This window comes from Blautia massiliensis (ex Durand et al. 2017), from assembly GCF_001487165.1.
Classification (GTDB): Bacteria; Bacillota; Clostridia; order Lachnospirales; family Lachnospiraceae; genus Blautia_A; species Blautia_A fusiformis.
In genome coordinates this window covers 2,678,953-2,736,623 of sequence record NZ_LN913006.1, presented here as the reverse complement: position 1 = coordinate 2,736,623, position 57,671 = coordinate 2,678,953, and the positions used below count along the sequence as shown (strand labels likewise).

Here is a 57,671-nt window from a genome sequence, read left to right as displayed (position 1 = left end):
TCGGATCGTGTCTTTTTCGCCTTTTACCTTCATAAGGAGGCTGTTGGAGCCTGCTGCCAGACGTTCCAGATTATCCGGTGTATCGCTGGCTACCAGCTTTCCATGGGAAATGATCAGAACATAATCACACACTGCTCTTACCTCGGAAAGGATATGGGAGCTTAGGATAACCGTGTGCTTCTGCTTCAGGCCTTTGATCAGGTCACGGATCTCGATGATCTGCTTCGGGTCAAGTCCTACTGTCGGCTCATCCAGGATGATCACTTCAGGATATCCCAGAATCGCCTGTGCAAGACCCACTCTCTGGCGATAACCTTTGGAAAGGTTTTTGATCAGACGGTCTTTCATGTCTGTGATCTTTACCATATCCATGACTTCTTTTATCTGTTTGTCTTTTTGGTTTCTTGGGATTTTTTTCAGATCAGCCGCAAATTTCATGTACTCAAAAACAGTCATGTCAAAATAGAGCGGCGGCATTTCCGGCAGATAGCCGATACATTTCTTGGCTGACTCCGGTTCCTCCAGAATATCATGACCATCGATCATCACTTTTCCTTCTGTGGAAGCAATGTATCCTGTGATCATGTTCATAGTTGTTGATTTTCCTGCACCGTTGGGGCCCAGGAATCCGTAAATTTTCCCCTTTTCGATCTGAAAGGAAAGATGGTCAACTGCAGTATGATCGCCATACTTTTTGACCAGATTACTTACTTCGATCACTTTACTCTCCTCCTTTTATTCTCAGGGAAATACTTTTTTTAATTATCGATTTCCCATTTTATAAGATGCCAGAGGCAAAAGGTCCTGAAACTGAAGCCCTTGACTCTGGCGTCTTTTCAACACCAATAGAAAATGCCCCTGGATGAAACAGAGAATGGGGGAATCCAGGGGCATCTCTATCGGATTATAGTGTAAAAGTAATTTGTGATAAAAGTAGGATAAATTTGTGATAATTTTGTGAAACTCCCGGACAAAAAAATCTCCTGTCGGACAGATTTTGCCTTTGTTCGACAGGAGGTATCTTATGCCAGTGGCTCTCTGAGCGGTGTTCCGGCTTTTCTCGGATATTTGCCCGGGGTATTTTTTACCTTCTCGATAATGACCAGGGAGCGGCCGATCTCAGATCCCGGAAGGTCAAAATACTGAATATCCCTGATCTTTCCACCAAGGATCTTTACTGCTTTCTCTGCTGCTTCTGCTTCTTCCTTTACAGAACCGGATTTATAGGAGACAAAAAGCCCTCCGACTTTTACATACGGGAGACAGTATTCAGACAGGGTTGCAAGTCCGGATACTGCTCTGGATACGCAGAGATCATATTTTTCTCTGTAGGCTTTGTTTTTTGCATATTCTTCAGCTCTTCCGTGAATGGCGGAAATCCCCTCCAGGCCCAGGAGCGCAAAGGTTTCTTCCAGGAATTTTACTCTTTTATTGAGGGAATCCAGAAGGCAGGCTTCCACCTCCGGAAAGGCAATCTTCAGGGGAACACCCGGGAATCCGGCGCCGGTTCCGATGTCCATAACGGTTTTTATCTTCCCCATATCTACAGCCTTGACGCAACAAAGGCTGTCCAGGAAATGTTTCACGAGAACCTCGTCAAATTCTGTGATACCGGTGAGGTTCATGACTTTGTTTTTTTCTACAAGATATTCGTAGAACCGGATAAACTGGTTTTTCTGCGTGTCACTGAGTGTGATCCCAAGCTCCTCGCAGCCTTTTTCCAGGATTTCTAAATTGTACATGCAGCTTCCTCTCTTATTTTCTGTGTTTTATTGTTATTCGTTGTATTATCCGTGTTTATGTCCGGATCTGCTTTCCAGATATACAAGAAGCACGGAAATGTCAGCCGGGGATACACCGGAGATACGGGACGCCTGACCGATGGACACCGGTCTGTAGGCTTCCAGCTTCTGGCGTGCCTCAATGCGGAGGCTTCCTACATCTTCGTAATCAATGTCTTCCGGAAGCTTTTTCTGCTCCAGTTTCTTAAATTGCTCTACCTGCTTCATCTGGCGGCGGATGTAGCCATCATATTTGATGTTGATCTCTACCTGCTCACATACATCTTCCGGAAGTTCCGGTCTTTCTTTATCGATGGGTGCAAGCACCTTATAGTTAAGCTCCGGCCGACGGATCAGCTCTGCAATGGTGGTTCCAGATTTCAGAAGGGTACTGTTCAGAGATTCCAGAAGGCTCTGTACCTCTGCAGAACCACCTACGGTTGCATGTTCCACTCTCTCGATCTCTTCCTGGATCCGGCGCTCTTTTTCCTGTAATTTATGGTATGTCTCATCATCGATCAGGCCGACCTCCCAGCCTTTTTTGCGAAGACGAAGATCTGCGTTGTCCTGGCGGAGGAGCAGACGGTACTCAGCACGGCTTGTCATCATTCGGTACGGCTCATGGTTCTCCTTTGTTACCAGATCATCGATGAGAACGCCAATATATGCCTCTGAGCGGTCCAAAATCAGCTGTTCCCGGCCTTTTACCTCCATAGCTGCATTAATTCCCGCTATGAGGCCCTGAGCGGCTGCTTCCTCATATCCGGAGCTTCCGTTAAACTGTCCGCCGCTGAAAAGGCCCTTGATCTTTTTGAATTCCAGTGTGGGATAGAGCTGGCGCGGATTGATGCAGTCATACTCAATAGCGTAAGCATTTTTTACAATCCTGGCGTTCTCCAGACCCGGTACGGAATGGTACATCTCGTACTGAACATCCTCCGGCAGGGAACTGGACATTCCGCCGATGTACATTTCATTTGTGTAAAGACCTTCCGGTTCAATAAATACCTGATGGCGTTTTTTGTCTGCAAAACGGACTACTTTATCCTCAATGGACGGACAGTAACGAGGTCCGGTTCCTTCGATCATTCCGGAATAAAGGGGGGATCTGTCCAGATTTGCACGGATGATCTCGTGTGTTTTTTCGTTTGTATAGGTCAGCCAGCAGGATTTCTGCTCGATCTGTACAGATTCCGGGTCTGTGGAAAAAGAGAACGGTACGACTCTTTCATCTCCGAACTGCTCTTCCATCTTAGAATAATCAATGGTGTTTCCGGCGATTCTGGCCGGAGTTCCTGTTTTGAAGCGGAACATTTCGATCCCCAGCTTTTTCAGGGAATCCGTAAGGTAATTGGCTGCCTGAAGGCCGTTCGGTCCTGTATAGTTGCTGACGTCGCCGTAAATGCAACGGGCCTTGAGGTAGGTTCCTGTACAGAGGACTACAGCTTTTGCGTGGTAGGTGGCTCCTGAGAAGGTTTTTACACCGGTGATGTGCCCGTCTTCTACCAGAAGCTCGGTCACTTCACCCTGGCGGATGGTTAAGTTCTCTGTATTTTCCAGTGTCTTTCTCATTTCTGTGCTGTAGGCCTGTTTATCGGCCTGTGCGCGAAGGGAATGGACTGCAGGGCCTTTGGACTGGTTGAGCATTTTGGACTGGATGAAGGTTTTGTCTATGTTTTTACCCATTTCCCCACCGAGAGCATCCAGCTCACGGACGAGATGCCCTTTGGAGCTGCCGCCTACATTGGGGTTGCAGGGCATAAGGGCGATGCTGTCTACGCTGACTGTGAACATGACTGTGTTGAGCCCTAAGCGGGCGCATGCCAGTGATGCTTCGCAGCCTGCGTGGCCGGCGCCTACTACTATGATGTCGAAAAACTGTTCCAGATTTTTCATGCTTTTTCTCCTTTATTTTTTCTCTTATTTTTTTTCTTTGTTTATTGTGTGGTTGGTTTTTGGTTTTATTTTTACTTTCTTGGCAGAGGGCCTGTTTTTTTTGCTTTGGGAAGCTGTGGAAAACCGCAAAGGGGCCGTAAAGCCACGGCCCCTCTGCACACCCCTCGGGCTTTTTTTAGGAGTTCTTGGGTTGTGGTGTGTGATACGGTGCTGACTTTTGTCTGTATGCTTCGGTATTGGATGTGAAACGTTGTGCCGAGGGGGTTGCAGTGGAACTGTAATGAGGTTCTCGACGTGCGATGCACGTCTGCGGGGTTATTCCTGCTTCCGTCTGCCATATTTCGGCTCAGTGTTGAATTGCCAGTACAGAAGCATACAGGTACAAGTTAGCATCTTTCAGCATTCCACAATCGCCGCACTATATAAAAAAGGCCCAGGGGTGTGCAGAGGGGCGCGGCCTTGTACCCCTTTGCGGTTTTCTCACATTTCAATGTGATCTACCCTCTGCGGGGCCGCAGCCTATGCGGCATATACGGCCGAGATTCCGCAATCCATACGGCATATACAGCCGGAGTTCCGCAATCTATATTATGCAACAATATATCCTACAGAAATATACAAAGTTCCGTTTGATACATTTCGGCTCAGTGTCGAATTGCCGATACAGAAGCATACAGACATAAGTTAGTATCTTTCAGCTTTCCACAATCGCTGCACTATATAAAAAAGGCCCAGGGGTGTGCAGAGGGGCGCGGCCTTGTGCCCCTTTGCGGTTTTCTCACATTCCAATGTGATCTACCCTCTGCGGGCTTCCGCAGTCCATGTGGCATACAGCAGGGAGCCGCAATCCATGCGGCCATTCGGCCGGGGCCTCCGCAGCCCATGCGGTTATTATTTCCCCATACAAAATTTAGAAAATATCTCATTAACAAGGTCTTCCCCAAGTGATTCTCCCAGAATCCGTCCCAGACTTTCGTATGCATCTGTCAGGTCTATGGAATAAAAATCCTCCGGCATTCCGCTTTCTATGCTATTTTCTACCAGAGAAAGACTTTCCTGTGCTTTTAAAAGCTCCTGTCTGTGGCGTTCATTGGTGATGTAGACTTCATCATTGAAGTCAATCTCCCCACTGAAGAACATTTCCCGGATTTTTTCTTCCAGGTCTGTGATCCCGGTTTCTTCTTTTGCGGAGATTGGGATCACCGGTTGGTTTATTCTGCTCTTTAAATCCTCTATATCTATAGCAGATTCAAGGTCTGTCTTGCTGTAGAGGACAATTGTCTTTTTCTCTTGCAAAATTTTTATGATTTCTTCGTCATTTTCATCTAACGGTACGGAGGAATCTACGACATAGAGGATCAGGTCTGCGTCTGCTGCCATTTCCTTGGCTTTGGATACGCCGATTTTCTCTACGATGTCTTCTGTCTGGCGGATTCCAGCTGTGTCAGCGATCTTTAATGTGATCCCATGCAGGTTGATATACTCTTCCAGTACGTCTCTGGTGGTTCCTGCGATATCGGTCACGATGGCTCTGTCCTCTCCCAGAAGCAGGTTCAGCAGAGAAGATTTCCCTGCGTTCGGCTTGCCCAGGATCACGGTACGGATACCTTCCTGTATGATCTTTCCGTCTCCGGCTGTTTTTAACAGGTTCTGTATTTTTTCTTTTTCTTCTGCTACGATCTGCTCTAATTCTTCCGAATATCCTGTCAGATCATAGTGCTCCGGATCGTCTAATGCCGATTCAATGTACGCTATATGGTACAGTAGTTTTTCTCTGATCTGCTGTACAGTTTTTCGGACCGAACCTTTTAATTGTCCTACAGAATTCTTTAATGAGTACTCATTTTTGGACTGTATCACGTCCATAACGGCCTCCGCCTGTGAAAGATCGATCCTTCCATTGAGGAATGCACGCTTGGTAAATTCTCCCGGCTCGGCAATAATGGCTCCGTTTTTCAACACAGTTTCCAGTACCTTTTTCATGGCTAAAACGCCGCCGTGGCAGTCGATTTCTATGGTATCTTCTCCTGTGTATGTCCGTGGTCCGCGCATGGCCATGACCAGCACTTCGTCTACCATTTCTTCGTTATCATAAATATATCCATAATGGATGGTGTGGCTTGGGACGTTTTTCAGAGATTTTTTTCCACCCTTGGAACGGTATACTCCGGATGCGATCTCAAAAGCCTCCGGGCCACTGATCCTGACGATCCCGATTCCCGATGCGCTCATGGCTGTGGAAATCGCAGCAATCGTTGTCTCTTCCATTTTTCACTCTCCTTTGTCAAACGGATAAAAGCATCCGCTATATCACACTGCAGCTGATCGCTGCCATACCGTTTATCCTGGTCCAGCGGATAAAAGCATCCGGTTAAACGCAAAAATGTTACTCCGGAAAAGCTTTTTACACGCAAAAAACACGTGTTATTCACGCTTTCACCTAGAATAACATCTTCTGTCAGTTTCCATATTTATAATGCTAGAGCGTGTTTGAAAAAGGCTTTCTGCAAGATGTGCGTCACAATTTGTGGGAGATTTTGTCCGGATGAAGGCGCCGTAGCGGGCTACGGCAACTGAATTCGGGCAAAATATACCGCAAAGTGGGGCGTGCAGATTGCGGGAATGATTTTTCAAATACGCTCTAATCTCTGCATTCCGGATGTCCGCTGCAGAAATATCTTTTTGTTATTTGCTCTTCAATGATTATAAAGAATTGTTGCGGAGATTGCAATGATAATTTTTAATTTTCAGTTCCATACAAAAAAGCCGTACCCACGGAGCTTACGCTCCGGGATACGGCTTATAGCTTTACCGGTGGATCATCAATTATTGCGTTTCAGTTTTACTACTACATGTCTGTAAGGTTCTTCTCCCTCACTGACTGTCTCTACATAGCGGTTGCCCTGCAGAGATGCATGGATGATCCTTCTTTCGTACGGATTCATCGGTTCCAGAACTACCGGTTTTCTGGTTTTCTTTACCTTGAAGGCGATTCCTCTTGCAAGGTTCTCCAGAGTTTCCTTACGACGGTGTCTGTAGTCCTCGGTATCGAGTTTTACACGAATGTAGGTAGACTCGCCTTTGTTTACCACAAGGCTTGTCAGATACTGAAGAGAATCCAGTGTCTGGCCTCTTTTTCCGATGAGGATACCCATATCCTCACCTTCAAAATCCACATCCAGAGAACCGTCTGCAGTGTTGTATTTCGATGTGATCTCCACTTCTCCAAGATCCATGGAGCCGAATACGTCACGAAGAAATACGACTGCTCTCTCCTCAACCTCTCTGATCTTCTCCGGATCGCTGAGGATCTCTATCGGTCTGCCCTGCTTCGGTGCTCTCTCACGTGTTTCCTTCGGCTGACGCTCCTTTTGAGCTCTTGGCTGTTTCTCACGTGCAGGCTTTGCTTTGCCCTGGAAATCCCTTGCAGGTCTTTCCTTTGGCGCTGCTGCCTTTGCAGGTGCTTCTTCGGATGCCTTCTCCACCTGTACAGCTTCTTTCTTCACCGGCTTCTTCTCCTCTGCAGGAGCTGCTTTCGGTGCAGATTCTTTCTTTACATCCGGAGTAAAAGGCTTTTCTAATTTCTTCTCTTCTTTGATAGCGTCCAGTTTCACGGACTCTACCAGTTCATCGATTTCCTGCATATCAGAAACTGGCTCGATTCTGCGAACTTTGATCACGGCAGGTTTGCTGCCGATTCCGAAGAATCCGGAGCTGCCTTCACTGATAACCTGAATATCAAGCTGGTCACTGGAAGTTCCAAGCTCAAGACACGCTTTTGTGATAGCTTCATTCTTTGTTTTTGCTGAAAACTGAATGTAATCCTCCATTACGAACCCCTCCGTTCCTGATTATTTCTTCTTATTTCTCTCATCAAAGTCTCTTACGAGATTTGCTTTAGCTGTGATGCTGCCCGGTTTTGCACTTCTTGCCTTCTCATAAGCAGTATCAACCTTCTGTGCTCTGTCTGAAGCACCATTGTTTCCGCTGTTGCCCTTATTGATCACAGGTTTATTGATATTCTTGGCGGACTGATGAGCCTGATTGGTGATCTTCTGCGGCGGAAGTCCTTCCTTCGCACGCTTCGCTTCGATCTTCTTCATATTCTCATTAACCAAATCATCAATGTTCATCTTATCAAGATGACGATTGATCGCAAACTGCTGGGCACTTCGAACGACAGCACTGGCGATCCAGTAGATACCAAGACCAACCGGGAATGTGAAACAGAAGAATGCAGACATCAGAGGCATGACCATGTTCATGGTTTTCATGGAGTTTGCCATTGCGCTGGCCTGATCATTTCCGTCTGCCGGCTGTGTTGCAGCCTGTGGCATAAGCTTCAGGTTCAGCATCTGAGTTGCCCATGCAAGAACCGGGATCAGAAGTGCTACGATCGCAAGTAACAGAGAACCATGATTTTTGAAGAATTCCATGATATAGTACAGCGGCTGGTCTGCGATATTCAGTCCACAGAAGCCCTGCATCTTGGAAATATTGCCGGATGCTTTTGTGATCGCATCAGAAAATCCTGAAAACTGATTCATCTGTGCCAGCTCTTTCCACTGGGAAGGAGAAAGTGCATACAGAAAATCAACAATCGAGTTACTTGTAGCATTTCCGGCACTGTCCATAACGAGACGCACTCGTGTCATGGAATGGTCTGTGATAAACTGCTGCAGGATATCTGTGTATCCGTTTACAGCTAGCAGGTTGTCAACTACACCAGTAAAAATGTTCTTTACACTTCCAACGTAAGCAGGAATCCGGTAGATAACCTGATACAGAGCAAACAGAATAGGCATCTGAATGGCTAACTGTACACAGCTACCGGTTGGAGAAACACCATATTTCTGATAAACAGCCTGGGTTTCTTCGTTCATTTTCATCATGGAAGCCTGATCCTTTTTACCCTGATATTTCTTCTGGATCTTCTGGATCTCAGGCTGCATGATCGCGCTTAACTTGGAGAATTTCTGCTGCTTGATCTGCAGCGGTGTCATAAAGGCAAAGATAAGAATACTGAAGATAATGATACAAAGACCAATGTTCTGGATTCCGAACAGGCCGTCAAGCATCTTATATATGCCATCCATGATCCATCCCATCACAGACGCGATCTGTCCGATAATAGGAGTTCCGGTTTTTGTTGCTAAAAACAGTTCCAAATTCATTTCCTCCTAGACTTCTTATTCAATTGTAAAAGTCCGGTAACTATTCTTTCGTCCACTAACTGCGGAGGTACTGAACAGTTACAAATTCCGATAACTGCTCTGCCCGGGAAAAGGCTGAACAGTCACAAAATAATTCATGGCACAGGGTCATAGCCTCCGTGGGAAAAAGGATTGCATCGCAATATCCTCCATACCGCAAGAAGACTGCCCTTAAATGCGCCATATTTTTCGATTGCTTCCAAACCATATTGAGAACATGTGGGAATATAAGGACATTTCGTTCTCTTCATCGGCGATATATATTTTTGATAGAGCCTTATCATCTTAATCAGAAATTTCTTTATCATGTTCATTCCCTGTTATATGATGCTTTCTTGCAAGATGCAGAAAAGCACTCTCAATCTCGTGAAAGCTCTTGCCCTTGGCTGCGGCTCTCACTACTACTACAATATCAAGGTTACTGTCAAAATCTGTTTCGTTGAGACGATAGCTTTCTCTGATCAATCTGGTGAGTCTGTGGCGAACCACACTGTTCCCTACTTTTTTGCTTACTGATATTCCCAGACGATTCTTCATGTGCTGATTCTTCAGCACGTACATCACCAGAAGCCGATTTGCGTACGATGTTCCGTTCTGATATACAACTTTAAAATCTTGATTTTTCTTTAAGGACTCTGATCTGATCAAACGAATCCTCCTTAATTAAATTCCGCCTGCGCGGATATTTCTCCGGATAGAAGAAAAGACCACATAAATGCGGTCTTGCAGCTTATGCTGATAACTGTTTTCTTCCTTTTAATCTTCTTGCAGCTAATACTTTACGTCCGCCCTTTGTGCTCATGCGAGCTCTGAAGCCGTGAACTTTAGCTCTGGATCTCTTTTTTGGCTGAAATGTCATCTTCATAGGTAAAGCACCTCCTTTATCTATTTTTAATTGTTATGAAATAACTTATCATTCAGAACATCGTTTCAATTATATAAATAAACCTCCTTTTCGTCAAGTAAAAATTGCAAAAAACCCGATAAAATCAAGGGTTCTGTAAAATACCCCCACCTTACGGTATTTATTTTTTTCTCTTATGTGGAAAGCGCTTATGGTTTACGTAACATTATCCACATTTTGTGGATAACTTGTGGATAACTTGTGGATTGACCGGAAATCTATCCACTTTTTCGGAGGGTTTGTTCACATCGTTTTCAAAAAAATCCTTTATTTGCGGTATTTTTAAGGTGGATTTTTTTATACACATAATTCTTCCACATTTTCCACCAATTCTCGACTTATGGAAACCTCCAGGACTCTTATCCACAATAATCCACCCTAATCCACAGTAATTTCCCCACATTATCCACATTCTTTTCCCCAAAATCTCAAGGATTTTCCATTGCGAAAACCCCATTTTCATTGTAATATATAAAAGGATATCTATCTCCAGTCGCAGACTGGGGTTATTATAATACTCATGGGAGGAAAAAATGGACGCTGTTATTGAAAAATGGGAGGAGATCCTGCAAACTGTCAAATCTGAATATGAGGTGACTGATGTCCCTTTTAATACCTGGCTCAAGCCGCTGAAAGTTTATGAGGTTGACGGAAAGCTGATAACAGTGGTTGTTCCCTCTGAACAGGCAGCGATCGGAGTCAATTACATCAGTAAACGCTACAAAATACCCCTCCAGGTTACTATCTGTGTACTGACGGGCATGGAAGAATGCGAGGTTCGCTTCGTTCTGGAAAAAGATCTCCCCAAAAAAACAGAAAAAAACACTTCTTATGATAAACAGGTTCAGGATACACGTTACGAAGAGGCGCATTTAAATCCAAAATACACCTTCGACACCTTCGTTGTAGGAAGTAATAACAAATTCGCCCAGGCCGCAGCTCTTGCAGTTGCCGAATCACCGGGAGATACCTACAATCCACTGTTTATCTATGGCGGAGCCGGTCTTGGTAAGACGCATCTTATGCATTCCATCGCTCATTTCATTCTGGAACACGACGAAAACAGCCGTGTTTTGTATGTAACCAGTGAGGAATTTACCAACGAGCTGATCGAAACCATCCGAAACGGAAATAACACGGCAATGAGCAAATTCCGTGAAAAATACAGAAATATCGACGTTCTTCTTGTCGATGATATTCAGTTTATTATAGGAAAAGAATCCACACAGGAGGAATTTTTCCATACATTTAACAGTCTTCACAGTGCCAAAAAGCAGATCATCATATCCTCTGATAAACCACCGAAGGATATGGAAATCCTGGAAGAGCGCTTCCGTTCCCGGTTCGAGTGGGGTCTGATCGCAGATATCACGCTGCCTGATTACGAAACCCGAATGGCGATTCTTCATAAAAATGAAGAAATGAACGGCTACAACATCAGTGAAGATGTTATCAAATATATCGCTACCAATATCAAATCCAATATCCGTGAGCTGGAAGGTGCCTTCAACAAGGTCATGGCTGGAGCCAAGCTTGAGAAAAAGGAAGTAACTCTGGAGCTGGCAGAGCAGGCACTGAAGGATATTATTTCTCCGGATGAGAAAAAAGTGATCACACCGGAATACATCATCTCCGTTGTTGCAGAGCATTACGGAGTCACACCTGCGGACTTAAGCGGAAACAAACGAAACTCCAAGATCGTCATGCCCCGCCAGGTTTCCATGTATCTCTGCCGTGAGATCATATCCACACCTTTGAAAAATATCGGAAAAGCGCTCGGAAACCGTGACCATACCACCGTTATGCACGGTATCGAAAAGATCGAAAACGAATTGCAGAACGACGATAACTTAAAAAATACCATTGATATATTGAAAAAGAAGATTAATCCACAAGGTTAGGGAAGTTTTCCACATTACTGGTGTATAACGTGTTGATTGTATGTGGAGAGATGTGTACAACTTTTTTGCCAAAACGCGGCGGTAATTTTATCCCCGGGTTATTCACATGCGAAAATACCACTTTTACACAAAGTTATCCCAACGGAAAACCCCTGAAAACATCAGGCCTGCGGGAGTTTTTCACAAAATCTGGCCCCCTACGGCGGTTACTGCGGATTTTTTCTATAAATATATTTATAAAAACCACAAATTGTTCAGAAAGGGAGTTATACACACTATGAAAATCATCTGCTCCAAATCAAGTCTGTTAAAAAGTGTAAGTATCGCACTCAAAGCAGTTCCATCAAAAACCACAATGCCAATCCTGGAATGTATTCTCATGGATGCAACCACAAACCAGATCAAATTTACCACCAACGATATGGAGCTGGGAATTGAAACCATCGTTGAGGGTACTATTGAAGAAAAAGGTAAAGTTGCTCTTGATGCAAAAATCTTCTATGAAATCATCAGACGACTTCCGGATAATGATGTTACCATTAAGACCGATGATAAATATGCAGCAACCATTACCTGTGAAAAAGCAAAATTCAATATCCCTGGAAAATCAGGAGAAGATTTTGCTTATTTACCGATGATCGAAAAGGATGAACCGCTGACGATCTCTCAGTACACACTGAAAGAAATGATCCGCCAGACTATTTTTTCGATTGCTATAAATGAAAACAATAAGCTTATGACCGGTGAACTTTTTGAGATCAAAAATAACTGTCTGAAGGTAGTTTCTCTGGACGGACATCGTATCTCTATCCGCAAAATGTCCCTTAAGAAAGATTATTCTGACCGTAAGGTGGTAGTTCCGGGCAAAACTTTAAGCGAGGTCAGCAAGATTCTTTCCGGAGAAGTGGATGATCAGGTCAGCATTTACTTTACAAAAAACCATATTTTATTTGAATTTGATCAGACTATGGTAGTTTCCAGACTGATCGAGGGAGAATATTTCAGAATTGACCAGATGCTTTCCAGTGATTATGAGACAAAACTGAAGATCAACAAAAAAGAGTTCCTGGATTGTATCGACCGTGCCACACTTCTGGTACGTGAGGTTGATAAAAAACCGATCATCATCAACATCACAGACGATGATATGGAGCTGCGCATTGATTCTGCAATGGGTTCCATGAATGAAGAAATCGATATTGAAAAAGAGGGTAAGGATATCATGATCGGCTTCAACCCGAAATTCCTGATCGATGCGCTTCGTGTTATTGATGATGAAACCGTGACGATCTATCTTGTAAATCCGAAGGCACCATGCTTTATCCGTGACGATGAGGAGAACTATACTTACCTGATCCTTCCTGTAAACATCAACCAGAATCAGGCCAGATAAGACCTGGGGTAATGTGAACGTTTTTGACCGATTGTGCATGGGAATGCGATTGTGTTCTGAAAATTGTTTTATGCGTAAACTGCTGGAAGGGGGTATTTAAATTACCGCCTTCCGGTGAAATTTGTATTTTGGGGGATTTTAAATACCGCCAGGAGATCAGAAAAGATCGATCTGACGGAGAAAATACCCCGGAGATAAGAGGAGAAAAAATTGGAGATCAGAATTAAAGACGAATTTATCAAGCTTGGTCAGGCGCTGAAGCTGGCCGGTGTTGTGGAGGACGGCGTTGAGGCGAAATATGCCATCAATGATGGTCTGGTACTGGTGAACGGTGAGGTGGAGAACCGCCGTGGCCGCAAGATCCATCCTGGAGATACCATTTCCTACGATGGAAAAGATATTTATGTGATCGGGTGAAGGAATGTACATTGAATCCATCAGACTGAATAATTTCAGGAATTATGAGTCGCTGGAGATGAATTTTGATCAGGGCACCAATATTCTCTACGGCGACAATGCCCAGGGAAAGACCAATATCCTGGAGGCGGTTTATCTGGCAGGTACCAGCAAATCCCACAAGGGAAGCAAGGACCGGGAGATGATCCGCTTTGAGAATGAGGAATCCCATATCCGAATGATGGTGAAGAAGGGCGATCTTTCATACAAAATAGACATGCACCTCCGGAAAAACAAAGCAAAGGGAGTTGCCATCAACGGGCTGCCGATCCGCAAGGCAAGGGAGCTGCTGGGGGTGGTGAATCTGGTGTTTTTTTCTCCGGAGGATCTTAATATTATCAAGAATGGACCGGGAGAGAGAAGACGTTTTCTGGATTCGGAGCTTTGTCAGCTGGATGGTGTTTATATCACGGAGCTGGCCGGCTACAATCACATCGTGAACCAGAGAAACCGTCTTCTCAAAGACTGTTATATGAACCCCGGGCTGAAAAGTACCCTGGATGTCTGGGATATGCAGATGGTCGATTACGGAAAGAAGATCATCGGGAAGCGGGAAGCCTTTGTGGAGGAGCTTAACGAGATCGCAAGGGGGCTTCATAAAGGCCTTACCGGCGGGATCGAGGAGCTGGAGATCCTGTACGAGCCAAGTGTGACGGCGGCGGAGTTTGAGGATAAGCTTGCCCGGAACCGGGAGCGGGATCTTCGGATGAAGCTGACCTCCGTGGGACCGCACAGAGATGATTTCTGCGTAAAGGTCAACGGGATCGACATCCGGAGGTATGGTTCCCAGGGGCAGCAGAGGACTGCGGCCCTTTCCCTGAAGCTTTCGGAGATCTATCTGGTGAAGAAAAAGATCCGGGATACACCGGTTCTTCTGCTGGATGATGTTCTTTCGGAGCTGGATAGCAGCAGGCAGACATATCTGCTGGAAAGCATCCACGATATACAGACTCTGATCACCTGTACAGGACTGGATGATTTTGTCAGCCATCAGTTCAAGATCAACAGGGTTTTTCAGGTGGTAAAGGGGCATGTTTATATGCCTAAAGGGTTTTGACAAGCCCGTATGCATATGGTAAACTGATTCTGATTATGGAAAGTTGGTGAATATTTTGGATAAAGAGGAGTTTCGCGTTAAGCTGGGACAGATCAATAAGCTGGTCGAGACCCAGGATTACAAAGGCGCCATGCAGATTGTGGACAGCATTGACTGGCGTCGTGTGAAAAACGTCCGTACCCTTTGTGTAGTGGGCGAGATCTACGCGGCCAACAAGCGCTATGAAGAGAGCAAGGAAATTTTTCTTCTTGCCTACCACAGAGCGCCGATCGGCAAGAACATACTTTACCGTCTGATCGAGGTTTCCCTGAAAATGGGACAGATCAGTGAAGCCACAGAATTCTTTGATGAATACAGAGAAGTGGCAGGTAATGATAACAGCCAGTATATACTGAAATATAAGATCGTCAGAGCGAAGAATGCATCTCTGAATGAACAGATCCGTATTCTTGAGGAATATAAGGAGAAGGAATTTACGGAGCGCTGGTCCTATGAGCTGGCCAAGCTCTATTACAAGGCAGGAGACAAGCAGAAGTGCCTGGATCTCTGCAATGAGATGATCCTTTGGTTCAATGACGGAACTTATGTGATGAAGGCCCTTGACCTGAAACAGCGGATGGGTGTTCTCACTGGCGAAGAGAAAGAGAAATATGAACAGCGTTTTATCCCGAAGCTGATCCCGCCGGAAAAGGCGCAGGAGATCAGGGAGAGCAAGGAAGCGGAAGCATCCGCCGAGTATGAGGAGGCAAAACCGGTCACAGATACCATCCAGGTAGATGATGAGCGGGATCTGAACAGTGCGGAGACATTCCAGGAGAAGCTTTCCAAGGGATTCCGTGATATCTTTGGCGGACATAAGAAATCTGCGGAAGAGGATATGGAGGAAAAAGAAGCTGCGCAGGATGAAGAGCAGGATGAGGTTTCCACAGGCTCTGAGGATGTGACGGAACAGGCGGAAGCGCCGGAGGCTGAGACTGCTGCGGCAGCAGAACCGTCAGAGGAGTTTACAGATTCTGAGGAGATCGAAGCAGCAGAAGGAAGTGAGGAAGCTTCGGATGAGCCTTCTGAAGAGCAGGAAGAGTTTTCCGGACAGGAAGCGGATGAGATCCCGCTGGCATCCGGTGTTGAGAACCTGTCATCCGGAAGTATGAAGCTGCAGGCTCAGGAACAGCAGGATAAAGAGGAAGAAGAGACTTATCAGGAAGCGGAAGAAGCTGAGGCTGAGAAAGCTACAGAGATGTCTTTGTCCCAGAGTGTTGCAGAGATCATGAAGGAGAATTCTGCCGGAAATGAGGAAAGTGAGGAGAAGCCTGCAGGGGTTCCGCTCAATGAGGAAGGCAAGCCTGATTTTTCCGCAACGATCCGTATGCCGGAGCTGAAGATCCCGAAGTCCATGATCAATGTGGACCCGGAGAATGCAAGCAGTTCCGCAGAGATCCCGGACGCGTCCGGAATTTTCGGAAGTATCGAGGATATTGCGGCATCTGTAGGTGACAGGTCCGGGAAGGATAAAGATAAGGACTTCAACCTGGAGGATACTATTCTGGCAGCAGCTACACAGCAGGGAATCGATATCCCGGAGGAAGAGAAATCTCCGGATGTCCAGCAGTCCGACGTAACGGAAGAGCCGGCAGGTATTGAGGATCTGGATATTGCGGCTGATGAATTTGTTCCGGAGGAGCCGGATGCGGCAGATATCGAGGATATCATGGCGCAGATCTCCGCTCAGCAGGAGGAAGAGGTAACGGAGACTTCCGATACCAGACTTCCGGATATCGTATTTGATGAAGATGAGGAGCCGGTTACTGAGGAGGATCTTCAGGCTGCAGAAGCAGAGTTTCTGAATGGTCCGTCAGGAGTACAGAAGCCGGTGGAAGAAGAGGATGTGCTTCCGGAGATTCCTTCACTGGAATCTGAGGAGCAGGTGCAGAAGGCGGCAGCAGAGCCTTCAGCGAAGCTTCATCATGAGGAACCGGTGGCTTCAGCGGAAGAGGAAAATCTTCTTGATGAGGAAGAAGAATACAGTGGTGACGCCTTTGACTTCCAGGATGAGGATGACTTTATCAGCAGTCTCATCGGTGATGATTCTGATGAAGCCATGGAAGAGGACGATGAGGAAGAGGAGCTCAGTGAGGAAGAGCAGCTTGAGAAATTTATCGCTACGGTCCATCCGGAAAAGGATCCTACAAAGATCGTTTCCAGAAAGAAAGAGCTCACAGATGAAGAGAAGCAGCTTTTCACCTATTTTATTACAGTTCCCGGAATGAAGGAACAGCTGCTTGATGTACTCTGCGATGTGCAGATGGGCGCAGCAGACAAGACCTCCCAGACCGGAAATGTGATCGTTATGGGCGGCAGAGAAACAGGTAAGACGAGACTGATCTCAAGTCTGATCCCGGCAATCTGTAAAGAGCTGAATATCGAGGCTTCCAAGGTTGCCTATATATTTGCGGATGATCTTAACGGAAAGGATATTCCGGAGATCGTATCCAAGCTTGCCGGCGGTTTCCTTGTTATCGAGGATGCAAACCAGCTTTCCCAGGAAACAGCAGATGAGCTTGAGGAAGCTATGACCGGAAACACAAAGGGAATGATCGTGATCCTGGAGGATGAAAAGATCGGTATGCGTAAGCTGATCGCAAGATATCCGAAGCTTGCGAAGAAGTTTACATCCATGATCAACATTCCTGTATTTACAAACGATGAACTTGTTAATTTCGCTAAGGTCTATACCATGGAGAATGGATTCCGTATCGACCAGATGGGCATGCTTGCTCTGTATAATCTGATTGGGATCAACCAGAAGGAGGATCAGCCGATGTGCATCGGTACTGTGAAGACCATGCTGGATAAGGCTATGGAGAGAGCTCAGAGCGGATTGTTCAAGCGTTCCAAGAAGCGTGTGGACCGTGATGGCTACACGGTACTTTTTGAAAAGGATTTCAGCTGAAAATAAGAAAAAGCAGAGGTAAAAAATATGGCCAGACCTTATCTTGGTAACCCGAAATATACCATTGAAGTCCTTCAAAAGTATCATTTTGTTTTCCAGAAAAGGTTTGGTCAGAATTTTCTGATCGACGAGCATGTTCTGGAAAAGATCATTGAGTCTTCGGGTATCACGAAGGATGATTTTATACTGGAGATCGGTCCGGGTATCGGAACTATGACCCAGTATCTTGCGGAGGCTGCCAGAGAGGTGGCTGCTGTGGAGATCGACAGTTCGCTGATCCCGATCCTTAAGGATACGTTGAAGGACTGGGATAATGTTTCCGTGATCAATAACGATATCTTGAAAACGGATATCAAAAAGATCGCAGATGAGAAAAACGGCGGCAAGCCTGTGAAGGTGGTTGCGAATCTGCCGTATTATATTACGACTCCGATCATCATGGGGCTTTTTGAGAAGAATGTTCCTGTGGATTCGATCACTGTCATGGTGCAGAAGGAGGTTGCAGACCGTATGCAGGTTGGTCCCGGTACCAAGGATTACGGTGCGCTTTCCCTGGCTGTGCAGTATTATGCGAAGCCGGAGATCGTTGCGAATGTACCGCCGAACTGTTTTATGCCGCGGCCGAAGGTTGGAAGTGCGGTGATCAAGCTGACGCGTTATGAGAAGCCGCCGGTGGATGTGAAGGATGAGGGGCTTATGTTCCGTCTGATCCGTGCATCTTTTAACCAGAGGAGAAAGACGCTTGTGAACGGGATCAGAAATTCCGGAGATTTTTCCCTGAGTAAGGAGGAGATCGAGGATGTGTTCAACAGGTGTGATCTTCCGCTGAATATCAGGGGTGAGGCGCTGACTCTGGAGCAGTTTGCGATGCTTGCCAACTGTATTTATGATGAGAAAAATTAATATATGATAAACGCAAAAAGAGCCCGGGCAGCTGTTCCGGGTTCTTTTTGCGTTTCCGGACGGGAATGTTGGAGAGGTTTCCTGTCCGGACCTATATATTTGTTATAGAAAGGAGGTTATGTCTGAGGTGTCAGACATAAGTAAGTAATGAAAAATTTACATTTTTTATTTTACTGATGAGATGTTAGGAAAGTTTGTTTAAAATATGAAAATATTGTGAATATATTTTTGGTGATATACATAAAGTCTGAATGGTGTGGGTGGGAATGGGGAAAATTGAGGTTTACAGAGGGGTGGGTGTGTGTGGTATACTGAGGGGCGTCGAAAAGGTAATGATGAGGTAATAAAAAGGCAGTAAAAGATAGTTAAAAATAGTAAAAGGAAATTTTTAATAAGGGCTGGTGCCCGTATGGAGGTTGAATATTATGAGAAGATTGAACAAGGTTACAGCTTTGGTTATTGCGGGCGTTATTTCATGTACATCTCCGATGATGGTTATGGCGTCTGATTCCGGTTCTGTTATGAGTCAGGCGGAGGAGATCCTGAAGGATAATGAGGTTGGGTCTCTTGCTTCTGATCCGGATAAGGTTGGGGATATCATTGTTTATGTGAAGGGGCTTTTTGATTCTAACCAGATCACGGATGATGAGATTTCTCAGGGGATCGATGAGGCTGCGGATCATTTTGGGGTGAGTCTTAATGAGGATGATAAGAGTTCGCTGGTTAATATTATCAGTAAGTTCCGTGGGATCGAGATGAGTGATGATCAGATCAAGGGGTATGTGAGTGATGCTTATAGTACTTTGAAGGATATGGGTGTTACGAAGTCTGATGTGAAGAATATTTTTGAGAAGGCGATTGAGTTTATTAAGGGGATGCTTTCACGGCGGTGATGGTGTTTGGATGGAACTTTTGATGGAGATTTAGGACATGGAGTTTTTGTTAGAGGGTGAGGGTTGTGGCTCTTTTGTTGGGGTTGTTGTTGGTTTGTTTGGTTGAGATGTACAATATGTACAATGTTTAGGGGCTTGGTTTTGTTTGTGAATGTGGTGTTTTTATAAATTGGGGGAGGGTGTTTTTGAAAAAATTGTGCAAATGCGCTAATTGTTTACGAGATGTTCATTGTTTGTTCATATTTGTCTGGTAGTATAGGGATAGTTCGAAAGAACGTTACGAAAGACGCTGTAATGGTGTGTATCTGTATCATTACACATACAATTTTTTTCATAATAATCGCCCCGGTAAGCCACTACCGGGGCACTCCTCGTTTTTGGGCCTTTTTTGGGCTCTTTTTTTTGTGGGTGGGGAGGGACGGACGGACTGCCGGAGGGGCGGCTGCATGGTCGTGCCTGGTGCGGTCGTTTCGCCGGGTCATACTAAGCGTCTGAGTCTTCTGCCGTGCAGGGCGCCCCATAACTCGCCATGTACGCTGATGCGTACCTGGCTCAGACAGATGGGGCTTACTCTGCGGCTTGTGGCCGCAGAGTACCTTCCCGTCAGAAGCCTCAGGCGCTAAGTATGACCAGCGGCTTACTCCGACGCACCGGGTCCCGACCATGCAGCCGCCCCTCCGGCAGTCCGTCCTGTGCGTTGGAGAGAAACAAAAAGGATGCACTACAAAGAAATTCTGGAATCGTACTAAGTCCGTCCTGTACGTTGGAGAGAAATAAAGAAAGCATCAAGGTTGTGATAAATGGGCTGATCTAAGGTAAGCGTCCAATAAGAGGGTGTATCGAAATTTCTGGCTGTTGCATGTAAACTATTGATTAGAGTTTTGGGAGTTGACTCTAAAAACTCTAAATCTAATCTAAGGAGCAGGCTTATGAATCTTTCTTCTTTGACTCCAGACAAACAGGTGAAACTTCAATACTGGCTGGATGTAATACGGCAATGCAGGGCCTCAGGACTGACAAATCAGATCTGGTGTGAACAACACGATATCTCTTTGAAAAGTTATTATTACTGGCTTTCCAAAATTCGAAAGCTTGCCCTGGAAGAAGTGCCCCGTAAGAAAAACGGCATCCACATGTGTACAGACCAACAGTCAACTGCTTTAACGGAATCCCCGGCTGAGTTTGCGGAGCTTTCACTTCCGGACAGAAACATTTCCCGTTCCACTCCTGCAGCCATACTTCATATCGGATCCATAACAGTGGAACTTTATGAAGGCACATCTGCCCAGATGCTGGAAAACATTCTGAAAGCCGTGCAGTCATGTTAGGAGATCTTTCCCATGTGGAGAAAATCTATATCCGATGCGGCTACACCGATATGAGGAAGCAGCTCAATGGCTTGCTGGATATCATCCAGTACAACTTCAAACTGGATCCTTACAGCAATTCCTTATTCCTGTTCTGTGGAAAGAGGGCTGACCGGATCAAAGCAGTCCATTACGAGGAAGACGGTTTCTGCCTTTTATACAAACGGTACGAAAACGGACGTCTCCAATGGCCGCGGACCGGCGAAGAAGCAAAACAGATTTCTGATCAGCAGCTGCGCTGGCTTCTGGAAGGTTTGAACCCGGAGCAGCCAAAGGCGGTTCAGAAATGGCTCCCGCATAAGTCTGAAAATACTGAAAATCCTTAGAAATGCTGGGAAATCTGACGATTCTATGTTATAATAATCCTATCGAAACGAAAGGGTTTTCAGGTTATGTCAGCTACGGAACAGGAGTATAAAAATCATATCAAAGAACTGGAACAGCAGGTCCGGCTCCTGAAAGAGCAGGTTGATTTCCTGACCCGTAAACTTTATGGAACAAAATCCGAGAAGACATCTACTCTCGAAATCGAGGGGCAGATGTCTCTTTTTAATGAAATCGAAACCTGTGCGGATCCTGATGCACACGAACTGGAGCTTGTTGAGATAGAGAAGCACCTACGTAAAAGGAAGTACACCGGTCAGCGGGAAGAACTGGTAAAAAATCTCCCTCACAGCAAAGTACTCCATACCATAGATGAAAGGGAACAGATATGCGATAACTGCGGGAGTACGATGGTGAAAGTAGGGGAAGAATTCGTCCGCACAGAAGTACAGTTTATCCCTGCAAAACTCAAGGTGATTGACCATTACCGGGAAACGTATGAATGCAGGTCATGCCGGAAAAACGGAACTCTTTATATGGAGAAGGCTCCGGTGCCATATCCTCCCGTCCTGCATTCTCTGGCATCTGCATCTACCATCACCTGGCTCATCCACCAGAAGTTTGAATTAAGCATCCCGCTGTACAGACAGGAAAAAGAATGGGAGGCTTTGGGATTACGTTTAAGCAGAGCGACTATGTCAAACTGGCTTCTGGTTGTCTATCGGGACTGGCTTATACACATCGTCCACCGTCTGAAGCTGGAACTTCTGAAACAGAGATACCTTCATATCGATGAAACACATGTACAGGTGCTGAAAGAACCGGGACGGAAAAATACGTCCGATTCCTATATGTGGGTTTACTGCAGCATCAGAGATGCCGTAAATCCCATCCGCTACTTCGAGTACCAGCCGGGACGAAGCGGGAAATATCCGGAAGCGTTTCTGAGGGAATATGAAGGTTATATCCATACAGACGCTTACTCCGGATACAATGCAGTTTCAGGAGTAAAAAGATGTCTTTGCTATACGCATCTGCGCCGGGCTTTCGTGGATGCGCTCCCAAAAGACATCCATAATTCGGAAGCATCAAAAGCAGCGGAAGCAATCCTCCGTCTGAATCAACTCTTTAACATAGAGTCAGAGTTGGAGGCGCTCCCTCCTGATCAGAAGAAAAAAGAACGTCTTATCCGCGAGAAACCGCTTCTCGAGGCTTTTTGGTCATGGGCAGAAAAAAGTGCCATCGGAGAGCTGCCGAAATCCAAACTTTCAAAAGCTTTTCATTACGCCTTAAATAACCGCGAAGGTTTTTGGAATTATCTGGAAGACGGGAATTGTTCCATCAGTAATTCGCTTGCGGAAAACTGTATCCGTCCCTTTGTGATCGGCAGAAAGAACTGGCTGTTCTCCGGCAGTCCGAAAGGGGCGGAAGCCAGTGCAGGAATCTATACACTGGTAGAGACAGCGAAAGCGAATGGGCTTGCCCCGATGAAATATATAAAATATATCCTGTCCGACATGCCGGGGAGTGCTTTTCTTGAACATCCTGAATATCTGGATGATTATTTGCCTTGGAATCCTCTTGTAAAAGAATTCTGTCGATAACCGTTGACCTTTTAGTATAAAAGGCTGACGGTTATTTTTCTATACACTGTTTTATTTGACGCTTACGATCTAAGTCCGTCCTGTGCGTTGGAGAGAAACAAAGAAAGCATCAAGGGTGTGATAAATGGGCTGATCTGAGTCTGTCCTGTGCGTTGGAGAGAAATAAAGGGGTTAAGAAATTTCCAGTGCAAAAAATATAGCGCGGGTGGGGTGTGCATGCTATAATGATTAGGATTATAGTGCTGTCGTCTGGTTTGGGGCGGCGGTGGTTGGGTTTTTGTTTGAATGGGAGGTCTGGATATGGCGGAGTCTATGAAGGATTTTGAGAGGGAGCTGGAGGCTTCTTTTAAGAGGATCGATGAGGGGGATATTATCTCCGGGACTGTTGTGAGTGTGGATGAGTCGGGGGTTGTTCTTGACCTTAAGTTTTATGCTGAGGGTTTTATTCCGGTGGAGGAGTTTTCCCGGGTGCCGGGGTTTAATATTAAAGAGGCTGTTCAGCCGGGGGATGAGGTTCAGGCGATGGTTCTTCGCAGGGATGATGGTCAGGGGAATATTCTTCTTTCCAGAGCGGATGCTGCGGATGTGCTTGCCTGGGACAGGCTGAAGGAGCTTCAGGATTCGGGTGAGGTGCTGGATGTTGTTGTGAAGGGGATCGTTAACGGGGGTGCCATTGCTTATGTTGAGGGTGTCCGTGGTTTTATTCCGGCGTCGAGGCTTGCTTTGGAGTTTGTTGAGGACACTGAGGTGTTTCTGAATAAGCCGATCCAGGTGCGGGTGATCGAGGCTGATAAGGCGAAGAAGAGGCTGGTGCTTTCGGCGAGGGAGATTCTTCGTGAGAGGGCTGAGGTGGAGAAACGGAATAAGATTTCCAATATCCAGGTTGGCTTTGTGACTGAGGGTACGGTTGAGAGTTTGCAGCCGTATGGTGCTTTTGTGGAACTTGGGAACGGGGTTTCCGGGCTGGTGCATATTTCTCAGATCTGTGAGAAGAGGATCCGGAAGCCTTCTGAGGTTTTGAGTGTTGGGGATAAGGTTAAGGTGAAGGTTATCGCGATCAAGGATGGTAAGCTGAGCCTGAGTATTAAAGAGGCATCGGATCTGATGGCTAAGGAGGTTGAGGAGGAGTCTTTTGAGCTTCCGGAGTCGGGGGAAGAGGCTACTACTTCCCTGGGTGCTTTGTTTGCAAATATTAAATTATGATTATTTTGGATGAAAAAGGATGGATGTGTATGAAAAAACCGGAGAGAATATTTGTAATCGGACATAAGAATCCGGATACGGATTCCATCTGTTCGGCTATTGCTTATGCGGATATTAAGAACAGAACTACGCAGAATAAAAAATATATCCCGAAGAGAGCGGGGCAGATCAATGAGGAGACCAGGTATGTGCTGAACCGTTTTGGCGTACAGCCGCCGGCTTATCTGGGGAATATCGGTACGCAGGTCAAGGATATGGATATCCGGACCAGTCCGCAGGCGGATAAGAATATGTCGCTGAAGAATACCTGGGATCTGATGCAGGAGAACGGGATCGTTTCTCTTCCGATCCGGGATAAGGATGGGTGTCTGGAGGGGCTTGTGACGATTGGTGATATCGCAAAGACCTATATGGATACTACAGACAGTTATCTTCTTTCCAATGCGAGGACGCAGTATCAGAGAATTGCCGAGACTGTTGGCGGTGAAGTGGTGGAAGGTAACGGACACGGATATTTTGTGAAGGGGCGTGTGCTTGTCGGTACTGCCAACCCGAAGATGCTGGAGGGCTACGTTGAGGAGGATGATATGATCATCATGGGTGACCGTGAGGAGGATCATCTTCAGGCGATCAGCCAGAATGTCAGCTGTATCATCGTGGGGCTGAATATCGTGGTTTCCGAGAAGGTTATAAAGCTTGCTCATGAGAAGAATATCGTGATCATCCGGTCTCCGTATGATACGTTTAATATTGCGCGTCTGATCAATCAGAGTATTCCGGTCAGCTTTGTTATGAAGCGGGATAACATGGTTACGTTTAATACCGAGGATTTTACGGATGATATCCAGGATGTTATGATCAAAAACCGTCACAGGGCGTTTCCGGTGATCAATCCTCATGGTAAGTGTATCGGTACGATCTCCAGACGTAATTTTCTGGATATGCATAAAAAGAAAGTGGTTCTTGTGGATCATAATGAGGTGGATCAGGCTGTTGATAATATCGAGAAGGCGGAGATCCTTGAGATCATCGATCATCATAAGCTGGGTACCTTGCAGACTATGACGCCGGTTGCTTTTCGTAATGAGCCGGTGGGATGTACGGGCACGATCCTTTATGAGATCTACGGAGAGCAGAGACTGGAGATCCCGGAAAAGATCGCGGGGCTTCTCTGTGCGGCTATTATTTCGGATACATTGATGTTCCGTTCACCGACCTGTACGCAGACGGATAAGATCGCTGCCAGTGCTCTTGCGCTGATCGCGGGGATCAAGATCGAGGAGTTTGCCCGAGAGATGTTTTCTGCGGGAAGTAATCTGAAGGATAAGTCTCCGGAGGAGATTTTTTATCAGGATTACAAGAAGTTTATCGGTGAGGGTAATGTTTCCTTTGGTGTGGGTCAGATCAGTTCCATGGACAGCGAGGAGCTTAAGGAGATCAAGGAGAAGCTGATGCCGTTTATGGTGAGTGAGTGTGGCCGTCATGATATCACGAGAGTTTATTTTATGCTGACGAATATCCTGGAGGAGTCTACAGAGCTTCTGTTTTACGGGGAGGGCAGCCAGCAGATGGCGGAGATCGCTTTTGAGCGGAAACCGGATGGAGATACCTTCAGTCTGCCGGGTGTGGTTTCCAGAAAGAAGCAGCTGATCCCGGCTATGATGGAGGCTGCTCAGCTGATGAACAGCGATTATGCATAAGAGGTGACGGAAAATGGCGAAACAGTTATGGAAGCCGGGGAACATGATCTATCCACTGCCGGCTGTAATGGTGAGTGTTACCGATGGTGAGGGGCATGATAATATCATAACGGTTGCGTGGACGGGTACGGTGTGTACCAATCCGGCGATGGCTTATATTTCTGTCCGACCTTCCCGTTATTCCTATGATATGATCCGGAAAACGGGTGAATTTGTGATCAATCTGACAACGGAGAAGCTGGCGTTTGCAACGGATTTCTGCGGGGTCCGTTCGGGACGTGATGTGGACAAGTTCCGAAAGCTGAACCTTACGAAAGAGAAAGCGCAGTTTGTTTCTGCACCGATGATCGGGGAGGCTCCGGTTTCAATCGAGTGCAGGGTGCGTGAGGTGAAGGAGCTGGGGTCTCATGACATGTTTCTTGCGGATGTGCTTGCGGTCCATGCGGATGAAGCTTATATGGATAAAAACAACAGGTTTCGTCTCAATGATGCGGGTCTTCTGGTTTATTCCCATGGGGAGTATCTGGCGGGTGGCCGGAAGGTGGGAACCTTCGGCTACAGCGTAAAAAAGAAGCAGCAGAAGAAGCAGCAGAAGTTGGATAAGAAATCAGACAGGGAATCAGAGATGGCAGAGATGGCGGGGAAGTTGAAGACTTCAGGAAAGCCAGGGACGTCAGGGAAGTTGAAGACTTCAGGAAAGCCAGGGATGTCAGGGAAGTTGAAGACTTCAGGAAAGCCAGGGATGTCAGGGAAGTTGAAGACGTCGGGAAAGCCAGGGATGTCAGGGAAGTTGAAGATGTCAGGAAAGCCAGGGATGTCAGGGAAATTAAAGACGTCGGGAAAGGCAGGGAGAGAGAAACGGTAGGTTCTGCGGAGCCGTAACGTTTGTTGAGATTTGGCAGCTGTTATGCTAAAATGAAAGGATACAGTATGAATAATATTACACTGATAGGGATGCCTGGTGCGGGGAAGAGCAGCATCGGTGTCGTTCTTGCGAAGGTACTTGGGTACCAGTTTATTGACTCAGATCTTCTGATCCAGAAGGCGGAGAAGAGGACTTTGAGTAAGATCATCGAGGATGAGGGTACGGAGGGCTTCAAGGCGATCGAGAATCGTGTGAATGCTTCGATCCAGGTGGAGAATACGGTGATCGCTACCGGTGGAAGTGTGGTTTACTGCGATGAGGCTATGCAGCATCTGAAGTCTGAGGGTGTTGTGGTGTATCTTAAGATCTCGCTGGAGCTTCTTTCCAGGCGTCTTGGTAATCTTAAGGGGCGTGGTGTTGTGCTCAAGGAGGGGCAGACGCTGGCGAGTCTTTATGATGAGCGTGTTCCTTTGTATGAGAAATATGCGGACATTGTGGTGGATGAAGAGGATAAGGATCTGGAGGGGAGTCTCCAGGTTGTGCTTGAGGCACTGAAGAACAGGGGAGATAAGGCGTAACTGTTGGCTTGTGGAAACGGTTTGCTGGAGTGTTTCGGGTCATGGGTTGTGACAGGTTTTCGTCATAAATTGTTTACAAATCTGAAATATGTGTTATAATATACAACTGACCTAAAAAACGGTATTGCGGAACGTTTGTTCCTGCAGTAAATTCAGAGAAAGTTTCTGCTCATAGAGGAGTAAATAATAGAGGTGTGTTATGGAACAGTATGTGATTAAAGGCGGCAATCCTCTGGTTGGAGAAGTGGATATTGCGGGTGCGAAGAATGCGGCGCTTGCGATATTGTCAGCAGCCATTATGACTGATGAAACTATATTGATCGAGAATCTGCCAGATGTTAGGGACATCAATGTTCTGCTTGAGGCGATCTCCGAGATCGGGGCTCAGGTTGAGCGTATTGATAAGTCTACTGTAAAGATCAACGGTTCTACTATCGGCAATCTCAGCGTGGATTATGAGTTTATCAAGAAGATCCGTGCTTCTTATTATCTTCTGGGTGCTTTGCTTGGTAAGTATAAGCATGCGGAGGTTCCGCTTCCGGGTGGATGTAATATCGGCAGCAGGCCGATCGACCAGCATTTGAAGGGTTTCCGTGCTCTTGGTGCGGATGTTGATATCTGTCATGGTGCTATTGTTGCCAAGGCGGAGAATCTGCATGGCAGCCATATTTTCCTGGATGTGGTTTCTGTTGGTGCTACTATTAATATTATGATGGCTGCTTCTATGGCGGCTGGTCGTACGATCATTGAGAATGCTGCGAGGGAGCCGCATGTTGTTGATGTGGCGAATTTCCTGAACAGTATGGGGGCGAATATCAAGGGTGCCGGTACGGATGTGATCCGTATCCGTGGTGTTGAGACGCTTCATCGTACGGAGTATTCGATCATTCCGGACCAGATCGAGGCTGGTACGTTTATGTTTGCTGCTGCGGCTACTCGTGGTGATGTTACTGTTCGTAATGTTATTCCTAAGCATCTTGAGGCTACTACTGCTAAGCTTGAGGAAATCGGGTGTGAGGTTGAGGAGTTTGATGATGCGGTTCGTGTCCGTGCGCCGCATGTGCTTCATCGTACGCATGTGAAGACGTTGCCTTATCCTGGTTATCCTACGGATATGCAGCCGCAGATCGCGGTTACTTTGGCTTTGGCTGAGGGTACGAGTATTGTTACTGAGAGTATTTTTGAGAACCGGTTTAAGTATGCGGATGAGCTTTCCCGGATGGGTGCCAATATTAAGGTGGAGGGGAACTCTGCTATTATTGATGGTGTGAGGAAGCTTACGGGGGCGCGTGTGAGTGCGCCGGATCTTCGTGCGGGGGCTGCGCTTGTTATTGCGGGGCTGGCTGCTGAGGGTGTTACGGTTGTTGATGATATTGTTTATATCCAGCGTGGGTATGAGAATTTTGAGGAGAAGCTCAGGAGTCTTGGGGCTGAGATTGAGAGGGTTTCCAGTGAGAAGGAGATTCAGAAGTTTCGGCTGCGCGTTGGGTGATGGTTGGTGACAACTGGTAACGATTGATGATAATTGGATATTTGAGTTTTGGGAGAGTTCCTGGGTGTTTGGACCTGGGGGCTCTTTTTTTGTGTTGGGGAGGGACGAATGGAGGGACGAACGGACAGTCTGCCAGCGGGGCGGCTGCATGGTCGTGCCTGGTGCGGTCGTTTCGCCGGGTCATACTAAGCGTCTGAGTCTTCTGCCGTGCAGGGCGCCCCATAACTCGCCATGTACGCTGATGCGTACCTGGCTCAGACAGATGGGGCTTACTCTGCGGCTTGTGGCCGCAGAGTACCTTCCCGTCAGAAGCCCCAGGCGCCAAGTATGACCAGCGGCTTACTCCGACGCACCGAGTCCCGACCATGCAGCCGTCCCGCTGGCAGTCTGTCCGTTCTGGTTTTTTGGGGTGTGAGGTGTGGAGGTGTGCCGGAGGGTGGTGGGCCATCAGCGCTGCGCTGGATGGCTGCAGGGGCTGAGTTTCCTTGTGGTGTGCCGGGAAGGGCATCGGCGCTGTGGTGGATGCAGTGGAATGAGGTTTTGGCGGTTTTTGTCGAAGGTTTTTTGTTGACTTTTGATGGTGGGGTGGTTATACTGAAGGTACATATCTGGGAACATTCTGGGCCGTTCGGCTATCTGATCCCCATATGGTTGGTTGTATAAATATGGCGGGGAGGAGCCGGTTGGTTGTGTGAGGTTTTTTCTTTTGCCATCATAGTGAAAGGAGGAGTCTTATGCAGAGGAAGCGGCTTGAGGATATGAATCTTCTGGATGATTTTTTGTTTAACGCGGTGATGACGTTTCCTGGTATTGGTGAGAGGTTTTGCAGGTTGCTGCTGCAGGTGGTGCTGGGGCGTGAGATCGGGAGGCTGCGGGTTGTTGCGCAGAGGGCTTTTGGTGGCCGGGATGAGGGTTTTCGCGGGGCGCGGCTTGATGTTCTGGCTGAGGAGGAGCTGATGGATGTTTTGGCGGATCCTTCTGTTTTTGATATTGAGCCGGATAATAATGGTGATGTTGTGAGTCTGAAGGATCTGCCGAAGCGGGTGAGGTTTTATCATGCGATCATTGATAGCCGATGTTTGAAGAAGGGTGAGGGTTTCGGGAAGCTTAAGAGGGTTTTTGTTATTTTTGTCTGTTCGTATGATCCGTTTGATCGGGGTAGGATGGTGTATACGATCCGGAATATGTGTGAGGAGATTCCGGAGATGGAGTATGATGATGGGCTGAGGACGGTTTTTCTGAATACGAAGGGAGATGGTGCGGGTGTGCCTGAGGAGCTAGTGGCGCTGCTTCGTTTTTTGGAGGATACCAGGGAGGTGAATGCGGTAAATGATGTTTTGAGGGAGTTGTTGGAGATGGTCAGGGTTGTTAAAGAGGATGGAAAGGTTACGGTGGCATATATGAAGAGTTTTGAGATTGAGCAGATGTGGATTAATAAGGGGATTGAACAGGGGATTAGTCAAGGAATCGCCCAAGGGATTGAACAGGGAATTAGCCAAGGAATCAGCCAGGGAATCAGTCAAGGGATTGAACAGGGGCGGAGTGAAGAGAGGGTGAATACGTTGAGGGAGAAGGCGCGAGCGGATCGGTTGGAGAGGGAGCTGAGGAAGCTGCGGAAGCTACGGAGAGGTAGAAGAGATGTTTGAGGATGGAAAGGTTACGGTGGCGTATATGAAGAGTTTTGAGATTGAGCAGATGTGGATTAATAAGGGGATCAGTCAAGGGATTGAACAGGGGCGGAGTGAAGAGAGGGCGAATACGTTGAGGGAGAAGGCGCGTGCGGATCGGTTGGAGAGGGAACTGAGAAAGCTGCGGAGGGGGAGATGATGTTGTTTGGTTTTGGGAGAGTTTCTGGGTGTTTGGGCCTGGGGGCTCTTTTTTTGTGGGATGAATGGAGGGAGGGACGAACGGACAGACAGTCTACCAGCGGGGTGGGGCATCGGCGCTGCGTTGGATGTGGGTGGGGTGAGCTTTTTGCGATTTGTCGTGAGGGGATTGGGGGATAGAGGCTGTTTTGGATAGGGTGAGGTGTTTTTGTGTAATATTTAAATTTATTTTTGGAGTATTTTGGATTATAATTATGGAAAAAGATGGTTGGCCTGATTGGTTGACTGATTGACTGGTTGATTGATATCCGGAGTTTTGGTGACTGTTTTGTGGGACTTGAGAGAAGAGCTTCGGATGTGTGATGATGAGGGTTGTGTGATGAGCTTCGGATGTATGCTGATGTGGCTTGAGAGAAGAGCTTCGGATGTGTGCTGATGAGGGTTGAGAGATGAGCTTCGGATGTGTGCTGATGTGGCTTGAGAGATGGGCTTCGGATGTGTGTTGATGTGGCTTGTGTGAGGGCTTCGGAGGTTTGTTGGTTTGGTTTTGAGGGTGGTCTTTTGGGGGCTGCTTGGGTTTTGGAGGAGAGTGGGTTGTATGTGTGATTATGTGGTTTTGCCGCTTTTGAATTCGTCTTTTGAGCCTGGGAGGGCTCGGGAGGTTGTTGAGGGGTTTGTGGATGTGGATTTGAGGAATATTGCGCGGGCTGAGCTTTTTTATTTTACGGGGCAGGCGGAGGAGTGTTGTGAGATCACGAGGGGGTATCTGTCCAGCAGGGTTATTGAGCTGAAGCTTTCGGCGTGTATTTTGTATGGGTATTCTAATCTGACGCTGGGGAATGTGGCGGCGGCTAAGCGGGGGATGGAGGGAATCCAGTCCTGTGTGAAGATTGCTATGAAGAAGAAGGTTCCTAAGGATGTTTATGCGTCCTGTCTTCTGGCGGGGTATGTGGGGGCGGTTTTGCTTCATCTGCCTACGGATGGGATGCCTGCTTTTGGGGAGTACAGCAGGATGCTTCCTGAGGGGCTGAGGCTTTTTGCCACGTATGTGATGGCGCACCATACTTATCTTAACGGGGAGATATGGAGTGCTTATGGGATGGGGAAGGCTGCTTTGTTTATGGCGGAGAGGTCGTATCCGATCAGTATGACGTATATCCACTGTATGATGGCGGTGTGTGCGATCAACCGAAAGCATAAGCAGGAGGCACAGGAGGAGATGCTCCGGAGCTGGGAGCTGGCGAAGATGGATGGGTTTCTGGAGCCTTTTATTGAGCATCATGGGCTTTTGCGGGGGCTGATCGAGGCCTGTATCCGGAACCGGGATCCGGAGGCGTATCAGCGGATCACGGAGGGTGTGATTTCTTTCAGCAGGGGCTGGATGGCGCTTCATAATCCGGAAAACCGGAGAAAGGTTACGGGGGAGCTGTCGACGATGGAGTTTTCTATTGCCATGCTGGCAAGTGGGGGATGGACCAATAAGGAGATCGGAGAGCATCTGGGGATTTCCATTAATACTGTCAAGCATTACCTTACGGATATCTTTTGCAAGCTGAATGTCAAGAAGCGGGATGAGCTGAAAAAATTTATGTTAAAATAGTGACAGAGGCACTTTTTTTTGAAAAAACGGGCCTTACAAAACAACTGGTAGTGTTGTATAATAAATATCACGAATAGTCAGATTTTATCGGAGAAATCAGACGAAAAGAACCAGTGAACGAGTAAGTTAAGAAGGAGGAGTTGAAGACTGATTTTCGATAGCATCTGATAATGTCAATATCCTTACCAAAAATGCCTGGTATATTGACACTACAATCACATAAGGGTAAAATATTGAAAAGGTGTAACCTGTTTACTCACCGGCTAAAAACATGAAGCTTTTTTAAGAGAAAGGAATATAAACAGAAGTAAAGTAATAAGAAATACAGTACACGTTAATGCACACACAGGAAAGCGGGAAAGGTATGAAAAAATTAAGGAATAATAAGATCAGAAAACTCCTGGCATTTATGGTGGCTTTGGCGTTGATGGTATCCTGTATGCCGAGTGCATATACGATCTCCGCGAGTGAGGCGTTCGGAGATGGAACGGAGGATATATTTACAGATGGCGAAATTACATCTGAACCAGCGGCCGAAGAATCGACACCGGATGTAAGCAGCGCTGACCAGGAGGAAACGGAACAGGCGCAGCAATCGACGCTTACATATGAAAATGATTCTGTTAAAGTAACAGCAGAGGCACTGGAGGACGGAGCTCTTCCGCAGAATACAGCATTGAAGGCTGACGGCGTAAACGAGAATTCATCCGTATCTTATGATACAGTTTCTCAGAAGCTTTCAGCAGCAGCCACAGACAAGGGCAGCAGCCTGAGAGGTTTTTTTGCGTATGATGTGTATTTTGCTGATGGCGACGGAAACAGAGTCGAGCCGAACGGCAGAGTCAGAGTAACTTTTGAGTACAAGACACCGGCAGCACCGGAGCTTACCGATGCAGCCAGCACGAGTGTAACCGTTGAGAAGCTTCATTATAACAGCAGTACCGGTGATACTGATGTTAACACCTTACAGGCCAACGAGGATCTGAAGGTTCTGAATGTCAACGAGGGCAAACAGATCCAGACACTTCAGGTTGAGACTGGCAACGCAGCTGTTTTTGCCGTTATGTGGGATTCTCCTGAGACAGCAGATGTCGAGGCGGAAGCTGTTTCCGGTAATGGGGACGAGGTGTCTATCGCATCAGAGGAGCTTACGGACGGAACGGATATTTCGGACGAGCCTGAGCAGGATGCAGCTCAGACACCGGCAGCAGAGAATCCGGAGGTAACTCCTGATGCAGAGCCTTCTGAGGCTCCGGCGGAGAATCCGGATGCTGAACCTACCGAAGCGCCGGCAGAGAATCCGGATGTGGTGGAAGAACCGGCAGAGGATATTGCGAGCCCGGATGAGGTTCCGGCAGCAGATGAGAATGGTGAGACAAGCCTGATCGAGGTTCAGGGAGACGATACGAATCTTCGTGTCAGCCCATCTATCGAGGCAGAGGTTCTGGCAACTGTAAACGCAGGAACACAGCTCACACTTCTGGATACCGTAACAGCAGAGGACGGAGCAACCTGGTACAAGGTTTCCTGGGAAGGAACCGAGGCTTACATAAGAAGTGATATGGCACAGGTTGTTGACAGCAGTGATGAGGCAGAAGAGCCTGAGGATGTTCTGGAAAGCGAAGAAGTTTCTTATTCCCAGGAAGTTGGTAATGTAGTTGTAACTGCAACAGCAGCGAAGGGCGTTATTCCGGAAGGTGCACAGTTTGTTGTGACTCCGATCGAGAAAGGTTCTGACCAGTATGCAGATATCGAGAAACAGCTTCACGAGGGTGCAGAAAATGAGAGTTATACAGTAGCAGGTTTTCTTGCATACGATATTAGTTTTCTGAATGACGATGGAACTAAGATCGAAGCGCAGAACGGAAGTGTCAGGGTATCTATAGCCTACAAAGAAGCAGAAATCCCAGAAGATGTAGCTGAAACAGATACAGCACAGGAAAACATGAATGTATCTCTGGTACATTTTGTGGAGGATGCAAATGGTAATGTCACAGAAGTTGTTAATATGAGCAACGATGGACAGGCTGAAGTAAGTACAACCGACAATGGAGAGATTGAAAGTGCAAACTTTGAAACAGAGAGTTTTTCTACTTTCTCAGTTGTATGGTTGGCAGATGATTTCACTTCTGTACAGACAACTAGTAGTTATGGTGTGGAGGAAACTGTTGATAGTGCTAAAAGAGGTATTACTATCAATATGTTTAATTACGATACTGCTGGAATAAATGAAGGTCATTCTTTGAAGTTTAGTAATGGAAGTGATGGAGGAAACGAGGATTATAATAAGTATAGAGGGCCATCTGATCTCTCTCTTGGCATTATGCAAAAGAGATTGGGAGAAGATTCATATCCGATAGTAGATAAGGGTAAAAAAGAGAGTAGTTCGTATTTATTCTCAACGAAGGAAGGTACGGGCAAGGAGTTTTATTCTGATGCAAATTACTTATTTAAACAAGATGCAGATGGTTACTATGAATATGATAGTACTAAAAATTTTGCACAGTTTAATAAAAATACAAAAGAGTTTACTGTATATAAGGTACCAGGAAGTAGTAAAGATCCAATAGACCTACAACAAGGTTCGAAACATGGAAGTTTCTTTCCATTCAATACATTAGGTGATCATAAATACTGGGGTATTCCTCAAATTTCAGAAAAATCTCCAGATTTCCATTTTGGTATGACAATGTCAGCTAAATTCATTCAGCCAAAAGACGGAAAAATTAATGGTAATAATATGGTATTTGAGTTTTCTGGAGATGATGATGTATGGGTTTACATCGATGGCGTTTTGGTGTTGGATATTGGTGGTATTCATAATTCAGTGTCTGGTTCTATTGATTTTGCTGAGGGTACAGTTAAAGTTGGTAGTAACAATTATACTTTAAAAAATTTATTTAAAGAGGCAGGAGCAGAAAAAGAAGGAGATTTTGTTAGCAGAAAGGATATTTTCAAAGATTACACAGTGCATACAATTAATTTCTATTATCTCGAAAGAGGTAAGGGTGATTCCAACTGTAAGCTTAAGTTCAATCTTCCAACAGTTCCGGATGGGTCTGTTAAGGTTCAGAAACAGTTGAGTAATACAGATAAAGAGAAGTATGCAGATGTAAAGTTTAAATTTCAGTTACTTGTTAAGGATGAAAAAGAAAATTATGTTCCATCAACTCCTAATGGTATTTTAGACGATGGTAGAAAAGTTGAATTCAGTGAGGATAAGGTATTTACATTGAAACCTGGTCAGTACGCAACTTTTTCTGGACTTAAGGCAAATACGAAATATAGGATTAAAGAACTTGGTGTATCAAAGAACGAATATGATAAGGTTTTCATCAATGATGAAGTGACAACAAGTCAGGATGGAAATGTTATTTCTAACGAAGCTACAGTTGGCAGTAGACCATGGGTAATTTTTACTAACAAGTGTAGTGAGAAAAATAGTCGTAAGCTGTGTATTACCAAAAAGATTAAAGGGGATATTCCTGTAAATGATAAATTTGATTTTGAGATAAAGTTGAATGGTCAGAAGTATACAGGAAATTATTATCTGCAAGATTCTGAAGGAAATTATTATACAAGTGAAAATGGACCATTAAAGAAGGCAAAAAATAAGACTGTGTGTGGAAGTGCAGTTAATGGTGTTGTTTCTTCAGTTCCTGCAGGATACACAGTAGTTCTTGAACAAATTTTAGCTGGAACAAGCTTTGAGGTTAACGAGATCAATCTTAATCCAACGGATTATGGAAATCCTGAGTACAGTATTGAGGCGGCAGAGGATGTTAATACAACTGATAAAGCATCAGGAAAAATTGAGTTAGGTAGTGATGCGAAGGTAACGGTTACTAATACACGCAACAATGTAGCCAGTCTCGAAATTACAAAGGTAAATACAAGCAATCAGTCATTACCTGGAGCAAAATTTACTCTTACATTGGATGGTGATTCAGCGAAAACGTATAATGTAACATCTGATGAAAATGGTCTTTTGAAGTTTGAAAATCTTTCAGTCGGAACTTATACATTGACAGAAACAGAGGCACCGTCTGGCTATGTTAAATCTACAGAGAGTTATAAAGTAAAAGTATCAGTTGAAAATAATAAGGCAACTGCTAAGCTTTATAAAGCAGATGGTACGAATGAAATTGAGAACAAACAGATCATTAACTACACTGAGAAGGAAGAAGCCGAAAATAATCTTACCAGTAGCAAAACAGCCAAAGTTGTTGATTATGAGAATAGAATTTATAAGATTAATCTGAATGCAGAAACAACTGGACGCGAAGGAGATGTGGAGGCACAAGGTGCGAGTGTAGTAATGGTATTGGATGCTAGTGATTCTATGAATGATAGCATAGCTAATACTAATACTAGCAAGCTTGTAGCATTACAAAATGCAGCGAACACTTTTATAGATACCTTAAAGTCTAAATCACCGGAGAGTGAAATAGCAATAATCTGGTATAGTGGAAGTGAGGGAGGTAATACTTCAATAACGAATTCGAAATTTAAGCAATTAAACAACAATGAAGATGTGTCAAGTTTAAAGCGTACAATTGATAACAAGGATGCTTCCGGTGGAACACCAATGGGAGTTGCATTGGCGACTGCTAGAAATCAGTTATCAAGTGCAAAGCACGAAAAAAATAAGTATGTAGTGTTTATGACAGATGGTTTGCCAGGACATAATAATAATGATAACTGGAATTGTATGGTTGCCAATAATGCAGTTAATAATGCGAATTCTATAAAAGAACAGGCAACTTTGTATACGGTTGGTGTTGGGCTTAATGATGCGGGTAGTTTTAACTGGAAATTAGGACATTCTTCTACATCAAGTAACAGCGGACACGGATACAAATACGAATACTACCGTCATAAATCAATAACCGGAAGCGAATTTCTGAGCCAATATATAGCAACTAAATCTAGCGATGGTACTAAGAAGTATGCGTATGATACTAGTGGTCTAAACGACTTAGTAAACACATTTAATGTTATTGCTGGTAGTATTGGTGATTTGTTTACAGTGCAGCCTAAAGAAATCGTAGATGTGATTGATGCAAGATTTAAGCTTACGGATGATGGGTTAAATGATTTGGCAACTAACAGTAGGCTGGGAACAGGAAAAATTAAAACCAATAACGACGGATCGAAGGAAATTATCTGGACAGATAGTACTACAGGTTCGGTAGTGGGAAAAGTTACGATTGTTGAACGGGGTGACGGTACAACTAAAATTACCTGGAAAGAACAGGCGGCCAGAATTGGAAATGCAGCCACAGAGAACGAGAATGACAAAGGTTGGAATGCAAGTTTCCGGATTCAGGCGAAAGACGACTTCATTGGTGGAAACATGATTCCTACTAATGGTGCAGATTCGGGCATTTATCTGGATGGCGGTGGTATTAAAAAGTTTGAGCAACCATCTGTTAATGTTAAGCTTCTTAGTCTGAGCATTGGAAACGATACAACAACTGTTTTCAAAGGTGACCCCATTAATACGCGGAACTACGGAAATGTGCTTGCTGAAACGATAGCGGTTGTAGAACTTAACGGTAGCACAAAAACATTAACAGCTGTGAACCCACAGGATAATGGAAAAGTGAAATTGCCAGAGCTGACGAAAGATCAGATTAGCAATTTGTCAACAGATAAGGTATTAATCATTGGTGATAATCCTGATAATCTGCCATATAAGTATACCTATCCAGGTTCTAATGAAGCTGTAGGATATTTCACTTATACTTATACATTGGCTAAAGGCGATAATGCTGATAACCATGTTGCTACAGCAGTTGGAAATGAAGTGGAAAAGTATAAACTGACTGTCACTTATTATCCGTACTCCAAATCTGATAGAAGCACTATATTGTCTGGAACAGGAGTTCAGCAGCCAGATGCAGAAAAGGGTGGAACACAGGTTAATTCAAATCTGGAAGCAACTGGTAATTATGTAGTAAATGTAGTAGCCGGTAGTATTCAGATTATTAAAAAACTGGACGTAGTGGCTGAGCAGGACGAAACATTTAATTTCACAATTACAGATGAAAAGAATCGAACAGTTGCAACTGCAACTGCAACGATTAAAAAAGACGAACCAACAGCAACAGCGGTATTTACGCTTGCAGAGGGAATCGATGCAAAACTTGAATCTGATAATACAAAATTAAGTGAGTTGTCCAGAGGTGATTATAAGGTTGTAGAATCTCTTGGCGCAGATGTTCATTATGAATTGCAGGAGATTGCAACAGTTGATGGAACAAACTGCCACAGTGTAATTGCAAGAGATCAACAGCAGAAGGCTACAGATATTACGTTTACCATGGGAACAGATACTGATAATAAAGTAGTTCTCAGAGACGGAAATAATGACGTAACTAATGGACAGATTGGAATTGCTAAATTTACCAACAAGAAAATAGTTGTGGATATTGAACTTGAAAAGGTTGATAGTCAGACAACTGATACCAAATTGTCCGGTGCTGAATTTGCGTTATATAAGGTAGATACAAGTGGAAATGAAATTCAAGTTAATTCTTATACATCAGAACAGAGAGGAAAGATTTCTATAAAGAATCTTCCAATTGGTCAGTATGTACTGCGTGAAACGAAAGCGCCAACAGGTTATGTGAAATCTGCTGAACCATGGAATATTACGGTAGCAAATGACAGAACAATAACAGTAAAATATGATGGTAAGGATGTAGCATCAAAGCCAGATAATAATAAGACTATATATCAGATTACAAACACTAAGGTATATTCCTTACCAGAATCCGGTGGACCGGGAACCTATGGATTTACAATCAGTGGTGTAGCGATTCTTGCAACTGCACTCCTGTTGTTTATAAATAATAAACGGAGGGAGGAAGAAGCAAAGAGATCGTAACACATTAATTGTAAATGGCCGATGAAGGGCAAGAAAAAGAAAAATTGCAGAGAAAGAAAGGAGCAAACCTTATGAAAAATTTATTTAAAAAGATTGGTGCATTATTAGTGGCAGCGATTATGGTACTGTCTATGTGCACAGCGGTATTTGCAGATGGAAATGCAAATGTTGAAATTAAACTTAAAAATTTTGACAATGCAGAAAAAGTTGAGTATATGCAGATCATTCAAAAGGATGAGAGCACAACTTCTGGTTGGGCATTTACGAATGGAGCAGGAGCATGCTTCATAGAAGCATTAGGAATGCAAGATTCCGCTGATGCACAGCAGGAAGTTATCTGAGGATTAATTAAGTTTCAAGATCCTAAAGTTGTTTTACCGACTGGTGTAACAGCAAAACAGGTAACAGCAGCAAATATTGACTTAGCATTAAGTAAAGTTGCAGCACTTACTGGATTCAAAGCATTAACAGATAAGACAAAAATTGAAGTAAGTGAAGCTGGTATTTATGCAATTAAAGCAGAAGAGGAAGGTTATACTTATAAAACAGCAACTGCTTATGTAGGATTTGGCGAGCCATATCCAGCGTTATCAGGTACAGAAGTAATTGCTAAAAAATCTTCAACATCTGTAGATAAAACAACAGAAGATGCCGATCATGTAGTAGCAATTGGAGATATTGTAACTTATAAAATCGAAGCATACGTACCTTTTATTGATGCAGCAAATGCAGAGAACAGAACATTTACAATCACTGATAAAATTACTGGTGCTGATTACTATTTAACAGGACCAAATGCTGTTAATAGTGTAACAATGGAAGGCAAAGATGGCCAGGTTGGTGAAATCGTAGTAAATGATAAAGGCAATGGATTTATTGTTGATTTAGGTGAATTAGTTGCAGATACAGCTAATCCGAATGCTGGAAAGAAAATTACAGTTACTTATACCGTAAAAGTAAATGAAACAACAGTAGAAAATAAAGCAGGTAGCCATGCAGCAGGTGTAGATTACGGCGGAAATAATGTTCCGGTTAAGTTATTTACTGGAGAATTAGTTCTGATGAAATATGGCGATGGTGATGTGAATAAGGCATTGGAAGGTGCTGAGTTTGTATTGTATAAAGATGGAGAAGAAGTACCGTTAACGTTCGTAAAGGAAGAAAAAACTGGAAAATATAAATATGCTCCAGATACAGAAGGTGCTGATTCAAAACTTGTGACAGATGCAAATGGTTATATTGACGTAGAAGGTTTAGATGTTGGTTCTTATCACTTTGAAGAAACAAAAGCACCAAAAGGATATTCTATTAATACAGATGGTAAGACACTTACACTTACTGTAGACGGAGAAGTTGCTACTGCTAAATTGTATAATGAAGGTGGTTTAAATGATACAAAACTCAACTCCCTTCCATCCACAGGTGGCATGGGAACATACCTCTTCACTATCATCGGTGTTGTAGTTATGGCTGGCGCTGCTGGTGCTTTCTTCATCAGCCGCAGAAAAGGATCTGAGGAGTAATCGTTTGATTGCCGGATCGATTCAATTCAAAAATTATTTATAAGCAACGACAAAGCAAGTATTAAAACAAGGTAGTAAAGCTTTTACCGCCCGGCCCCTTCGGGGGCCGGAATGGTAATACAACAGTATGGAGAAACCTATGAGAAAGAATAAGAAGAAAAATTATATTGGACTTGGTTTGCTGTTTCTGATAGGGTTGTCCATACTGCTGTATCCAATGGTCAGTGATGCCTGGAACCGGTACAGGGACAGCCTGCTGATCAGTAATTATAGCAGCAGTGTTTCTTCGGATGATAATTCGGAGAAGATTGACAGTATGTGGAAGGCAGCTCAGGAGTATAACGAACAGATCAAGCAGGAAAGTGTTCCGGATGCTTTTTCCGTGAGGGATGGCCAGACGGACAGTACATACGAGTCTCTTCTGAACCTGAATGGTGATGGAATGATGGGGTATGTGGAGATTCCTGTGATCGATGTGAGCATTCCAATCTATCATTACACGACAGATGAGTCTCTGGAGAAGGGTGCCGGTCATTTGTTCGGCAGCAGTCTTCCGGTTGGCGGCAAGAGTACCCATTGTATTTTGTCGGCACACAGAGGACTTCCAAGTGCGAAACTTTTTACAGATCTGAATCTTGTGGAAGAGGGAGATGTTTTTTACCTGCATGTGCTGGGTAAGACGCTTGCCTACGAGGTGGATCAGATTCTTACCGTTCTTCCGGAGCAGACAGAGTCTCTGGGTATCACGGATGGGGATGATCATGTAACGCTGGTTACGTGTACGCCTTATGCGGTGAATACGCACAGACTTCTGGTGAGGGGACACAGAGTTCCGATGAAGGCTGCGAAGGCGGTTCAGAAAGCAGAGAAGAAGGTTACCGGAATCACCAATCCGACGCTTCCGATGCTTGCTCTCTGTGTTGTGATCGGAATTGTGATCGCGGTGATCCTGGTTGCCGGTATCAATTCTGTTCAGAACAAAAAACGACGCAGGAAATAGTTTATGGCTAAAAAGAAAAAAAAGAAAAAGAGTAATGTTGTCCTGAACATCATTATTGCCCTGGTGTTTCTGGTGGGGGCGGGTGTGTTCCTTTATCCCACGATCAGTGATATGTGGAACCAGTATCGAAATGCCCAGCTGGTCAGTAAGTACGAGGAAGCGGTAACGGAGCTTTCGGACAATGACTATGACAGGCTGTGGAAAGAGGCGAAGGAGTATAATGCCGAGCATCCGGTGAATGCCATTGTAGATGCTTTTGAGGAAGAGGATACTTATGAGCTGAGTCATCCCTATGACAGGGTTCTGGATCCGAACGGTGACGGACTGATGGGCAGTATCGAGATCCCGAAGATCAAAGCGAAGCTGGCTATCTATCACGGACTGAGCAAGACCGTGCTGGAAAAGGGTGTGGGCCACGTGGAGGGTACCAGCCTTCCGATCGGAGGCAAGAGCACCCATGCGGTTCTGGCGGCGCATCGAGGTCTTCCGAATGCGAAGCTTTTTACAGATCTGGATCAGATGGAAAAGGGAGATATTTTTATCCTGCACATTCTTGGCAAGCATCTGGCCTACAAGGTGGATCAGATCAAGACGGTGCTTCCGGATGAGACCAGTGACCTGGATATTATCGAGGGTGAAGATCATGTGACTCTGATCACGTGTACCCCTTATGGAGTTAACACCCACAGGCTTCTTGTCCGGGGAGTGCGGACGAAATATGTGGTGGAAGATACAAAGAATGACGAAACGATACCGCAGAAGCTTGCTGTTGTGGATCCGAAGAGGGTTCTGGCCGGCGGCGCTGCAGTGCTTGTTGTTCTGATCCTGCTGATTTATCTGATCGTCCGTCATAGGGACAAAAAACGGAAAAAGAAGCAGCTTTCAGAAAGGAAAGAGGAGGCAGAGAGCGATGAAAAATAGAAGAAAGCAAGGGAAAATATTCCGGAGCCTTCTGGCTGTTCTGATGCTGACGGCTATGCTGGTCACAAGTGTTTTGCAGCCGGTTTTCGCCGGGGATTATGAAGCTGGAAAAACAGGTAATCTGACGTTGACGGTTCAGCAGGCGGATGAGGAGGGAAACCAGACTCCGCTGCCGGATGTAGGGCTGACGATCTACAAGGTTGGCAGTGTGAATTTTGATGGCAATGTGCATTTCGTGTTGGATGAGGCACTGGCTGCCGCAGCAATCGATTTTGATTCCATCACGACGGCTGATGGCTGGTATGAAGCGGCAGAGAAGCTGGCGGCTATGATCGTCAGCGGAAGCGTGGATGTGTGGGGTATGTCCAAGTCCTCTGATGCAGAGGGGAATATGACTTTCGCTGATCTGGCTGAGGGTATGTACCTGGTGGTGCAGACAGATGGAAACAGCAGTGTTATGGTTTCACCGATGCTGATCTCCGTTCCTTTTGCAGATCAGGAGCAGGGCTGGATGTACGATGTACAGGCTTATCCGAAGTCTGTAAGTAATCCGCCGAAGCATACACAGATCCAGGTTACGAAGAGGATCTATAATGTTGATGATAACGGGAATGTGATTCCTCTGGAAACGAAAGAGGATGTAACTTATAAGGTTGGCGTTTTTTCGGATCAGGAAGGTACGATCCCGTTCCGTGATGATTATTTACAGGATATCCATATCAATGGTGCTTCCAGTGGTACAGCTACATGGACGGATGTTCCGGATGGCACCTATTATGTATTTGAGCTGGATGAGGATGGAAAGCTTCTTCAGCAGAATACGGAGATCAAGGTGGATGATGAGAATCTTTACTACTACAATGTAACGAAGCCGAATGGTGAGAGTGAAGAGAAGTCCAATCAGGTTGTGATCGGTGGAGATAGTGGTGCTACTGAGGCAGCGGCTTATGTAAATAACTATTATACAAAGATTTCCGATATATTCAGCCGTAACGGATATATCAACATTAAGAAGAATGTGATGATCGATGGTGTTGCTTCTACTGTGGATGATACGTTCTATGCAGGTGTGTTCTCCACTGAGAGTAACGGTGAGCTGACGCTTGAGAAGGTAGTGACTCTGAAACAGAATGATAGTGTTCAGGTAATGTTGGATCTTCCAAAGGATCAGGAGATCAACAGTGTTACTTATACTGTTCTGGAGACGGATAAGGATGGAAATCCGGTTGATGATGATACCTTTAAGTATACAGTTACCGGTCAGGGTGAGGTTACACTGAATAATGATAACCGATATACTGTAACAAAGGAGATCACCAACAGTCTTTCTTCCGAGCCGACACCAATTCCGACTGCTACACCTGGAACAAATCATGGTGGAAATGATCGGATCACTCCGATCCCGAATAACGGTACAGCGGGCGGAACTGCTCCGAACGATACCAGTGGTACAGCAAGACGTTCTGTAAAGACCGGCGATGATACACCGATCGGCGTATGGGTTGGAATCCTTGCAGCAGCGATCATTGTTGGCGGTGGTGCAGCTTATGGAGTTAAGAGAAAGAAGAAAAAATAAATAATGGATCATTCTGAAGGATGATCGATGGAAGAACCGGGCGATGTGGATGCCCGGTTCTTTTTTTGAATATTTACGTATTGGGGATGAAAAAGCAGCGGGTGATATTTTTTATCGAAAATTGCTCTTGACATTTTGGTATGATAAGTATATTGTATGTGTTGCAGCAAATTTCATAAAAGATAGCCTTTTATTCAGAGTGGTGGAGATACAAAGGATCTGTGAAGCCACGGCAACCCCGGAGAATCCAGGAAGGTGCCAACCTGAGCGAGCAATCGAACAATAAGAGGATTGTTTACAGAATTTAAACAGTCCGGATTGTACGGGCTGTTTTTTATGTATATAACCATTGTTTTATTACAAAAGGAGAAGATCATGGAGAAAATTTTATTTACATCTGAATCTGTAACTGAGGGTCATCCTGACAAGGTCTGCGACTCTATTTCCGATGCGATCCTTGATGCTATGATGGCACAGGATCCGATGAGCCGTGTTGCATGTGAGACTGCTACTACAACAGGTCTTGTACTTGTTATGGGCGAGATCACAACCAAGGCTAATGTTGATATCCAGAAGATCGTTCGCGATACGATCCGTGAGATCGGATATGACAATGCGGATTATGGCTTTGATGCAGATACCTGTGCGGTTATCACATCACTTGACAAGCAGTCCACAGATATCGCTATGGGTGTTGACAAGGCTCTTGAGCAGAAAGAGGACGATATGAATGAGGACGAGCTGGATTCCATCGGTGCCGGTGACCAGGGTCTTCAGTTTGGTTATGCTTCCAATGAGACTGAGGAGTATATGCCATATGCCATCAACATGGCTCACAAGCTTGCTCAGCAGCTGACAAAGGTTCGTAAGGACGGCACTCTGAAATATTTAAGACCGGATGGAAAGACTCAGGTTACTGTTGAGTATGATGAGGCCGGCAAGCCGAAGAGAATCGATGCTGTTGTATGCTCTACACAGCATGATCCGGATGTTACTCAGGAGCAGATCCATGAGGATATTAAGAAGTATGTTTTTGATGCGATCATTCCGGCTGATATGGTTGATGCGGATACGAAGTATTTCATCAATCCGACAGGTCGTTTTGTTATCGGCGGACCTCACGGTGACAGTGGTCTGACAGGTCGTAAGATCATCGTTGATACCTACGGCGGAACAGGACGTCACGGCGGCGGTGCTTTTTCCGGTAAGGATTGCACAAAGGTTGACCGTTCTGCTGCTTATGCTGCACGTTATGTTGCAAAGAACATTGTTGCAGCCGGTCTTGCTGACAAGTGTGAGATCCAGCTTTCCTATGCGATCGGTGTTGCGCATCCGACTTCTGTCAGTGTGAATACCTTCGGAACAGGTAAGCTTTCTGAGACTAAGCTTGTTGAGATCGTTCGTGAGAATTTTGATCTTCGTCCGGCTGGTATCATCAAGATGCTTGACCTTCGCCGTCCGATCTACAAGCAGACTGCTGCTTATGGTCATTTCGGCCGTACAGATGTTGATCTTCCATGGGAGCATCTGGACAAGGTTGAGACTCTGAAGAAGTATCTTTGCAACAGCTACGAATAATCGTTTCAGAAGAATAAAGAGTGAAGCCCCCGGTAGTGCCAGTACCGGGGGCTTCTTGCATGGTGAGATGGGGTTTTTTATAGAAAATTTAGAGATAGGGAATATAGTTTATGTTATAATACGTGTATGTGAATGTGTGAATTTATAAAGGACGGAGATACAGATGAAGTTAAAAACACGTATTATTGTGGGCTTCGTTGCGATCATCCTGCTGCCGCTGCTTCTTTTTTCCGCAAGTCTGTACGGGTTCAGCCAGACGCAGGCGAAGCATGTGCAGGAGAGCAGCAGCCAGGCTTCGGATTCCAGCCAGATGGTCTATGATATTTCGCTGCCGCAGTCTTCCAGCAGCCAGGTGAAGCTGATGGCCAAGGATATGATCCTGACCGCAACGATCATCCTTGTTTTTACTGCGTTGTCCGTAGGGCTGTGGATCTATCGGAGCATTGCGGTTCCGCTGGTGAAGCTTAAGAAGGCTACCAAGAACATCAAGGAGGGGAATCTGGATTTTGTGCTGGAGGTTGAGGGGAATGATGAATTTTCCCAGCTTTGCCAGGATTTTGAGGAGATGCGTAAGCGTCTGAAGGAGTCCACGGAAGAGAAGATCCTGATGGATAAGGAGAATAAGGAGCTGATCAGCAATATTTCCCATGATCTGAAGACGCCGATCACTGCGGTGAAGGGTTATGTGGAGGGAATCATGGATGGTGTGGCGGATACGCCGGAGAAGATGGACCGGTATGTGCGTACCATTTATAATAAGACCAATGAGATGGATCATCTGATCAATGAGCTGACCTTTTATTCCAAGATCGATACCAACCGTATTCCGTATACGTTCAGCAAGCTGAATGTGGAGGATTATTTTTCGGATTGTGCGGAGGAGCTTGGGCTTGAGATGGAGACCAGGGGGATCGAGCTTGTGTATGCCAATTATGTGGAGAAGGGTGTGCAGGTTATTGCGGATGGTGAGCAGATCCGCCGTGTGATCCATAATATCGTGAGTAATGCCATTAAGTATATGGAGAAGCCAAGGGGGATCATCCAGCTTCGGGTGAAGGATGTGGGTGATTTTATCCAGGTGGAGATCGAGGATAACGGCAAGGGTATTGCCGCCAAGGATCTGCCGTATATTTTTGACCGTTTTTACCGTACCGATGTTTCCAGAAATTCTTCCAAGGGAGGAAGCGGTATTGGACTTTCCATCGTAAAGAAGATCATGGAGGATCATGGTGGAAAGGTCTGGGCCACAAGCCGGCTGGGGATCGGAACGATCATGTATTTTGTTCTCAGAAAATATCAGGAGGTACCGATGAATGAGTAGGATTTTGATCATAGAGGATGAGGAAGCGATCGCGGATCTGGAGAAGGATTATCTGGAGCTTTCGGGTTTTGAAGTGGAGATCGAGAACCGTGGTGATACGGGGCTTGTACGTGCTATGAAGGAGGAGTTTGATCTGATCATCCTGGATCTGATGCTTCCGGAGGTGGATGGCTTTGATATCTGCCGGCAGGTCCGTGAGGAGAAGAATACGCCGATCATTATGGTTTCGGCCAAGAAGGATGATATCGATAAGATCCGGGGACTGGGTCTTGGCGCGGATGATTATATGACCAAGCCGTTCAGCCCAAGTGAGCTGGTTGCACGTGTGAAGGCGCATATGGAGCGTTATAACCGGCTGGTTGGTTCCAATGTGCATAAGAATGATGTGATTGAGATCCGTGGTATTAAGATCGATAAGACGGCCAGGCGTGTGTGGGTCAATGGTGAGGAGACGACGTTTACTACCAAGGAGTTTGATCTTTTGACTTTTCTGGCTGAGAATCCGAACAGGGTTTTTACAAAGGAGGAGCTTTTCCGGGAGATTTGGGATATGGAGTCTGTGGGTGATATCGCTACGGTTACGGTGCATATCAAGAAGATCCGTGAAAAGATCGAGTTTAATACGGCCAAGCCTCAGTATATTGAGACGATCTGGGGTGTGGGGTACCGGTTTAAGGTGTGAGCCTGCGGGGAAGGCTTCGGATGGAGCTGTTGCAGGTGTATGAGTGCAGATCGGAATGATGGTGTATGATCTGTCGGGTGCTTTTGAGAGGAGTGGAGATATGCCGCTGTTGAGGGAAAGAATTTATACGATAGAGGATATTTATGCTTTGCCGGAGGGTGAAAGAGCGGAACTGATCGATGGACATATTTATTATATGGCGCCGCCGAATACGATGCATCAGAGGATTTCAAGTATTTTGTCCAGAAAGATAGGTAACTATATAGATTCTAACAAGGGCAAATGTGAGGTGTTTGCCGCACCGTTTGCGGTGTATCTGGATGAGAAGACGAATACTTATGTGGAACCGGATGTTTCTGTTATCTGTGATCCGGATAAGCTGGATGACAGGGGATGTAAGGGGGCTCCGGACTGGATCATCGAGATCGTTTCTCCGGCGAGCAGGCGTATGGATTATTATACCAAGCTGTTTAAATACAGGACTGCCGGTGTGAGAGAGTACTGGATCGTGGATCCTGTGAAGAAGCTGGTAGTGGTGTATGATTTTGAAAATGAGGATACGGAGCAGTATACATTTCAGGATTCGATCAAAGTGGGGATCTATGAGGAGCTGAGGATCGATTTTGCTGAGATGTGATAAAAATGGAGGGGAATATCGTCTGGTGATAGCCCCTCCTTGTTTTTTGACAAAAAAATAGAACGCCGTCGCAACGCCGTCCTTACAAAAACACAAAGTGTTTTTTGATTCTGAAATTATTATATGTGCGAGATGATATTTTGTCAACCTGTTTACTGCGAAAATTTACCACGGTATACATCCGACTTAGATGCAAAAATCTGAAATATGGATAATCGTCAGTGACAGAAAAATTCGTTTCAGGTATAATGAAACTAACTGTGATATTGATATGAGGAAAGTAACAGAGGTGGATTTTTTGAAAGGACGAACTATGGAAGACAGATTATACAAGAAACTGGAAGCGTACGGTAAGAGTGATTTTTATCCGTTTCATATGCCGGGGCATAAGAGGAATCCGCTGGCTGTGGATGGGGATTTTCCGGTGGAGAGGGATATTACGGAGATTGACGGGTTTGATAACCTGCATCATGCTGAGGATATTTTGAAAAGGGCCCAGGAGGATGTTGCACGGCTTTATGGTGTGCCGGAGAGTTTTTACAGTATTAATGGAAGCTCCGGGGCGATCCTGGCGGCGGTGTCTGCGGCTGTGGATAAGGGGGGACAGATCCTGGTGGCAAGGAACTGCCATAAGGCGGTTTACCATGCGATTTATCTGCGGGAGCTGAGTGCCACGTATATTTATCCACAAGAGGATCCGAAATTGGGGATAAACGGAGGGATTTCACCCGGCCGTGTGGAAATGTATCTGGCGGAAAATCCGGAGATCCAGGCGGTGCTGATCACTTCACCGACTTATGACGGCATCGTGTCGGATGTGGCTAGGATCGCGGAGATCGCGCATCGCTATGGTGTGCCGCTGATCGTGGATGAGGCTCACGGGGCGCATTTTCGGTTTTCGGATTATTTTCCGGTGTCTGCGGCGCAGCTTGGTGCGGATGTGGTGATCAACAGTGTGCATAAGACGCTGCCCTGTCTGACCCAAACGGGGGTGATCCACCTGTGCAGTGATCGTGTGAGCCAGGAAAAACTGAAGCGTTTTCTGGGAATCTATCAGAGCAGCAGTCCTTCTTATATTCTTATGAGCAGCATTGATGCGTGCATGGATAAGCTGGAGCGTGAGGGGGATGAGATGTTCCGTGTGTTTACGGAGAATCTGGAAAAAGCACGCAGGCGTCTTTCCGAGTGTAAGTATATCCGGCTGGTAACGCCGCAGGCCTGTGAGTGCCAGAGAGTTTTTGATTTTGACAGATCCAAGATATTGCTTTCTACTGTGAACAGTTCGCTGAACGGCCGGGAGCTGCACCAGATCCTCCGGAGGGAGTTTCATCTGGAAATGGAGATGGAGGCGGAGAATTATGTGCTGGCGCTGGCGGCTGTGGGTGATACGGCGGAGGGCTTTGAGCGGCTTTGTGATGCTATTGAAGAGATCGACCGCCGTGAATCGTTAAAATACAGAGAAGAGGCTGTGGAGAAGGAACCTTTGAAAAACGGAAAAATGAAGCAGATCATGCGGATCTCCCAGGCTATGGATGCGGAGAGTGAGCGGTGTCCGCTGGATGAGTGTATCGGACGTACGTCCGGGGAGTTTGCGTATCTTTATCCGCCGGGAATCCCGCTGATCGTTCCGGGTGAACAGATTTCTGGACATTTCGTAAAAAATGTGAGAAGATACCTGGAACAGGGCTTTGAGGTCCAGGGCCTGAGCGACCAGACCAGTGAGACGGTGTGTGTTGTGAGAAATGAGATGTGAGGTGCGTGGCAGCAGACGGCTCTGTGTATTACGGATCAGAGCGTGTATAGTAACGCATATGCAGCAGAGGAGACATATGGGAAAGATTTTTTACATTATGGGAAAAAGCTCTTCCGGTAAGGACAGTATTTACAGACAGCTGGAGGGGAATCAGGAGCTGGGGCTTAAGCGGCTTGTGATCTATACTACCCGTCCGATCCGGGATGGAGAGGAGAACGGAAGAGAATATTTTTTTGCAGATGAGAATAAACTGAAGGAGTTCCGAAGAAACGGGAAGCTGATCGAGGCGCGTACTTATCAGACGGTTTACGGGCCGTGGACATATTTTACTGCGGATGACGGGCAGGTGTCTGTGGGTAATGACAGCTATCTGGGGATCGGTACACTGGAGTCTTTTGTGAGGCTCCGGGAGTATTACGGCAATGAAGTGATGTGGCCTATTTATATAGAGGTGGAAGACGGAGAGCGTCTGGAGCGTGCGCTTGCCAGGGAGAAGACCCAGGAGGTGCCGAAGTACGAGGAGATGTGCAGGCGTTTTCTTGCAGACCAGAATGATTTTTCCGAGGAAAATATTCTTAAAGCAGGTATATGGAAGCGTTTTGAGAATCATAATCTGGATGAATGTGTGAAGGAGATCGTAAATTATATAAAATCTGTACAATAAGGAAAAATAGTTTTTTTTATACAGAAGATTATGTTATAATTAGTTGAAAGATGTCCGCCGGGTATAACGGAGGGCACAAAAGGCAGAAAGAGGTGATTCTTATGGCAGGATTTCATGACATCATCGGCCATGACGATATAATCAGGCATTTGAAGAATGCGATAGAGACAGGGAAGGTATCCCACTCTTATATTTTTACAGGGGAACCGGGATCCGGCAAGAAGCTTCTTGCGGGAACTTTTGCGGCAGCGCTGCAGTGTGAATCGGGAGAGTCTGAACCGTGTATGACTTGTGATTCCTGTAAGAAGGTGATCGGCAAGAATCATCCGGATATCATTACAGTAACTCATGAGAAACCTGGAAGCATCAGCATTGACGAGGTGCGTGACCAGGTTGTGCGTGATGTGGATATCAAGCCGTACTGCAGTCCGTATAAGATCTATATCATTCCGGATGCGGAGATGATGACGGTACAGGCGCAGAATGCCATTTTGAAAACTATCGAGGAACCGCCGGAATATGCGGTGATCATGCTGCTGACAAGCAATATCGACAGTCTTCTTCCTACGATCCGTTCCAGATGTGTGCGTCTGGATCTGAAGGTGGTGGATGACAGTCTTGTGAAGGAATATCTGATGGAGCATCTTCAGGTGCCGGATTATCAGGCTGAGATCGATGCGTCTTATGCGCAGGGCAGTATCGGCAAGGCGAAGGAGGCTGCGACTTCTCAGGAGTTTGCGGATATGACTGCCAATGCCCTGAAGATTTTGAAATATGCCAATTCCATGGAGGTTTATGAGCTGACAGAGGCGATCAAGACTTTGACTGCTGATAAGAATAATATCAATGATTATCTGGATATTTTCCAGTTCTGGTTCCGCGATGTTCTGATGTTTAAGGCAACAAGGGAAATTGACAACCTGGTTTTTAAACAGGAGATTAATTTTATCAGAGAGCAGGCCAGCGAGCGTTCTTATGAGAATATCGAAAAAATCCTTGAGGCACTGGAGAAGACGAAGGTGCGTCTCCGTGCCAATGTTAATCTCGAACTTGCCCTGGAGCTCCTGTTCCTGACAATTAGGGAGAAATAGAATGGAAAAGGTAGTTGGAGTCAGATTTCGTAACGTTGGTAAGATTTATTATTTTAATCCTAAGAATTATAAGGTGAAGGTCGGCGATCATGTGATCGTGGAGACTGCCCGTGGTGTGGAGTATGGCCGTGTTGTCCTGGAGCCGCGCAGCGTGAAGGAGGACGAGGTGGTCCATCCGCTGAAGGAGGTTCTCCGTGTTGCAACGAAGGAGGACGAGGACCATGAGGCTGAGAACCGCCAGAAGGAGAAAGAGGCTTTTAAGATCTGTAAGAAGAAGATCCGTGAGCATGAGCTTGATATGAAGCTGATCGATGCGGAGTATACCTTTGATAATAACAAGGTGCTGTTTTATTTTACAGCGGATGGCCGTATTGATTTCCGGCAGCTGGTTAAGGATCTGGCGTCTGTGTTTAAGACCAGGATTGAGCTTCGTCAGATCGGTGTCCGTGATGAGACGAAGATCCTTGGCGGTATTGGTATCTGTGGAAGGACGCTTTGCTGTCATACGTATCTTTCGGAGTTTGCGCCGGTTTCCATCAAGATGGCGAAGGAGCAGAATCTTTCTCTGAACCAGACGAAGATTTCTGGTGTCTGTGGTCGTCTGATGTGCTGTCTGAAGAATGAGCAGGAGACTTATGAGGAGCTGAACCGGAATCTTCCGGGTATCGGTGATATGGTAACGACGCCGCAGGGTGTTTCGGGTACGGTCCAGAGTGTGAATGTTCTCCGGCAGATGGTTAAGATCGTGGTTGAGGTGAATGACGAGAAGGAGATCCAGGAGTTTCCGGTCCGTGATCTGAGGTTCCGCCCTAAGAGAAAAAAGGGTAAGGGTGGTTCTGCTGACCACGAGGAGAAAGAGGTTAAAAAGGGAGATTCGAAGCCGAATGAGAAGTGATCTGGTTTATTGCGGTGAGCGTGTGGATGATCTTCAGAATGGGTTGTTTGTGATCCAGGATCCGAAGAAGTTTTGCTTTGGGATGGATGCGGTTCTGTTGTCTGGCTTTGCCCGGGTGAAGAGGGGTGAGGTTGCTCTGGATATGGGGACCGGTACGGGGATCATTCCGATCTTGCTTTCTGATCGTACGGATGGGGAGCATTTCACGGGGCTGGAGATTCAGCATGAGTGTGCGGAGATGGCTGACCGTAGTGTGAGGTATAATGGTCTTGAGGACAGGGTTCGGATCGTTGAGGGTGATATCAGGGAGGCTGCCGGGATTTTTGGGGCGGCTTCTTTTGATGTGGTGACGTGTAATCCGCCGTATATGATCGGGCAGCATGGGTTGACGAATCCGCATCTTCCGAAGGCGATCGCGAGGCATGAGATTTTGTGTTCGTTTGATGATGTGGCTTGTCAGGCTGCCCGGGTCCTGAAGGATCGGGGGCGGTTTTTTCTGGTGCACAGGCCGTTTCGGCTGGTGGAGCTGATGGCGACTTTGACGAAGTATAAGCTGGAGCCTAAGAGGATGCAGCTGGTGTATCCTTTTATTGATAAGGAGCCGAATATGGTGTTGATCGAGGCTTGTAAGGGTGGGAATTCCAGGATCCGGGTTGAGCGGCCGCTGGTGGTTTATGAGCGGCCTGGGGTTTATACGGAGGATGTTTTGGAGTTGTATCGGATGGTGTGAATGTTGTGAATGTTGTGATGTTGTGGCTTAGGGTGACTGCCTGGTTGGTTGTTTGGTTGTGAGAGATTGGGAGGCTGCTCGGGAGGTTTTGGGCCATCGGCGCTGCGCTGGATGGCTGGGAGGTAGTGGTGGCTGTGGTACTTCGGTTGGTGAAGGGACGGCGAGGGGAGGCAGGCTGCTGGTGGTGACACGCTGCGCCCCCTGCTCGGCTGCGGCGCCGGTTTGCTGCCATTCGCGCAAACTCGCTTCGCTCAAACAGTGCGCTCGGTGGCAGCAGCTATCCTCACCTCGCTGACGGGGGCTCCGCTAACGTCACCACCAGCAGCCTGCCTCCCCTCGCCTGAGATCCAAAGCGAGAGATCGCAACGCGTAGTGCGCTGAGTACCGAAGAATACAGACACCTTGCCGGAAGTGAACCACAGAGAAAGTGAAGAAATGAAATAATATCGGCATAGCATGGCGCGCTGAGTATCGAAGAATACAGACACCTTGCCAGAAGAGATCCACAGAGAAAGTGAAGAAATAAAACAACATCGGCACAGCGTAGTGCGCTGAGTACCGAAGAATACAGACACCTTGCCAGAAGAGAACCACAGAGAAAGTGAAGAAATAAAACAACATCGGCACAGCGTAGTGCGCTGAATACCGAAGCATACAGACACAAGTCAACAAATAAGAACAACGAATCCCTTGCACTACTTAAAAAAAGCCCAAGGGGTGTGCAGAGGGGGCGCGGCTTTGCGGCCCCTTTGCGGTTTTCAAAGTTCCCAAACTTAAACAAACCCCGCGGTCAAGCGGAATATCCCCCGCGGTCAAGCGAAACAACTCCCCCACGGCCAAGTGGAAAACAACTCCCCGCGGTCAAGCGAGAAAAGAGGCAAATTATGAAACAAAATGGAAAACTATACTTATGCGCCACCCCCATAGGAAACCTCGAAGACATCACCCTTCGAGTACTAAGAACCCTTCGGGAAGTGGACTTAATCGCTGCGGAGGATACCCGCAACAGCATAAAACTTCTGAATCATTTTGATATAAAAACCCCCATGACCAGCTACCACGAATACAATAAGATCGATAAGGGCCATGTCCTCGTGGAAAAGCTGCTGGCGGGTACAAACATTGCGTTGATCACAGATGCAGGTACTCCGGGTATCTCAGACCCCGGGGAGGAGCTTGCCGCCATGTGCTATGAAGCCGGAATTGAAGTGACTTCACTTCCGGGTCCTGCTGCCTGTATCACTGCTCTGACTTTGTCAGGCCTGCATACCAGGCGTTTTGCTTTCGAGGCTTTTCTTCCGGCGGATAAGAAAGAACGAAAAACGATCCTGGAGGAGCTTTCCTGTGAAACCAGGACTATTATCCTGTATGAGGCACCTCACAGGCTTGTACGGACTCTTGGTGAGCTCAGAGAGGCGCTTGGCAACCGCCGGATGACTCTTTGTAGAGAGCTGACCAAGAAGCATGAGACGGCATTCCGGACTACGATCGATGATCTGATGGATTTTTATAAAGATGAGAAGCCGCTGGGTGAGTGTGTTCTTGTGATCGAGGGCAGGAGCCGCAGTGAGATGGAGGCGGAGAAGCGTGCTTCCTGGGAGGAGATTTCCATTGCGGAGCATGTGGCGATGTATGAGCAGCAGGGGAATTCCAGGAAGGATGCCATGAAGCTTGCTGCCAAGGATCGTGGTGTTTCCAAGCGGGATATTTATAAGGCGCTTCTGGATGGAGAAGGTTCTGCTGAATGATCAGGTGTAATTGTGGTACGGATCGTAGGTAACGTGATCGTGGATGATTGAATAAGCTGCATACTGTGACCAAGGATTTTTGGGAACGTATGTGGCTTTTTTTATTGTGGTAATAAAAAGTACTGTGCGGATTTTGTCGAAATGATTTGCTTGCAGTATAGACCATATTGTGCTGTGTTTTGGGATTGCATTTAATAAGATACTTTTTTGACTGTATTTCCTATGATTTTGCGTGGAAATACAGGCTTTTTTGTGCTATAATAAACTCTGTATTCGTATGTAAAAAATATTTATTTTACAGGTATAAATGACACTTCCGGAGCGGGTTTGAGAATTGCTTTCTGCAAAATGAAAATACAGTATTTCCTGAAATTAACAGATCAGTTTATCTTGCTCAGGATTTGATGTAATGATTTCTGAAGCTGCTATGGTTCTGCAGAAATGAATTTTCAAACACGTCCGGACGACAAGAACAGGAGGAATGACATGGGCGCAGAGAATACAGAATACGGCGCGGATCAGATCCAGATCCTGGAAGGACTGGAAGCCGTACGTAAGAGGCCTGGAATGTATATCGGAAGTACCTCCAGCCGTGGACTTCATCATCTCGTATATGAGATCGTGGATAACGCAGTCGATGAAGCACTGGCTGGTTTTTGTACGGAGATCCATGTAGATATCAATCCGGATAATTCCATTACAGTTACAGATAATGGTCGTGGTATTCCGGTTGGTATCAATCATAAGGCTGGTATTCCGGCAGTTGAGGTTGTATTTACCATTCTTCACGCAGGCGGTAAGTTCGGCGGTGGAGGATATAAGGTTTCCGGTGGTCTTCACGGTGTTGGTGCATCTGTTGTAAATGCACTTTCCGAATGGCTGGAGGTTATCATCTACCGAGAGGGTAAGGAATACAAACAGAGATATGAGCGTGGCAAGACTATGTACCCGCTGAAGGTGGTAGGTGACTGTGATCCGGGGCTTTCAGGAACGAAGGTTTATTTCCTTCCGGACAAGGAGATCTTTGAGGAGACTGTTTATGATTATGATATCCTGAAACAGAGACTTCGTGAGATGGCTTTCCTGACTAAGGGTCTTCGTATCGTTCTGGAGGATAAGAGAGAGGGTCAGGAGCGCGAGAAGGTATTCCACTATGAGGGGGGTATCCGTGAGTTTGTAAGCTACCTGAACAGAAGCAAGGAGGCTCTTTACCCGGAGATCATTTACTGTGAGGGTGAGAAGGACGGCGTGTCTGTAGAGGTTGCGCTGCAGCATAATGACTCCTATACAGAGAACACCTATGGCTTTGTAAACAATATCAATACACCGGAGGGCGGTACACACATTACCGGTTTCCGTAATGCGATCACCAATACATTTAATGATTATGCACGTAAGAACAAGCTTCTCAAGGACAGTGAGCCGAACTTAAGCGGTGATGATATCCGTGAGGGCCTGACTGCGATCGTCAGTGTTAAGATCGAGAATCCGCAGTTTGAGGGTCAGACCAAGCAGAAGCTTGGAAACAGTGAGGCAAGAGGTGCGGTAGACAGTGTTGTAAGTAAACAGCTGGAGATTTTCCTGGAGCAGAATCCTGCAGTTGCCAAGGCTACCGTTGAGAAATCTGTTCTTGCACAGAGAGCCAGAGAGGCAGCCAGAAAGGCACGTGACCTTACAAGAAGAAAATCCGCACTGGACAGCATGTCACTTCCTGGAAAGCTTGCAGACTGTTCTGACAAGAATCCGGAGAACTGTGAGATCTATATCGTAGAGGGAGATTCCGCGGGCGGTTCTGCCAAGACAGCGAGAAACCGTGCCACACAGGCAATCCTTCCGCTGCGTGGTAAGATCCTGAATGTTGAGAAGGCACGTCTGGATAAGATTTACGGAAACAAAGAGATCAAGGCAATGATCACTGCCTTCGGAACCGGAATCCATGAGGATTTTGATATTTCCAAGCTTCGTTATCACAAGATCATCATTATGACCGATGCCGATGTTGACGGTGCGCATATCGCAACACTGCTTCTGACCTTCCTGTATCGTTTCATGCCGGAGCTGATCAAGCAGGGATATGTATACCTGGCGCAGCCTCCTCTCTATAAAGTGGAGAAGAACAAAAAGGTATGGTATGCATATGACGATGATGAGCTGAACAATATCCTTACCGAGATCGGACGTGACGGAAACAATAAGATCCAGCGTTATAAAGGTCTGGGTGAGATGGATGCCGAGCAGCTCTGGGAGACTACTATGGACCCTGAGAAGAGAATCCTTCTCCGTGTGACCATGGACGAAGCTGCCACATCTGAGATCGATCTGACATTTACCACTCTTATGGGAGACAAGGTAGAGCCAAGACGTGAATTTATCGAAGAAAATGCAAGATTCGTTAAGAATCTTGATATCTAGGAGAATAAAGAAGAATGGAAGATAATATTTTTGACAAAGTCCACGAAGTGGATCTGGAAAAAACGATGAAGGAATCTTACATCGACTATGCCATGAGTGTTATCGCCTCACGAGCTTTGCCTGATGTAAGAGACGGTCTGAAGCCGGTACAGCGTCGAGTTCTGTACTCTATGATCGAGCTGAATAATGGTCCTGACAAGCCACACAGAAAATGTGCGCGTATTGTCGGTGATACCATGGGTAAATATCATCCGCACGGTGACAGCTCCATCTATGGTGCGCTGGTCAATATGGCTCAGGAATGGTCCACAAGATATCCGCTGGTTGACGGGCATGGAAACT

The 57,671-nt window shown here is 46.0% G+C and carries 46 protein-coding genes, 3 pseudogenes and 1 riboswitch (2 of these 50 only partly in view); of the genes and pseudogenes, 38 read left to right on the top strand and 11 right to left on the bottom strand.

What is annotated here, in order from left to right; genetic code table 11:
* From BN3261_RS13515 to BN3261_RS18300, 5 genes and pseudogenes are all read right to left on the bottom strand, one after another.
* Positions 1-720: the 5' portion of an ABC transporter ATP-binding protein gene (locus BN3261_RS13515; protein WP_059086521.1), read on the bottom strand. Its footprint begins 351 nt before the window's first position; 720 of the gene's 1,071 nt are visible here — the first part of the coding sequence; its start codon is at positions 718-720; its stop codon lies beyond the left edge, outside the window.
* A gap of 302 nt (positions 721-1,022) precedes the next feature.
* Positions 1,023-1,742: a 16S rRNA (guanine(527)-N(7))-methyltransferase RsmG gene (gene rsmG, locus BN3261_RS13510; protein WP_059086520.1), complete on the bottom strand. Its 720-nt coding sequence runs from the start codon at positions 1,740-1,742 to the stop codon at positions 1,023-1,025.
* 45 nt (positions 1,743-1,787) lie between these two features.
* Positions 1,788-3,677, bottom strand: a complete 1,890-nt coding sequence (gene mnmG / locus BN3261_RS13505; protein WP_015526548.1) for a tRNA uridine-5-carboxymethylaminomethyl(34) synthesis enzyme MnmG — start codon at positions 3,675-3,677, stop codon at positions 1,788-1,790.
* An 891-nt stretch (positions 3,678-4,568) separates the two neighbouring features.
* Positions 4,569-5,945 carry a tRNA uridine-5-carboxymethylaminomethyl(34) synthesis GTPase MnmE gene (gene mnmE, locus BN3261_RS13500; protein ID WP_022427294.1) on the bottom strand — a complete coding sequence of 459 codons (1,377 nt, stop codon included), beginning with the start codon at positions 5,943-5,945 and terminating at the stop codon, positions 4,569-4,571.
* Positions 5,946-6,113: 168 nt separating this feature from the next.
* Positions 6,114-6,251 (bottom strand): annotated as a pseudogene (locus BN3261_RS18300) (DUF6783 domain-containing protein); the annotation flags it as partial.
* Between BN3261_RS18300 and BN3261_RS18295 the strand changes: the two are divergent.
* Positions 6,189-6,380, top strand: a pseudogene (locus tag BN3261_RS18295) (DUF6783 domain-containing protein). The pseudogenes BN3261_RS18300 and BN3261_RS18295 sit on opposite strands and share 63 nt — an antisense overlap.
* Positions 6,381-6,499: 119 nt before the next feature.
* On the opposite strand, the gene jag reads toward BN3261_RS18295, so the two are convergent.
* From jag to BN3261_RS13475, 6 genes are all read right to left on the bottom strand, one after another.
* Complete coding sequence (jag, locus tag BN3261_RS13495; RefSeq protein WP_059086519.1) at positions 6,500-7,507, bottom strand: RNA-binding cell elongation regulator Jag/EloR; 1,008 nt, start codon at positions 7,505-7,507, stop codon at positions 6,500-6,502.
* Between the two features lie 21 nt (positions 7,508-7,528).
* A complete protein-coding gene (gene yidC / locus BN3261_RS13490) occupies positions 7,529-8,851 on the bottom strand; it encodes a membrane protein insertase YidC (protein ID WP_015526552.1) in 1,323 nt (440 codons plus the stop codon).
* Between the two features lie 134 nt (positions 8,852-8,985).
* Positions 8,986-9,198: a membrane protein insertion efficiency factor YidD gene (gene yidD / locus BN3261_RS17405; RefSeq protein ID WP_092072376.1), complete on the bottom strand. Its 213-nt coding sequence runs from the start codon at positions 9,196-9,198 to the stop codon at positions 8,986-8,988.
* Positions 9,176-9,538, bottom strand: a complete 363-nt coding sequence (gene rnpA / locus BN3261_RS13485) for a ribonuclease P protein component (protein WP_059086518.1) — start codon at positions 9,536-9,538, stop codon at positions 9,176-9,178. Before rnpA ends, yidD begins: the two co-directional genes overlap by 23 nt.
* An 82-nt stretch (positions 9,539-9,620) precedes the next feature.
* Entirely contained in the window at positions 9,621-9,755 is a 135-nt protein-coding gene (gene rpmH / locus BN3261_RS13480) for a 50S ribosomal protein L34 (RefSeq protein ID WP_005423866.1), read from the bottom strand.
* A gap of 205 nt (positions 9,756-9,960) precedes the next feature.
* A complete protein-coding gene (locus BN3261_RS13475; protein ID WP_199874123.1) occupies positions 9,961-10,206 on the bottom strand; it encodes a hypothetical protein in 246 nt (81 codons plus the stop codon).
* Between the two features lie 121 nt (positions 10,207-10,327).
* On the opposite strand from BN3261_RS13475, the gene dnaA reads away from it, so the two are divergent.
* The 37 genes and pseudogenes from dnaA to gyrA form a co-directional block, all read left to right on the top strand.
* Positions 10,328-11,695 (top strand): chromosomal replication initiator protein DnaA, encoded by a 1,368-nt coding sequence (gene dnaA, locus BN3261_RS13470; protein ID WP_015526555.1) that lies wholly within the window; start codon positions 10,328-10,330, stop codon positions 11,693-11,695.
* A gap of 277 nt (positions 11,696-11,972) precedes the next feature.
* Complete coding sequence (gene dnaN / locus BN3261_RS13465) at positions 11,973-13,088, top strand: DNA polymerase III subunit beta (RefSeq protein ID WP_059086516.1); 1,116 nt, start codon at positions 11,973-11,975, stop codon at positions 13,086-13,088.
* Between the two features lie 210 nt (positions 13,089-13,298).
* Complete coding sequence (locus BN3261_RS13455; protein WP_021650164.1) at positions 13,299-13,505, top strand: RNA-binding S4 domain-containing protein; 207 nt, start codon at positions 13,299-13,301, stop codon at positions 13,503-13,505.
* Between the two features lie 4 nt (positions 13,506-13,509).
* A complete protein-coding gene (gene recF, locus BN3261_RS13450; protein ID WP_059086514.1) occupies positions 13,510-14,601 on the top strand; it encodes a DNA replication/repair protein RecF in 1,092 nt (363 codons plus the stop codon).
* A 46-nt stretch (positions 14,602-14,647) separates the two neighbouring features.
* Positions 14,648-17,551, top strand: coding sequence for a hypothetical protein (locus tag BN3261_RS13445; RefSeq protein WP_420313729.1), 2,904 nt, complete (start codon positions 14,648-14,650; stop codon positions 17,549-17,551).
* A 27-nt stretch (positions 17,552-17,578) separates the two neighbouring features.
* A complete protein-coding gene (rsmA, locus tag BN3261_RS13440) occupies positions 17,579-18,454 on the top strand; it encodes a 16S rRNA (adenine(1518)-N(6)/adenine(1519)-N(6))-dimethyltransferase RsmA (protein ID WP_015526558.1) in 876 nt (291 codons plus the stop codon).
* A 425-nt stretch (positions 18,455-18,879) separates the two neighbouring features.
* On the top strand, positions 18,880-19,347 hold the full coding sequence (locus tag BN3261_RS13435) for a DUF1002 domain-containing protein (RefSeq protein ID WP_015526559.1): 468 nt from the start codon (positions 18,880-18,882) through the stop codon (positions 19,345-19,347).
* A gap of 929 nt (positions 19,348-20,276) precedes the next feature.
* Positions 20,277-20,675, top strand: a complete 399-nt coding sequence (gene tnpA / locus BN3261_RS13425) for an IS66 family insertion sequence element accessory protein TnpA (RefSeq protein WP_059085159.1) — start codon at positions 20,277-20,279, stop codon at positions 20,673-20,675.
* Positions 20,676-20,689: 14 nt separating this feature from the next.
* On the top strand, positions 20,690-21,040 hold the full coding sequence (gene tnpB / locus BN3261_RS13420) for an IS66 family insertion sequence element accessory protein TnpB (RefSeq protein WP_199874089.1): 351 nt from the start codon (positions 20,690-20,692) through the stop codon (positions 21,038-21,040).
* A 66-nt stretch (positions 21,041-21,106) separates the two neighbouring features.
* Positions 21,107-22,642: an IS66-like element ISRob1 family transposase gene (locus BN3261_RS13415; RefSeq protein WP_059085161.1), complete on the top strand. Its 1,536-nt coding sequence runs from the start codon at positions 21,107-21,109 to the stop codon at positions 22,640-22,642.
* A 300-nt stretch (positions 22,643-22,942) separates the two neighbouring features.
* Positions 22,943-23,845 carry a 30S ribosomal protein S1 gene (locus tag BN3261_RS13410; RefSeq protein ID WP_015526560.1) on the top strand — a complete coding sequence of 301 codons (903 nt, stop codon included), beginning with the start codon at positions 22,943-22,945 and terminating at the stop codon, positions 23,843-23,845.
* A 29-nt stretch (positions 23,846-23,874) separates the two neighbouring features.
* Entirely contained in the window at positions 23,875-25,545 is a 1,671-nt protein-coding gene (locus tag BN3261_RS13405) for a putative manganese-dependent inorganic diphosphatase (protein ID WP_044961512.1), read from the top strand.
* Positions 25,546-25,558: 13 nt separating this feature from the next.
* Positions 25,559-26,149, top strand: a pseudogene (locus BN3261_RS13400) (flavin reductase family protein); the annotation flags it as partial.
* A gap of 326 nt (positions 26,150-26,475) precedes the next feature.
* Positions 26,476-26,988 carry a shikimate kinase gene (locus BN3261_RS13395; RefSeq protein WP_059086952.1) on the top strand — a complete coding sequence of 171 codons (513 nt, stop codon included), beginning with the start codon at positions 26,476-26,478 and terminating at the stop codon, positions 26,986-26,988.
* A 199-nt stretch (positions 26,989-27,187) separates the two neighbouring features.
* On the top strand, positions 27,188-28,480 hold the full coding sequence (locus BN3261_RS13390) for a UDP-N-acetylglucosamine 1-carboxyvinyltransferase (RefSeq protein ID WP_021651440.1): 1,293 nt from the start codon (positions 27,188-27,190) through the stop codon (positions 28,478-28,480).
* 426 nt (positions 28,481-28,906) lie between these two features.
* A complete protein-coding gene (locus tag BN3261_RS13385) occupies positions 28,907-29,143 on the top strand; it encodes a hypothetical protein (RefSeq protein WP_199874122.1) in 237 nt (78 codons plus the stop codon).
* Positions 29,144-29,214: 71 nt separating this feature from the next.
* Positions 29,215-30,126, top strand: a complete 912-nt coding sequence (locus BN3261_RS13380; protein WP_059086510.1) for an Rpn family recombination-promoting nuclease/putative transposase — start codon at positions 29,215-29,217, stop codon at positions 30,124-30,126.
* Positions 30,119-30,307, top strand: coding sequence for a hypothetical protein (locus BN3261_RS13375; RefSeq protein ID WP_059086509.1), 189 nt, complete (start codon positions 30,119-30,121; stop codon positions 30,305-30,307). The genes BN3261_RS13380 and BN3261_RS13375 overlap by 8 nt, the downstream gene beginning before the upstream one ends.
* A 597-nt stretch (positions 30,308-30,904) precedes the next feature.
* Positions 30,905-31,906 (top strand): helix-turn-helix transcriptional regulator, encoded by a 1,002-nt coding sequence (locus BN3261_RS13365; RefSeq protein WP_059086507.1) that lies wholly within the window; start codon positions 30,905-30,907, stop codon positions 31,904-31,906.
* Positions 31,907-32,270: 364 nt separating this feature from the next.
* Positions 32,271-38,798 (top strand): SpaA isopeptide-forming pilin-related protein, encoded by a 6,528-nt coding sequence (locus BN3261_RS13360; RefSeq protein ID WP_059086506.1) that lies wholly within the window; start codon positions 32,271-32,273, stop codon positions 38,796-38,798.
* 71 nt (positions 38,799-38,869) lie between these two features.
* Positions 38,870-39,139: a hypothetical protein gene (locus BN3261_RS13355; RefSeq protein WP_199874121.1), complete on the top strand. Its 270-nt coding sequence runs from the start codon at positions 38,870-38,872 to the stop codon at positions 39,137-39,139.
* Between the two features lie 6 nt (positions 39,140-39,145).
* Positions 39,146-40,321 carry a SpaH/EbpB family LPXTG-anchored major pilin gene (locus BN3261_RS17765; RefSeq protein ID WP_199874144.1) on the top strand — a complete coding sequence of 392 codons (1,176 nt, stop codon included), beginning with the start codon at positions 39,146-39,148 and terminating at the stop codon, positions 40,319-40,321.
* A 139-nt stretch (positions 40,322-40,460) separates the two neighbouring features.
* Complete coding sequence (locus tag BN3261_RS13345; protein ID WP_235812386.1) at positions 40,461-41,321, top strand: class C sortase; 861 nt, start codon at positions 40,461-40,463, stop codon at positions 41,319-41,321.
* A gap of 3 nt (positions 41,322-41,324) precedes the next feature.
* Positions 41,325-42,242, top strand: a complete 918-nt coding sequence (locus tag BN3261_RS13340; protein ID WP_059086502.1) for a class C sortase — start codon at positions 41,325-41,327, stop codon at positions 42,240-42,242.
* The gene (locus BN3261_RS13335) at positions 42,232-43,818 is read left to right on the top strand and encodes a pilin N-terminal domain-containing protein (protein WP_059086501.1); all 1,587 of its coding nucleotides are present in this window, start codon (positions 42,232-42,234) and stop codon (positions 43,816-43,818) included. The genes BN3261_RS13340 and BN3261_RS13335 overlap by 11 nt, the downstream gene beginning before the upstream one ends.
* A gap of 187 nt (positions 43,819-44,005) precedes the next feature.
* Positions 44,006-44,107, top strand: a riboswitch (SAM riboswitch).
* Between the two features lie 86 nt (positions 44,108-44,193).
* Positions 44,194-45,396 carry a methionine adenosyltransferase gene (gene metK, locus BN3261_RS13325; protein ID WP_022427323.1) on the top strand — a complete coding sequence of 401 codons (1,203 nt, stop codon included), beginning with the start codon at positions 44,194-44,196 and terminating at the stop codon, positions 45,394-45,396.
* A gap of 163 nt (positions 45,397-45,559) precedes the next feature.
* Positions 45,560-46,717 (top strand): sensor histidine kinase, encoded by a 1,158-nt coding sequence (locus BN3261_RS13320; protein WP_059086499.1) that lies wholly within the window; start codon positions 45,560-45,562, stop codon positions 46,715-46,717.
* Positions 46,710-47,399, top strand: a complete 690-nt coding sequence (locus BN3261_RS13315) for a response regulator transcription factor (protein ID WP_015526575.1) — start codon at positions 46,710-46,712, stop codon at positions 47,397-47,399. Before BN3261_RS13320 ends, BN3261_RS13315 begins: the two co-directional genes overlap by 8 nt.
* Positions 47,400-47,499: 100 nt before the next feature.
* Entirely contained in the window at positions 47,500-48,036 is a 537-nt protein-coding gene (locus BN3261_RS13310) for a Uma2 family endonuclease (RefSeq protein ID WP_059086951.1), read from the top strand.
* 313 nt (positions 48,037-48,349) lie between these two features.
* The gene (locus BN3261_RS13305; protein WP_059086498.1) at positions 48,350-49,789 is read left to right on the top strand and encodes an aminotransferase class I/II-fold pyridoxal phosphate-dependent enzyme; all 1,440 of its coding nucleotides are present in this window, start codon (positions 48,350-48,352) and stop codon (positions 49,787-49,789) included.
* Between the two features lie 76 nt (positions 49,790-49,865).
* Positions 49,866-50,453, top strand: coding sequence for a nucleoside/nucleotide kinase family protein (locus BN3261_RS13300; protein ID WP_021651241.1), 588 nt, complete (start codon positions 49,866-49,868; stop codon positions 50,451-50,453).
* A gap of 101 nt (positions 50,454-50,554) precedes the next feature.
* Complete coding sequence (gene holB / locus BN3261_RS13295; RefSeq protein ID WP_015526578.1) at positions 50,555-51,544, top strand: DNA polymerase III subunit delta'; 990 nt, start codon at positions 50,555-50,557, stop codon at positions 51,542-51,544.
* A 1-nt stretch (position 51,545) separates the two neighbouring features.
* Positions 51,546-52,439, top strand: a complete 894-nt coding sequence (locus BN3261_RS13290) for a PSP1 domain-containing protein (protein WP_015526579.1) — start codon at positions 51,546-51,548, stop codon at positions 52,437-52,439.
* Positions 52,429-53,169 (top strand): tRNA1(Val) (adenine(37)-N6)-methyltransferase, encoded by a 741-nt coding sequence (locus tag BN3261_RS13285; protein WP_059086497.1) that lies wholly within the window; start codon positions 52,429-52,431, stop codon positions 53,167-53,169. Before BN3261_RS13290 ends, BN3261_RS13285 begins: the two co-directional genes overlap by 11 nt.
* Before the next feature lie 884 nt (positions 53,170-54,053).
* A complete protein-coding gene (gene rsmI / locus BN3261_RS13280) occupies positions 54,054-54,917 on the top strand; it encodes a 16S rRNA (cytidine(1402)-2'-O)-methyltransferase (RefSeq protein WP_044962018.1) in 864 nt (287 codons plus the stop codon).
* 486 nt (positions 54,918-55,403) lie between these two features.
* Entirely contained in the window at positions 55,404-57,329 is a 1,926-nt protein-coding gene (gyrB, locus tag BN3261_RS13275) for a DNA topoisomerase (ATP-hydrolyzing) subunit B (RefSeq protein ID WP_059086496.1), read from the top strand.
* Between the two features lie 14 nt (positions 57,330-57,343).
* Positions 57,344-57,671: the 5' portion of a DNA gyrase subunit A gene (gyrA, locus tag BN3261_RS13270; protein WP_059086495.1), read on the top strand. It continues 2,225 nt past the right edge of the window; the window shows 328 of its 2,553 coding nt (coding positions 1-328); it begins with the start codon at positions 57,344-57,346; its stop codon lies beyond the right edge, outside the window.

Coding starts and splice junctions, on each gene's coding strand:
- BN3261_RS13305 (WP_059086498.1), top strand. CDS start 48,350: ATGGAAGACAGATTATACAAGAAACTGGAAGCGTACGGTAAGAGTGAT.
- BN3261_RS13345 (WP_235812386.1), top strand. CDS start 40,461: ATGAGAAAGAATAAGAAGAAAAATTATATTGGACTTGGTTTGCTGTTT.
- metK (WP_022427323.1), top strand. CDS start 44,194: ATGGAGAAAATTTTATTTACATCTGAATCTGTAACTGAGGGTCATCCT.
- rsmG (WP_059086520.1), bottom strand. CDS start 1,742: ATGTACAATTTAGAAATCCTGGAAAAAGGCTGCGAGGAGCTTGGGATC.
- BN3261_RS13390 (WP_021651440.1), top strand. CDS start 27,188: ATGGAACAGTATGTGATTAAAGGCGGCAATCCTCTGGTTGGAGAAGTG.
- BN3261_RS13300 (WP_021651241.1), top strand. CDS start 49,866: ATGGGAAAGATTTTTTACATTATGGGAAAAAGCTCTTCCGGTAAGGAC.
- yidC (WP_015526552.1), bottom strand. CDS start 8,851: ATGAATTTGGAACTGTTTTTAGCAACAAAAACCGGAACTCCTATTATC.
- rsmA (WP_015526558.1), top strand. CDS start 17,579: ATGGCCAGACCTTATCTTGGTAACCCGAAATATACCATTGAAGTCCTT.
- gyrB (WP_059086496.1), top strand. CDS start 55,404: ATGGGCGCAGAGAATACAGAATACGGCGCGGATCAGATCCAGATCCTG.
- dnaA (WP_015526555.1), top strand. CDS start 10,328: ATGGACGCTGTTATTGAAAAATGGGAGGAGATCCTGCAAACTGTCAAA.
- tnpA (WP_059085159.1), top strand. CDS start 20,277: ATGAATCTTTCTTCTTTGACTCCAGACAAACAGGTGAAACTTCAATAC.
- BN3261_RS13290 (WP_015526579.1), top strand. CDS start 51,546: ATGGAAAAGGTAGTTGGAGTCAGATTTCGTAACGTTGGTAAGATTTAT.
- BN3261_RS13320 (WP_059086499.1), top strand. CDS start 45,560: ATGAAGTTAAAAACACGTATTATTGTGGGCTTCGTTGCGATCATCCTG.
- BN3261_RS13365 (WP_059086507.1), top strand. CDS start 30,905: ATGTGTGATTATGTGGTTTTGCCGCTTTTGAATTCGTCTTTTGAGCCT.
- BN3261_RS13355 (WP_199874121.1), top strand. CDS start 38,870: ATGAAAAATTTATTTAAAAAGATTGGTGCATTATTAGTGGCAGCGATT.
- BN3261_RS13435 (WP_015526559.1), top strand. CDS start 18,880: ATGAGAAGATTGAACAAGGTTACAGCTTTGGTTATTGCGGGCGTTATT.
- recF (WP_059086514.1), top strand. CDS start 13,510: ATGTACATTGAATCCATCAGACTGAATAATTTCAGGAATTATGAGTCG.
- BN3261_RS13315 (WP_015526575.1), top strand. CDS start 46,710: ATGAGTAGGATTTTGATCATAGAGGATGAGGAAGCGATCGCGGATCTG.
- BN3261_RS13360 (WP_059086506.1), top strand. CDS start 32,271: ATGAAAAAATTAAGGAATAATAAGATCAGAAAACTCCTGGCATTTATG.
- rsmI (WP_044962018.1), top strand. CDS start 54,054: ATGAAACAAAATGGAAAACTATACTTATGCGCCACCCCCATAGGAAAC.
- mnmG (WP_015526548.1), bottom strand. CDS start 3,677: ATGAAAAATCTGGAACAGTTTTTCGACATCATAGTAGTAGGCGCCGGC.
- BN3261_RS13285 (WP_059086497.1), top strand. CDS start 52,429: ATGAGAAGTGATCTGGTTTATTGCGGTGAGCGTGTGGATGATCTTCAG.
- rpmH (WP_005423866.1), bottom strand. CDS start 9,755: ATGAAGATGACATTTCAGCCAAAAAAGAGATCCAGAGCTAAAGTTCAC.
- BN3261_RS13405 (WP_044961512.1), top strand. CDS start 23,875: ATGAAAAAACCGGAGAGAATATTTGTAATCGGACATAAGAATCCGGAT.
- BN3261_RS13380 (WP_059086510.1), top strand. CDS start 29,215: ATGCAGAGGAAGCGGCTTGAGGATATGAATCTTCTGGATGATTTTTTG.
- yidD (WP_092072376.1), bottom strand. CDS start 9,198: ATGATAAAGAAATTTCTGATTAAGATGATAAGGCTCTATCAAAAATAT.
- mnmE (WP_022427294.1), bottom strand. CDS start 5,945: ATGGAAGAGACAACGATTGCTGCGATTTCCACAGCCATGAGCGCATCG.
- holB (WP_015526578.1), top strand. CDS start 50,555: ATGGCAGGATTTCATGACATCATCGGCCATGACGATATAATCAGGCAT.
- dnaN (WP_059086516.1), top strand. CDS start 11,973: ATGAAAATCATCTGCTCCAAATCAAGTCTGTTAAAAAGTGTAAGTATC.
- BN3261_RS13475 (WP_199874123.1), bottom strand. CDS start 10,206: ATGTGGATAATGTGGGGAAATTACTGTGGATTAGGGTGGATTATTGTG.
- BN3261_RS13310 (WP_059086951.1), top strand. CDS start 47,500: ATGCCGCTGTTGAGGGAAAGAATTTATACGATAGAGGATATTTATGCT.
- BN3261_RS13335 (WP_059086501.1), top strand. CDS start 42,232: ATGAAAAATAGAAGAAAGCAAGGGAAAATATTCCGGAGCCTTCTGGCT.
- BN3261_RS13415 (WP_059085161.1), top strand. CDS start 21,107: ATGTCAGCTACGGAACAGGAGTATAAAAATCATATCAAAGAACTGGAA.
- BN3261_RS13395 (WP_059086952.1), top strand. CDS start 26,476: ATGAATAATATTACACTGATAGGGATGCCTGGTGCGGGGAAGAGCAGC.
- BN3261_RS13410 (WP_015526560.1), top strand. CDS start 22,943: ATGGCGGAGTCTATGAAGGATTTTGAGAGGGAGCTGGAGGCTTCTTTT.
- jag (WP_059086519.1), bottom strand. CDS start 7,507: ATGGAGGATTACATTCAGTTTTCAGCAAAAACAAAGAATGAAGCTATC.
- BN3261_RS13375 (WP_059086509.1), top strand. CDS start 30,119: ATGTTTGAGGATGGAAAGGTTACGGTGGCGTATATGAAGAGTTTTGAG.
- BN3261_RS13340 (WP_059086502.1), top strand. CDS start 41,325: ATGGCTAAAAAGAAAAAAAAGAAAAAGAGTAATGTTGTCCTGAACATC.